The organism is Psychrobacter sp. KFRI-CH2-11, assembly GCF_038239325.1.
Lineage (GTDB): Bacteria > Pseudomonadota > Gammaproteobacteria > Pseudomonadales > Moraxellaceae > Psychrobacter > Psychrobacter celer.
Genome location: NZ_CP151283.1, coordinates 1903153 through 1960823, shown reverse-complemented (window position 1 = coordinate 1960823; position 57671 = coordinate 1903153). Strand labels below are relative to the sequence as shown.

General features: G+C 46.4%; 39 protein-coding genes, 3 tRNA genes and 1 CRISPR repeat array (1 of these 43 running past the window's edge). Of the genes, 26 read left to right on the top strand and 16 right to left on the bottom strand.

Annotated elements, in window-relative coordinates:
• On the top strand, nucleotides 1-746 hold the end of the coding sequence (locus AADH33_RS08060; RefSeq protein ID WP_348548549.1) for an SAVED domain-containing protein. It extends 877 nt beyond the left edge of the window; 746 of the gene's 1623 nt are visible here — the last part of the coding sequence; its start codon lies off the left edge, out of view; its stop codon occupies nucleotides 744-746.
• A gap of 92 nt (nucleotides 747-838) precedes the next feature.
• Here the strand turns inward: AADH33_RS08060 and AADH33_RS08055 are convergent, their stop codons facing one another.
• A complete protein-coding gene (locus tag AADH33_RS08055) occupies nucleotides 839-3106 on the bottom strand; it encodes a hypothetical protein (RefSeq protein ID WP_348548548.1) in 2268 nt (755 codons plus the stop codon).
• Between the two features lie 550 nt (nucleotides 3107-3656).
• Here AADH33_RS08055 and AADH33_RS08050 point away from each other — a divergent pair.
• Complete coding sequence (locus tag AADH33_RS08050; RefSeq protein WP_348548547.1) at nucleotides 3657-6053, top strand: AAA family ATPase; 2397 nt, start codon at nucleotides 3657-3659, stop codon at nucleotides 6051-6053.
• The gene (locus AADH33_RS08045; RefSeq protein WP_348548546.1) at nucleotides 6050-7321 is read left to right on the top strand and encodes an McrC family protein; all 1272 of its coding nucleotides are present in this window, start codon (nucleotides 6050-6052) and stop codon (nucleotides 7319-7321) included. Before AADH33_RS08050 ends, AADH33_RS08045 begins: the two co-directional genes overlap by 4 nt.
• Before the next feature lie 338 nt (nucleotides 7322-7659).
• Here AADH33_RS08045 and AADH33_RS08040 read toward each other — a convergent pair.
• The 5 genes from AADH33_RS08040 to AADH33_RS08020 form a co-directional block, all read right to left on the bottom strand.
• Nucleotides 7660-7736: transfer RNA gene (locus AADH33_RS08040), tRNA-Asn, on the bottom strand.
• A 137-nt stretch (nucleotides 7737-7873) separates the two neighbouring features.
• Nucleotides 7874-8191, bottom strand: a complete 318-nt coding sequence (locus AADH33_RS08035; protein WP_348548545.1) for a hypothetical protein — start codon at nucleotides 8189-8191, stop codon at nucleotides 7874-7876.
• A 10-nt stretch (nucleotides 8192-8201) separates the two neighbouring features.
• Nucleotides 8202-8492 carry a hypothetical protein gene (locus AADH33_RS08030; protein ID WP_348548544.1) on the bottom strand — a complete coding sequence of 97 codons (291 nt, stop codon included), beginning with the start codon at nucleotides 8490-8492 and terminating at the stop codon, nucleotides 8202-8204.
• The gene (locus tag AADH33_RS08025; RefSeq protein ID WP_348548543.1) at nucleotides 8489-9733 is read right to left on the bottom strand and encodes a site-specific integrase; all 1245 of its coding nucleotides are present in this window, start codon (nucleotides 9731-9733) and stop codon (nucleotides 8489-8491) included. Before AADH33_RS08025 ends, AADH33_RS08030 begins: the two co-directional genes overlap by 4 nt.
• A 26-nt stretch (nucleotides 9734-9759) precedes the next feature.
• Nucleotides 9760-9975 carry a hypothetical protein gene (locus AADH33_RS08020; protein ID WP_021815097.1) on the bottom strand — a complete coding sequence of 72 codons (216 nt, stop codon included), beginning with the start codon at nucleotides 9973-9975 and terminating at the stop codon, nucleotides 9760-9762.
• A 122-nt stretch (nucleotides 9976-10097) separates the two neighbouring features.
• Here AADH33_RS08020 and AADH33_RS08015 point away from each other — a divergent pair, with 122 nt between their 5' ends.
• Nucleotides 10098-10316 (top strand): helix-turn-helix domain-containing protein, encoded by a 219-nt coding sequence (locus AADH33_RS08015; protein WP_201585648.1) that lies wholly within the window; start codon nucleotides 10098-10100, stop codon nucleotides 10314-10316.
• Nucleotides 10317-10609: 293 nt separating this feature from the next.
• Here the strand turns inward: AADH33_RS08015 and AADH33_RS08010 are convergent.
• A tRNA-Gly gene (locus tag AADH33_RS08010) sits at nucleotides 10610-10684 on the bottom strand.
• A gap of 286 nt (nucleotides 10685-10970) precedes the next feature.
• On the opposite strand from AADH33_RS08010, the gene AADH33_RS08005 reads away from it, so the two are divergent.
• Together AADH33_RS08005 and AADH33_RS08000 are read left to right on the top strand one after the other, a co-directional pair.
• Nucleotides 10971-12641, top strand: a complete 1671-nt coding sequence (locus AADH33_RS08005) for an alpha-keto acid decarboxylase family protein (RefSeq protein ID WP_348548542.1) — start codon at nucleotides 10971-10973, stop codon at nucleotides 12639-12641.
• 444 nt (nucleotides 12642-13085) lie between these two features.
• A complete protein-coding gene (locus tag AADH33_RS08000; protein ID WP_348548541.1) occupies nucleotides 13086-14876 on the top strand; it encodes a potassium/proton antiporter in 1791 nt (596 codons plus the stop codon).
• Here AADH33_RS08000 and AADH33_RS07995 read toward each other — a convergent pair.
• Nucleotides 14873-15790, bottom strand: coding sequence for a LysR family transcriptional regulator (locus tag AADH33_RS07995; protein WP_348549973.1), 918 nt, complete (start codon nucleotides 15788-15790; stop codon nucleotides 14873-14875). The genes AADH33_RS08000 and AADH33_RS07995 overlap by 4 nt on opposite strands.
• A gap of 185 nt (nucleotides 15791-15975) precedes the next feature.
• Between AADH33_RS07995 and speB the strand changes: the two genes are divergently transcribed.
• The 5 genes from speB (at nucleotide 15976) to AADH33_RS07970 (ending at nucleotide 21866) form a co-directional block, all read left to right on the top strand.
• On the top strand, nucleotides 15976-16944 hold the full coding sequence (speB, locus tag AADH33_RS07990; protein WP_075101197.1) for an agmatinase: 969 nt from the start codon (nucleotides 15976-15978) through the stop codon (nucleotides 16942-16944).
• An 85-nt stretch (nucleotides 16945-17029) separates the two neighbouring features.
• Entirely contained in the window at nucleotides 17030-18733 is a 1704-nt protein-coding gene (locus tag AADH33_RS07985; protein ID WP_348548540.1) for a 5-guanidino-2-oxopentanoate decarboxylase, read from the top strand.
• 136 nt (nucleotides 18734-18869) lie between these two features.
• Nucleotides 18870-19793 carry a YjiH family protein gene (locus tag AADH33_RS07980; protein WP_348548539.1) on the top strand — a complete coding sequence of 308 codons (924 nt, stop codon included), beginning with the start codon at nucleotides 18870-18872 and terminating at the stop codon, nucleotides 19791-19793.
• Between the two features lie 36 nt (nucleotides 19794-19829).
• Nucleotides 19830-20276: a hypothetical protein gene (locus AADH33_RS07975; RefSeq protein WP_348548538.1), complete on the top strand. Its 447-nt coding sequence runs from the start codon at nucleotides 19830-19832 to the stop codon at nucleotides 20274-20276.
• A 90-nt stretch (nucleotides 20277-20366) separates the two neighbouring features.
• Nucleotides 20367-21866 (top strand): aldehyde dehydrogenase family protein, encoded by a 1500-nt coding sequence (locus tag AADH33_RS07970; RefSeq protein WP_348548537.1) that lies wholly within the window; start codon nucleotides 20367-20369, stop codon nucleotides 21864-21866.
• A gap of 123 nt (nucleotides 21867-21989) precedes the next feature.
• On the opposite strand, the gene AADH33_RS07965 is transcribed toward AADH33_RS07970, so the two are convergent.
• The gene (locus AADH33_RS07965) at nucleotides 21990-22523 is read right to left on the bottom strand and encodes a DUF2058 domain-containing protein (RefSeq protein ID WP_348548536.1); all 534 of its coding nucleotides are present in this window, start codon (nucleotides 22521-22523) and stop codon (nucleotides 21990-21992) included.
• 241 nt (nucleotides 22524-22764) lie between these two features.
• Between AADH33_RS07965 and AADH33_RS07960 the strand changes: the two genes are divergently transcribed.
• Together AADH33_RS07960 and AADH33_RS07955 are read left to right on the top strand one after the other, a co-directional pair.
• On the top strand, nucleotides 22765-23628 hold the full coding sequence (locus AADH33_RS07960) for a universal stress protein (protein WP_348548535.1): 864 nt from the start codon (nucleotides 22765-22767) through the stop codon (nucleotides 23626-23628).
• 45 nt (nucleotides 23629-23673) lie between these two features.
• Nucleotides 23674-24348 (top strand): cupin domain-containing protein, encoded by a 675-nt coding sequence (locus AADH33_RS07955; RefSeq protein WP_348548534.1) that lies wholly within the window; start codon nucleotides 23674-23676, stop codon nucleotides 24346-24348.
• 105 nt (nucleotides 24349-24453) lie between these two features.
• Here the strand turns inward: AADH33_RS07955 and AADH33_RS07950 are convergent, their stop codons facing one another.
• Nucleotides 24454-24906: a PACE efflux transporter gene (locus AADH33_RS07950; protein ID WP_075101209.1), complete on the bottom strand. Its 453-nt coding sequence runs from the start codon at nucleotides 24904-24906 to the stop codon at nucleotides 24454-24456.
• Nucleotides 24907-24995: 89 nt separating this feature from the next.
• Between AADH33_RS07950 and AADH33_RS07945 the strand changes: the two genes are divergently transcribed.
• Nucleotides 24996-25880 (top strand): LysR family transcriptional regulator, encoded by an 885-nt coding sequence (locus AADH33_RS07945; protein ID WP_348548533.1) that lies wholly within the window; start codon nucleotides 24996-24998, stop codon nucleotides 25878-25880.
• A 43-nt stretch (nucleotides 25881-25923) separates the two neighbouring features.
• On the opposite strand, the gene AADH33_RS07940 is transcribed toward AADH33_RS07945, so the two are convergent.
• The gene (locus AADH33_RS07940; protein ID WP_348548532.1) at nucleotides 25924-26385 is read right to left on the bottom strand and encodes a hemerythrin domain-containing protein; all 462 of its coding nucleotides are present in this window, start codon (nucleotides 26383-26385) and stop codon (nucleotides 25924-25926) included.
• 313 nt (nucleotides 26386-26698) lie between these two features.
• On the opposite strand from AADH33_RS07940, the gene AADH33_RS07935 reads away from it, so the two are divergent.
• The 12 genes from AADH33_RS07935 to cas2e all read left to right on the top strand — a co-directional run bounded on the left by AADH33_RS07935 (nucleotide 26699) and on the right by cas2e (nucleotide 41667).
• Complete coding sequence (locus tag AADH33_RS07935) at nucleotides 26699-27625, top strand: bestrophin family protein (protein WP_075101212.1); 927 nt, start codon at nucleotides 26699-26701, stop codon at nucleotides 27623-27625.
• A 253-nt stretch (nucleotides 27626-27878) separates the two neighbouring features.
• Nucleotides 27879-28643 (top strand): ABC transporter ATP-binding protein, encoded by a 765-nt coding sequence (locus tag AADH33_RS07930; RefSeq protein ID WP_100749289.1) that lies wholly within the window; start codon nucleotides 27879-27881, stop codon nucleotides 28641-28643.
• Nucleotides 28644-28905: 262 nt separating this feature from the next.
• Complete coding sequence (locus AADH33_RS07925; RefSeq protein WP_348548531.1) at nucleotides 28906-29802, top strand: ABC transporter substrate-binding protein; 897 nt, start codon at nucleotides 28906-28908, stop codon at nucleotides 29800-29802.
• Complete coding sequence (fhuB, locus tag AADH33_RS07920) at nucleotides 29799-31880, top strand: Fe(3+)-hydroxamate ABC transporter permease FhuB (RefSeq protein WP_348548530.1); 2082 nt, start codon at nucleotides 29799-29801, stop codon at nucleotides 31878-31880. Before AADH33_RS07925 ends, fhuB begins: the two co-directional genes overlap by 4 nt.
• A 204-nt stretch (nucleotides 31881-32084) precedes the next feature.
• Nucleotides 32085-34907, top strand: a complete 2823-nt coding sequence (gene cas3 / locus AADH33_RS07915; protein WP_348548529.1) for a CRISPR-associated helicase Cas3' — start codon at nucleotides 32085-32087, stop codon at nucleotides 34905-34907.
• 147 nt (nucleotides 34908-35054) lie between these two features.
• Entirely contained in the window at nucleotides 35055-36662 is a 1608-nt protein-coding gene (casA, locus tag AADH33_RS07910) for a type I-E CRISPR-associated protein Cse1/CasA (RefSeq protein WP_348548528.1), read from the top strand.
• Nucleotides 36662-37405, top strand: a complete 744-nt coding sequence (gene casB, locus AADH33_RS07905) for a type I-E CRISPR-associated protein Cse2/CasB (RefSeq protein WP_348548527.1) — start codon at nucleotides 36662-36664, stop codon at nucleotides 37403-37405. The genes casA and casB overlap by 1 nt, the downstream gene beginning before the upstream one ends.
• A gap of 72 nt (nucleotides 37406-37477) precedes the next feature.
• Entirely contained in the window at nucleotides 37478-38542 is a 1065-nt protein-coding gene (gene cas7e, locus AADH33_RS07900; protein ID WP_348548526.1) for a type I-E CRISPR-associated protein Cas7/Cse4/CasC, read from the top strand.
• Between the two features lie 81 nt (nucleotides 38543-38623).
• Nucleotides 38624-39574 carry a type I-E CRISPR-associated protein Cas5/CasD gene (gene cas5e / locus AADH33_RS07895; RefSeq protein ID WP_348548525.1) on the top strand — a complete coding sequence of 317 codons (951 nt, stop codon included), beginning with the start codon at nucleotides 38624-38626 and terminating at the stop codon, nucleotides 39572-39574.
• Nucleotides 39571-40374 carry a type I-E CRISPR-associated protein Cas6/Cse3/CasE gene (gene cas6e, locus AADH33_RS07890; RefSeq protein ID WP_348548524.1) on the top strand — a complete coding sequence of 268 codons (804 nt, stop codon included), beginning with the start codon at nucleotides 39571-39573 and terminating at the stop codon, nucleotides 40372-40374. The genes cas5e and cas6e overlap by 4 nt, the downstream gene beginning before the upstream one ends.
• 56 nt (nucleotides 40375-40430) lie before the next feature.
• Nucleotides 40431-41348 carry a type I-E CRISPR-associated endonuclease Cas1e gene (gene cas1e / locus AADH33_RS07885; protein ID WP_075101220.1) on the top strand — a complete coding sequence of 306 codons (918 nt, stop codon included), beginning with the start codon at nucleotides 40431-40433 and terminating at the stop codon, nucleotides 41346-41348.
• A gap of 19 nt (nucleotides 41349-41367) precedes the next feature.
• The gene (cas2e, locus tag AADH33_RS07880) at nucleotides 41368-41667 is read left to right on the top strand and encodes a type I-E CRISPR-associated endoribonuclease Cas2e (RefSeq protein ID WP_075101221.1); all 300 of its coding nucleotides are present in this window, start codon (nucleotides 41368-41370) and stop codon (nucleotides 41665-41667) included.
• 124 nt (nucleotides 41668-41791) lie between these two features.
• Nucleotides 41792-50735: a CRISPR direct-repeat array (repeat unit 29 nt; unit sequence CTGTTCCCCGTAAGCACGGGGATTAACCG).
• A gap of 118 nt (nucleotides 50736-50853) precedes the next feature.
• Here the strand turns inward: cas2e and AADH33_RS07875 are convergent.
• The 5 genes from AADH33_RS07875 to AADH33_RS07855 all read right to left on the bottom strand — a co-directional run bounded on the left by AADH33_RS07875 (nucleotide 50854) and on the right by AADH33_RS07855 (nucleotide 57501).
• Nucleotides 50854-50930, bottom strand: a tRNA-Ile gene (locus tag AADH33_RS07875).
• Between the two features lie 96 nt (nucleotides 50931-51026).
• Complete coding sequence (locus AADH33_RS07870; protein WP_348548523.1) at nucleotides 51027-51839, bottom strand: pteridine reductase; 813 nt, start codon at nucleotides 51837-51839, stop codon at nucleotides 51027-51029.
• Between the two features lie 93 nt (nucleotides 51840-51932).
• Nucleotides 51933-53120, bottom strand: a complete 1188-nt coding sequence (locus AADH33_RS07865; RefSeq protein WP_348548522.1) for a tRNA nucleotidyltransferase — start codon at nucleotides 53118-53120, stop codon at nucleotides 51933-51935.
• 212 nt (nucleotides 53121-53332) lie between these two features.
• Complete coding sequence (locus AADH33_RS07860) at nucleotides 53333-55654, bottom strand: NADP-dependent malic enzyme (RefSeq protein WP_348548521.1); 2322 nt, start codon at nucleotides 55652-55654, stop codon at nucleotides 53333-53335.
• Between the two features lie 380 nt (nucleotides 55655-56034).
• A complete protein-coding gene (locus AADH33_RS07855; RefSeq protein ID WP_348548520.1) occupies nucleotides 56035-57501 on the bottom strand; it encodes a protein adenylyltransferase SelO in 1467 nt (488 codons plus the stop codon).
• Between the last annotated feature and the right edge of the window lie 170 nt (nucleotides 57502-57671).

The window sequence follows — 57671 nt, the reverse complement described above, 5'->3', positions numbered from 1 at the left end:
TTTCGAAATCATTGAGCGTAGTTAAGTGTAGGCCAAAAAATGACTTAACTCCTATAGACTTTGGTGTTCCTGATTCAAGACACAGCATCCAAGAGTTCCATAGAAGATGTTCAGAGCATATAGGAAACTCTGTTAGCCAAATAAAGTCATGGGCTAATGGTAGTAGCGCAGCTGTATTTGCTTTGGGACCAACTTTTGCTTTAATAGGTTTTGGCGCAAAATTTGGCAATAAGTCTAAATTAATGCCAATGCTGCGTTACAGAGATGCTAGTAGTTGGATGTGGCCTGGGGTGCAGCCTAGAGAAGATGCCTTTATCATTGACGAGCCAGAGATTGACTCAGGGCAATCTGAGGTTATTGTTAGCGTCAAACTAACTGCTCCCGCAGCGATGATTGATTCAACAATCGACCATCTTAATCAACAAGTCCAAGACAAGCTTCCAGTAATAAATATATATCCTCCTAAAACTTATGGATACGGTAATGGCGCAATAGCACATCCACTTGAAGGTGAAAAACTAGCTAATAGGCTTAAGGAAATTTTCACTAACTTAAATCAGAAGCATGGTATTAAAAAAATACATCTATTGGTTTGTGCCTCAAATGCGGCCTGTGTATATATTGGCCAAGCTGTAGATAGATTTCAGCCTGAATTTATAGTCTATGACTATGGAACCGAGATGATGGAGCCCAAACTTAGAATATACAATGATGGGAAGACTACGGTCATTGAAAGTATGCCATAGATTGCTATGCGTATATTTGATCTAATATAACCTGAAAGCAATAATACTTTCTTATGGCTATCAGGTTGTATTAAAAGATTACGCTAATGAAGTTAATTCACTTCATCACTACTAGCTAAAGTTAAATGCCTATCTATGACTTCCAGCACATCGTCTGATTTAAAATACTTACAAACTCTCTCATAGCCAATAGCTTGACCATCTCTACGATCTCTATATACCGTATTGATCATGCCATCTTTTGAGTACTCATTAGCGTTATCCAACATATAAGAGACCAGTTCAGCTTCATTAATCTCACAAGCTAATAAAAATGGAGTGTACCCATCGATGCCATGCCAGTCATATCTAGCGCTAGGATTTGCACCTCGATCAATTAGTAGCTTTGCTATTTTTCGCATTTCGCTCAAATCGAATAACTCGTAGTTTGCCTGAATTTTCTCTTGGAAAAAGTTAGATACATCTTTAAGAATAGCCGTTGCATCCGAACTTTCCCTACTTTGGGCAAGATAGCGTTTCACCTGCTGTCTATTAACACCAAAACTACCTTGTGTATCTCTGATGAAGGTCGAAAACTCAAAGTCGCTCATTTTTTCTATTACGACTTTTGGGTCTTTAGCCATCATATTAAACTGGTTAAGTAGCAGTTTTGAGTTCTTAATTGTTCCGATTAGAGATATACACATGGTTAGGGCGTCTAGATGGCTGCCACCACCTTTTTGATTGACATCTGCCCCTAAGTTTACAATGTGTTCGACGACATCAGGTCGTCCCGTCTGCACGGCACTTAATAATGGGAAAAGATGCTTTTTAGCGGTTAACGCGTTGATTGTCTTTGGCGTATACTCCAAACCTTTAAGTGCTTGATAAAAGCTATCGTCTGGTTCATGAGGCTCAGTTAAATTCATATACTGCAAAGCAATTAATAAAGCTGATTCATTGTTATCAGAGAGGATATTGATGTCAGCACCAGCTTGCAAGAGTTTATTAACAGCATTTAGGTCTTCAAGCAACGTATTCCAGATGAGCTGTGTCGTTACTTGTTTCTTCTTATTCTTATCTCTATGGAGCTTGCTATTGTCATTTAGCTTTACTTTCTTATTGGGCTTTTTGAGGTCAAGCGCTAGCTCTTTTGCATTTAAATATACAGGCAGAACAGCCGAGCTCACTTTATATTTTTCTGGTAGTTCAATCTTAAAGTTATTGAACACTCTTTGCGCATTGCTTCGCCACATATTGACTTCCCAGTCTTCAACTAGGTTTTCTTTCTTGCGTTTGATATCCTCAGTCACTATCGTAGGTAGAGTATAGCCATATAGATTTTGAACGCTTTTTAGCTTTGATATTAGAGTCATATCAGGTGTTTCTTGCCAGCTGGCGATAACAAAACCCACTTCAATAACCTGCTCGCATAAATTTCCTGACCGGTAGAGGCTAAGTTCAAATGCGTTAACGAAATACTCTTTGGCCTGCTTTATTTCATCCTTTGCAAAACTGCTTAAACTATGAGTCAGAAGTTCAACAACAATAGTAGAAGGTCGATGGAAAAATTGCTCATCTTTATTCTGATATAGAGTGGCTACATATTGCATATCTTTCTTGTGTAGTGCTGATAGTAAGTCTTCAAATTGACCCATTAGATCGTCAAGAGAACTAGGTGATTTGAAGTATTGGGCCAATAATTCAAAATCATTATGTTTTTTAAAGTACCCAATAGCACGAGCTGTTATTAAGAAGACCAGAGTATTCTTTGTCATGTCATCATGTTTAGAATTGAAAATTGCCAGCAAACTGCCATAACTGGGCAGATCATCGCCACGACGCCATGCGGTAATCTTATCTTTATCACCCTTAGGTAGACCTGCATAAAAAGCATTCCAATCTTTAACCCGTTTTTCAACTATTTTAAAAGCAAGCTCCAAGCTTGTAGAGGTATCAGTCATTAGCTTAATATAGTCAGATTTTTGAAAGGGTTTTGTTCTTATTCCTAAAAAGGAAACAATATTAATTAAGTGAGGGCAAAAAAAGGCTTCTATTATCCATGTTCCAATATCATCTCTATGCTGCTCTGATAGATTATAGGTTGCTACTATCTTTAGATAGTCATCAAACATCTGAGCAATTAAAGCTCTAAGTTCGTTCTCAACTGATTTTTTGAGCCCAACTCGTTCGATAACTTTATGTATATGTATATTGATAAGCTGGTCAAGCTCATTTTTATTTAAATATAAATCCTGGCACTTACTGTCTAATAAGTCATTATTAGCCTTGTCAGTCTTACCATTAAGTGCTCTAGCAATAGCTCTTACTACTTCAGCAGGGAAAAAATAAGGGCTCTTCTTAATGCTTGTAGTTCTCATTATGCATATCCTTCTTTTACATGTCTAATATCGTTGATAAAATTCTTAAGTGCTCTATGATCGCTCGGCGTTTTAGAAAAAGTAACAGACTGTCCGCTTGGCGCAACGATCTGATTGTGTTTTCGTCTTTTTTTAAATAACCAGCCTTGCTTTACAAGGCGCTTTATATGATGATTAAAATCTTTATCGCTTGAATATCTCATATTTTTGAAAGCAGATGTGGCTTGCTACCGCATCTGCCTCTCCAAATTGATTATATTTGAATTTATTTAGGCTTTGCATTTCCGCGATTTGATCCTGAGGGATTACGTGTACCGTTCTTCGTTGGCCAGTTTCCACCGTTGCCTTGGTTCGAAGTTGGCTTTGCTTGTGTAGACTTACTCATGGTGTCGCTCCTATTTTGTGTATGCCATTAGCGGCATGAGTATAGTCTCAAATACTTGGGCAATCTCCCACTGGGTTAATGCCGTAAAAATTTTTATTTTTGATTAAATGCTTTGTAAGCTGGTTTTTAGTTATATTTTTTGAGTTTTTTAGAGGAATTAGCAGTATGGATACAACAAAAATAGATAGTCATTTAGTATCGAAGATTATTGAGTTAAGCCAAGACGATGCGATTACAAGTAGACCTGAAGGCGTTGAAGAGCTTTATGAAGAGTTTTTAAGTAAGTTTCCAAAAAGTAAAATAACGGAATTAACTCAGGAGCAATACTGTTTAGGTCAAGGATCTATCACAGATAATTATTGTCGATGGATAGAACGTGAGCTAGAGCCTATATTTGGTCGTTATATGCCGGGCACGGCGAGAGGTCATCTACTTTACCTACAAAAAGATGGAACACTATATAAACATCAAAGCTTAAGCGACCTAAGTGACGATGATGCATTAAGTTATGTTCTTAAGATACATCAAGTGATAATCGATGCTGACGTTAACGCTGATATCACTTGGATTGACCAAGATAATGAGGTATATGATCGCGCAGGTGTAGAGCCTAGATGTGTTATGGGAGCAGGACGTCGTGCGCGTTTAGTATCTATATACAATCCAGACATTATCCTACCTATTTCCTCTACCGTTCATATCAAGCATTTTCTGAAGGCGTTAGGTCTTCCTGAATCAAAAATACCTCCTTATAAAAATGTGATCCAACGCTTATTAATGCTTACTGATGTATACCAAACTATTAAAAAAGAACATAATTTAGATCTCACTCCGCATCAGTTTATGTCAGTTCTTTATAGTAATAAGTTGGGCATTAAACCAAAGAAAATGACAGTTGATGCTGGTTCCAATGATGAATTAAATGAGCCATTAATTGCGAATATTTCTAATTATAGTTCCCCTAATCAGATTCTCTATGGACCCCCAGGTACAGGTAAAACCTACTCAACCACATGGCGGGCTGTTAGCTTAGCAGATCCCGAATGGTATTTTGATCTGGAAGAACAAGATTTAGATCCTGATGATCAGAGGAATGTTGTTAAAGAAAGGTACGATGAGCTCGTATCAGAACAGCGTATAGCTTTTACAACCTTTCATCAAAGCTTTGCTTATGAAGACTTCGTTGAAGGTATTAGACCTATAGTTGTAGAAGGAGTCGATGGAAGTTCAAATATTAGCTACGAAGTGGTTGATGGTATTTTCAAGCAATTATGTACTAATGCTAGAACAACAGAGCAGACAGGCTCTACGCAAACAGTCAATATTGAGGGTAAAAGCATATGGAAGCTCTCTTTAGGAAATACTAATATCTCCGATGAAAATGAGATATTTAATGAATGTATTGATAACAACTATGTCCTTCTGGGCTGGGGTGATGACATCGACTTTTCGAACTGCAATAATCGTAGAGAAGTAGTTCTAAAGATAGAGCAGTCACATAATATTTCTTTAGCTGATGATCCTAATAATTATAAAGCTACAGCTGTTAATACTTTCAAAAATGTAGTTAGTATTGGCGATCTAGTAATCATATCTGATGGCAACCATAAGTTCCGTGCTATTGCCGAAATTACAGGCGACTATGAATTTTTAGATACAAAAGAACGTTATGGATTTCAGCAATTAAGAAAAGTTAAATGGCTGCGTATCTATAGCCCGAGTCTACCAAAAGAACGTTTATTTGATAAATCATTGTCTCAAATGACTATTTACCAGTTACGTAATACAACCATTAATCGAGAAAAATTAAAGCAATTGCTTACTCCAGAGCCTACTACTAACTCTAGAGAGTTACCACATTTGATTATCATTGATGAGATCAACCGTGGCAATATCTCTCGTATCTTCGGTGAGCTTATTACGTTACTTGAGCCTGATAAGCGTAAAGGCGGTACAGATGCGCGAGAAGTGATACTGCCTTATTCAAAATTACCGTTCTCAGTGCCCTCAAATCTTTACGTACTAGGAACTATGAATACTGCTGATAAGTCTCTTGCACAGCTGGATTTAGCATTACGCCGACGATTTGATTTTATTGAGCTATTACCTAAGCCTGAACTTTTAGATAGCATAACAGTTCATGGCATTGCTGTATCTGAAATATTAACAGTAATAAATCAGCGTATTGAAGTGCTGTTAGATCGTGAACACGTCATAGGGCACTCGTATTTTTGGTCCTTGAAAGACTTGGATTCAGATGAGGAAAGAGAAATTGAATTAGGTAACATTTTCAAGAGACGGATTATCCCGTTACTGCAAGAATACTTCTTTTCAGACTGGGAGCGCATTGGTTGGGTGTTGAACGATCCTAGTAAACATAATTCAGAACGATTTATTCAAACTGGAAATATATCTCCAGTAATTAGTGAATTATTTGATAGTAGCATCAAGGGTTTAAATGATCGTCGTTACCATATCAATGAGACTGCTTTTAACAATCCCGAATCCTATAAGAAAATACTAATCCAGACTGAGTATAAATCTTCGGATAGCGAAGCATGATTCAAGTCAGAGAATATGCTCAGCTGACTACCGATCAGACAGTATCATCTAGCTTAGACTTGGCTATCATTGAGCAAGAAACTTTTGATTGGTTAGTGCAATTAAGCGAAAAAGAGAGCTATGGACGGTTTATTACTTATAAGCGTCCACAATACTTACAGCTGCACTCTTATGTGGGCTATTTAGAAAGTCCTTGCGGCGAAGGTATTGAGGTACTACCAAAGACAGGGTTAGGTTTACAGGAACCAGAGAATAGCAGAGCCGTCTTATGCAAAATGTTGAGCTCCGTTTTGCACTTGTCCTATAAAGAGGCTCAATCTGCCAATCTCAATCGAATGAACCTACCTATTCACGAATGGATATACTACCAGTTTTTATATTTGCTAAAGGAGCTGGTAGCGTCTGGGCTCAGATTTGACTATCAGCGAGTCGAAGAAGAAAGTAGATTTATTCGCGGTCAGCTTGATATTACAGTTCAACAAAGGCGAACGGTTGGTAGAGCTCATCTTTTTCATATTCGTCATGATGTCTATCATCCCAATCGACTTGAGAACCAGTTAATTAAAACGGCATTGGATTACGTACAGCAGCACTGTAGAAGTTCTGAGAACTGGCGACTGGCTAATGAGTTCTCACACATCTTAGACCCTATAGCGAGTCTTAGAGAGCCTCTAAACTCAATACATAAGTGGTCAGACATCAAAATATTGCAATCCTACCGAGCGATAAAGCCATGGTGCCAACTAATACTTGAAAAGCTCAATCCAAACTTTCAAAAGGGAGAGCATCGGGGTATTGCATTGTTATTCCCAATGGAAATTTTGTTCGAGAAGTATGTGGCAAGATGCTTACGACGAGATATCAAGTCGCCCTGGCAACTAACAACACAGGCTTCTAATAAGCACATGGTGAATGACCAAGAAGGGTTAAAATCGCGCTTTCAATTAAAGCCTGATTTATTAATCAGTAAAGAAAGAAAAAATTACCATGTACTTGATACCAAATGGAAGTTAATAAACTTAAATAAAAAGAATTTTGATATAGAACAGGATGATATTTATCAGCTATTTGCTTATGGTCACAAATATTTGAATGGGTGTGGAGACATGATGCTTATTTATCCTAAACACCATCAGTTCGAAACACCTTTGGAATGTTTTCATTTAGGAGAAAAATTGAGGTTGTGGGCAATACCATTTTGTATTGAAACTAACAAAGTGGTTATCGGTGAATGGGTAGATAGGTTTCCGTCTTTATCTCAAACTTAGTTTGAGGCTAATCCTTTAAGCTTCTAAATTTATCGATAAGCATAAAATTTGGGGGTCAGTTGCCACATCCAAATTTTAATAACCTTGGTCACTACATGGTCACCGTTTGGTGACCGAGCACTTGGTCACCGATTTCCAAAAGATAGAGCTCATGCGAAAAAACTTATCATTTACGCATTATTAAAGAGCAGACCTTTTCTTAATGGTCGATAGAGGCAAACAACCAGAGCTTATAAATAAAGGTCTTAAGAGGAAAGCTAGACACAAAAAAACCTCAAACAATCTAATGTTTGAGGCGAAACTTGCTTAAACTATAAAGTCTAAATTCGTTTTAAATATGGCGCAGCGGACGGGACTCGAGCCCGTGACCCCCAGCGTAACAGGCCGATATTCTAATCAACTGAACTACCGCTGCTTAGGTCGTTTAGCTTTTTTACCACAAGCTAGTAAGTGGTGGGTGATGACGGATTCGAACCGTCGGCATTTTGCGTGTAAGGCAGACGCTTAAGAAGCCAGACAACCTCAGTCGTCTGGTTTAATATTTTGAACAATTTATTTATGATTATGCTCTTGCCAAGTGGCATGCTCACATACCTCACAGCACCAACTGTCTTTTGCACGCATATAGGGAATATCTGCTGGCACTTCTAAAGGACAAACATAGCCACAATAAACGCACTGTACATCATCTAGATAGGCAAAACACTGAGCAACTGTATCAAACAGAATATGAGAACTGATGTCATACTTTCGACAAACTCCTTCCACATGCCCGATAAAATTACTTCTATGATCATACGCCCAGTAATCACTACAGATTTTGAGGTCCCGTGCGTTCTGCGTCATACTTGGCTGAAGCTTTACACTCATAGCATTTTCCTTAAAAGTCACAGGCCAGTTGCGGTAGAAGCCTATAAAGCTCGCTCTGCAGCTGCTGATACATTTCATCAACAAGATAATCAGGATTGTCATCCAAGCGCTGCTGTACCCATACGCGCATCGCCATATGATTATCAAAACAAGACTTCACGCCTAAGAAGCGCGCTAAACCCGTACCCGCTTGAATACAAAGCTCACGAATGAGCGTATTAGCAATCTGATTGGCATCCTTACTGATCGCACCATCTGGCTTAAACTCACCAAATAGCTCTTCGTAATTGATGATTTTCATTGCGACGTCTCCTTGTCCGTTTGAGCATTTGTGGTTAAGCCTTTAGTCTCAGAGCCATTCGATGCGTCTATGAGCTTCTCCTTACTTGCTAGCAGTAAGTTATCTATCGCTGAGCCGTCTTGGCGAGTCACGTCAGGCACATAGCGGCTATACACCCGAAACAGCATCTCCGTACTGCTGTGACCCATTTGCCGAGCTATCCATTCAGGGTTTTCACCAGCAGCGAGCCATAGCGTTGCTGCCGTATGCCGAGTCTGATATGCGCGCCGATGTTTGAGACCGAGTAGGGCAAGCGTGGGTTTCCATATTCGCCGGTTCACATTGCGATACTCCAAAGGATTACCTTGTGAGTTGCAAAATACAAACTCTGACTTACCATAGGTGACAGACTTTTGATCTTGCAATGCGTTATATACTAACTGCGACATCGCAATCTCACGCTGTGAGCCAAGCGTCTTTGTCGGACCCATCTCACCATTGACTAATGCACCGCGAATACGAATCTCACGCCGATCAAAATCAACGCAGTCCCATTTCAGTCCATCAATCTCACTGGTACGCATCCCTGTGAAGAACCGAGTCGTATAATAGGCCTTATAGTCAGCGCGAACATGCTTTAAGAATAGCCATAACTCAGTAAGTGTAAAGGGATTGACATCAGGACGAGATTGCTTGAGCGTCTTGATGTTCTTATAAGGCATCTGAAACTCATAGCGATCGGCGGCTTCTTGTAGTATCATACGTAGTGGTACCATGATCTCGTTGATCCGTGCTACAGACAGACTTGACTGGGCATCTTTACCGTAGCGAACTTTGGCGAGGGCGCTACGAAAAGCCAGCAAGTCTGTTTTCTTTATGGCATGTACTGCCTTATTACCAAATTCAGGCAACAGATACTTATCAAGGATAGTCTGAACCTTATCTTGATAACTCGGTCGCCACTCAATCTTCTTCTCCTCATACCAAATTTCCGAAAACTGCTTAAAGGTTGGATTGCGACTGATACAAGCCTCTGCTCTATCAGCCAGTGCTGTCAACTCCTGTGCGCGCTCACTCTTTGGGAAATAGGCCGCATAATCAAAAATACCTAGGGTGATTTCAGCTTCCATTTTTTCGATGATTTTAGCCAGTTTCTTTCGATTAGCTGGAGTGTCTGTGAGATTAGTTGTCTCACGGCAACGCATATTCATATATCGAAAATCTACGAATAGCTTGCCACGCCTTGCTCTTATTGAAGCCATGATTTGATTCCTTATTTAAGCTACGTTTATTGTAAAGCCATACCATTGATAGCACTCATAACTGGCTTGCACATATCCTCTTCGATACGCTCCCATACATAGAGGATCTTACGACCGCCAAAAGGCCGTATATAATGAATATTCTCAATCAAAACCGTGTCTTTGAGTTGATTGCGGATAGTGCGCGCATCGTATTTGATACGATCTGCTAGTTCTTGAGTAGTAAGGTAAGTCTGTGACATAATAGTTCTCCTTGTGAAATAAATTTACTATTAGTGCGTTATTAGTTATCACTAATGAGTACATATTATCTATAATTATTATCACTTGCAAGCACTTTTTTATCACTTTAAGGATTTTATGTATGATTAAACTCAATTTGCCTGTTTTATTTGCGGAAAGAGGGATTCGTGTAGCAGATGCTGACAGGATGTCTAAACTAGGAAGATCTACTTTATATCGGATGTATAATAATGAAGTAACTAGAATAGATTTCGATTCACTAAATGAGCTTTGTAAGCTTTTAGATTGCACACCTGGAGATATCATCCTCTATGAAGAAGATGAGATTGATGAGAAGTGATTTTTAGAGGAAGTTTAAAATAATTGATAGCAGAGTGTTGAAAAGCCGTTAAGCTTGTTTCTTTTAGGAGGTTTTGCTCTATTTAAATATTTTTAGGTTGGGGTCAATTCAGTATTCGCAGTTTTAGGGCAGGGCACGGTTTGGGCACCAAATGGGCACCGCACCGAAAATGAGCTTTTTAATTGAATAGATAAACTTAACTATAAGAAAATAAATATTCGAAAAAATATTCTACAACCCCCGAATAATGGACAAAAAAAAGCCTCACTATTAAGTGAGGCTTTTTAAATATTTGGAGCGGGATAAGAGATTCGAACTCTCGACCCCAACCTTGGCAAGGTTGTGCTCTACCACTGAGCTAATCCCGCTAATTCATCATTTGATTAACTATCATCAGATGATGAAGGCGTATTATACGCATTTTTTTTGAGGTGTCAACACCCATCACGAAAAAAAGTAAAAGTTAGCAAGACAGGTATGTCATCTGCTCATAAATGTATGTTATAACGGTTTCTTATAATATGCATTCCAAAAGCTTTGCATTGAAACATACGCTGGGATGCATTTTATAGTTTGTTTTTATGATGTTTTTCATCATAGATACCTACCAATCATACATACTTATAACTAATGACAACTGATAAGGATAAGGAAATGAGTCAACAATACACCATCGCTGACTATTTGTTTGATCGCATCGCAGAAGCGGGCGCAAGTGACATATTCGGTGTGCCGGGGGACTTTAACTTAACATTTTTAGATAATGTTATTGCCTCTGATAAATTACGCTGGGTGGGTAATACCAATGAGCTCAATGCAGGTTATGCCGCTGATGGCTACGCACGTGAGCGTGGTTTTGCGGCCATGGTGACGACCTTTGGGGTGGGTGAGTTATCAGCGATAAATGCCACGGCAGGCTCTTTTGCCGAGTATGCGCCAGTGCTGCACGTCGTCGGTGCGCCGAGCACAGCGCTGCAAGATGCCAAACGCCGTATTCACCATACGCTTGGAGACGGGGTATTCAATCACTTTATCAAGATGGTAGAGCCTGTGACAGTCGCACGGGCACAGATTACGCCAGAAAACGCCGCCTCAGAGATCGACCGTGTGATCCGCGTGATCCTCAAAAAACACCGCCCAGGCTATCTTCTGTTGTCGCCAGACGTGGCAAAAATGCCGATTTATCCGCCGACGACCAAGCTCGATGACAGTCAAGAAGACATCACCAGTCAATCGGCGCTGGCAGACTTCAAGCAAGCGCTGGTAGAGTTTTTGCCCAACAAGACCACCACGCTGATGGCCGATTTGATGGTGCATCGTTTGGGGTTACAAAACCAGCTAAAAGCGTTAATCGCTGATACCGAGATTCCTTATACTACGCTGTCATGGGGTAAAACACTGCTTGATGAAAACAGCGAGCGCTGGGCGGGTACTTATGCGGGTGTAGCATCGCGCCCTGTGGTAAAGGACGCCGTAGAAAACTGCGAGTGTTTGATTAAAATTGGCGTGCAATATACCGATACGACGACAGCGGGCTTTAGCCAAAATATCGATCAAAAAACAGTGGTCGACTTGCACTATGAGCGGGCGTCTATCAGTGGTCGCAACTTTGCTCCGATTTCGCTAAAGGACTCGTTGCAAGTGCTGCATGAAGTGATGACTTCTGGTATCGAAGTTGTACCCAAGCCATTTTGTAAAGAGATGACACCGCATGAGCAAAACGGCAAAGACGATGAGGCTATTCGTCAAGACGATCTGTGGCATATCATCGCTGATCATTTAGATCATAATAATCTGGTATTTTCGGATCAAGGCACCTCGTATTTTGGCATCAGTGATGTGCGCTTGCCAGAAGGGGTGACTTCTTATGGCCAGCCGATGTGGGGATCCATTGGTTATACGCTGCCGGCCAGCCTAGGCGCTGCCATTGCTTCACCAAATAAGCGTAGCGTGCTGCTCATCGGTGATGGTTCGGCCTTACTGACGGTACAAGAAATCGCTGTGATGATTCAAGAGCGTATCAATCCGGTGATTGTGCTGATCAATAATGATGGCTATACCGTTGAACGTGCGATTCATGGCGAAAACCAGCGCTACAATGATATCCCTCGTTGTGACTGGCAGATGATGCCAAAAGCCTTTGGTGCTACCGAAGACAACAGCTTACTGCTCAAAGTCACCACGGCAGGTGAGCTAAAAGCCGCGCTCAAGCAAGCGGCTGCTACCACTGATAAGTTGGTGATGCTAGAGGTGATGGCTGATAAGCATGATATTCCGCCGCTGTTGGCCGATATCAGTGCGGCGCTAAAACCAAAAAATGACTGATGGCATGGTGATGCTATACGATAGCTAAACCAGTCATCTGCTCGCTTGTATTTACTCGTTACCTGACCTCACTTGGCATCTGTGCTGAGTGGGGTTTTTTGTGCGCTTATCGATACGTGCCGGTAGTCATGATTTATTATCAGGTATGGTGAGCTAGGCGGGTATTATCATGATAAATTAGACGGTTAACAGATGATAGGAGAGGCCATATCATGATTTGGCTAAAAATGCTTATGGATGAATTGAAGGTGTGGCTGACTAAAATAAATAGATATGAAAAGTATTTTTTTAAATAGGATTTTTGCTCTCGCTCGTAGATGTTATTCTTAGAGGCGCTTTGAGCATTTGATTTGCAGTATCATCGATCGCGTCACCATATCGTCAGGTCAGTGCTATCGCACGCGCAACATTTGTCATCACCGATAACCATAGGGCTTAAAATAGATGGATACCTTAAATATCCTGTATCTCGTAGGAGCATTGTTGATTTTTGCCAGTATCATGGCAAGTACGTTATCCGCGCGTTTGGGTGTGCCATTATTATTGTTGTTTTTGATAGTTGGCATGCTGGCAGGCGAGCAAGGTATCTTAGGTATTGAGTTTTCTCAGTATGGTATTGCCAATTTTGTCGGGCAGGCGGCACTCGCTTGTATCTTGCTCGATGGCGGTCTGCGTACCTCTTTTAAATCATTTCGCGTCGGACTCAAGCCGGCGGTGACGTTGGCCACATGGGGCGTGCTGGCGACGGTGATGGTGCTTGGGGTCTTTGTCACTTGGCTGCTTAATGTCGATTGGCGTTTTGGGCTGTTGATGGCCGCTATCGTTGGCTCAACCGATGCCGCCGCAGTATTTTCGCTACTACGTAATGGCGGGGTCAAGCTAAACGACCGCGTGCAAGCCACGCTAGAGTTGGAGTCGGGTGCCAACGATCCGCTGGCCATTTTATTGGTGACAGGACTGATTGCTTTAAATGTCGATCCGGCAGGTCAGACCGTGCTTGGTTTCTTGGGTTTGCTGTTGCAGCAGCTGGGCGTGGGTCTGGGCATGGGACTGTTATTTGGCTACCTGCTAGCGCGTCTGTTGCCAAAAGTGCATCTGGCCGAGGGTATGTATGCCATTTTGATACTGTCCGCGGGCCTTTCTGTCTTTGCTGCGACCAATCTGCTTGGCGGTAGTGGCTTTTTGGCGGTCTATCTGACGGGCGTACTGATCGGCAACCATAAGGTGCGCTCGACTGAGCACGTCATGCGCGTGATGGATAGCTTTGCTTGGTTGTCGCAAGCGGTTTTGTTTGTGGTACTGGGGCTGTTGGTGACGCCATCAAACGTCATCAATGTCTGGCATTATTCGGTGGCGATTGCAGCCTTTATGATACTGGTGGCACGTCCGATTGCGGTCTATACCAGCGTCAAACCTTTTAAGTTTAAAGACAGAGAGATTGGTTTTATCTCTTGGGTAGGCCTGCGCGGGGCAGTTCCGATTACCCTTGCTATTTTGCCTGTGATGGCTGGCATAGAGGATGCCTTTATGTTGTTTGATATTGCCTTTGGGGTAGTGGTGCTGTCATTGATCCTGCAAGGGACGACGATTCCTTTTATGGCCAATGTGTTTCGGGTGCGTATTCCGACCAATAAAGACCCAAAAGAAGAGCATGAGGTTTGGGTGTCAGACAAGGCCAGTATTACCCTGTATGAATTTGAGGTACAAGCAGGGGCGTTTGCGATAGGTCGCCATCCGCTCGGTATCTCCAACCGTATCAGCCCAGATGAGATCAGTGTGTTTGCCTTGGTGCGCGGTCAGCAAATCGTCGTGGTCGAGGAGGACACCAAACTCAGATATGGCGATAGCGTCTGGTATGCCATGCGCGGCAACCATGCCAGCAAGATCGCCAAGATTTTCAATGACACGACTTTAGACCGCAAAGCCATCGATGACTTTTATGGTGACTGGCTGCTATCACCCAGTGTTAAGCTTGGTGATTTGCCCTTTTTCACCGACATGGTGACCTCAGAGTCGCTGGCAGACACTCTCGAGTATAAAAAGCCAAAAAATACTGAGAGCATGTGGGAGCAGACCGTCGCTGAGTATGTCGCACAAAGCTTAGAGACCGCGCCTGTGTCGGGGGATACGGTAGAGATCGATGATGTATGGTCATTGGTGATCAAGGAGGTCGATGACAAAGGCAAGCTCAGAACGATCGGCCTAAAACATGACGAGCCAGCAAAAGCGCTTTAGTCGTTTGCCGGCTGTGATAGCAGACTCATCATATGCTGCAAAAAATCCGCGACATGCTTATGCAGGTTTTGCCGATATGCCCAGTGATGCTTGACCTCGTAGCTTGCCTCTTCGGGCAATAGTATCTTCATCATGCCCATCTCCTCATAGCGCTTGGCCAAATCATTGGGCAGATAGCCGACGTGATGACCTGCTAAGATAAGCTGCGCGGTCGCCTCCATATGATAAGTGGTGGCGCTTAAGGTTTTTGGCCGGACATGATTGATGCTCAAGTCGGTAATATAACCGCGTTTTATCCAAGGATGGTTTTGTTCCAACGCCTCAAAACTCAGGCCTTCTGACTCATAAAACAGCTGATGCTCACGCCCGCAGCAGACCACTTGTTTCTCAATAAAGGCCGGCTGAAAGGTCAGTAGCGGCGGAAAACTGCCAAAATACCCCACGCCCAGATCACTCTCATTACTCAGCAGTTTATCTATCATACTCTCAGGGCTTTGCACATCGATAGAAAAGTGTATCAATGGATTATGACGATAGCTGGCCGCCAAACATTGACGTAACGCTTCATAAAAAAACGTTGGCATCTGATCGATAAGGCACAGGCGAATATGGCCGCCGCGGACGGAGTCTAGTTGGCGAATATAATGCAGCTGATGCTGAAAGCTGGCCACCGCCTCGGTGAAGCTCAAACACGCCTCATAGACTGCCGCACCATCCTCAGTCAATTTAAACCCTGCGCGCCCGCGATGACAAAGCGTCATCCCCAAACGATCCTCTAAGTGCGTTAAGTGACCACTAATGACAGAAGGCGTCACATTTAAGCGCGACTGCGCTGCGGTTACCCCTTGGCACTCTACAATAGCCATAAAGCTGCGCAAGGTTTTGATGTCTATTTTTATCAGCTCATCTAGCATATACACATCTCTCCCATATCAAGTCCTTGTGATAAAGCTTCTAATAATAACGAATAAATCGAAGTTACTACGAAAAACCAGAAGTTTACTTCTGAATTTTACCATGGTCTGTGTTCGGATATTTCGGTATTGTCAAAGCATCTGACAAACTGTCTATGACACCAATCAAAACAAGGATGTGAGTGATGAAATTTAATCAACCATTAAGCGGCAACGATATGCCAAGATTTGGCGGTTTTGCCTCTATGATGCGCCTGCCGACGCAAGCAGACGCCAAAGGCTTGGACGCAGCCTTTGTAGGCGTGCCTTTAGACATCGGCGCATCAAACCGTAGCGGTGCCAGACTGGGTCCAAGACAGATTCGTGATGAGTCGCGTATGATTCGCCCTTATAACGTCGCCACGCGCGCCGCGCCTTTTGAGTCTTTGCAGGTCGCTGACATTGGCGACGTACCTATCAATACCTTTAACCTGCAAAAAAGCGTCGACATCATCGAAAAATTCTACACTGATAATATCGTCAGTCATGGTGCGATACCACTAACACTGGGCGGCGATCATACCATTGCTCTGCCTATCTTACGTGCGCTTGCCAAAAAACACGGCCCTGTCGGGATGGTACATATCGATGCCCATGCTGATATCAATGACGAGATGTTTGGCGAAAAAATCGCCCATGGCACGCCGTTTCGCCGTGCTGTCGAAGAAAATCTAATCGATGGCAACCGCGTGGTGCAGATTGGCCTGCGCGGCACCGGCTATAGTGCTGAAGAGTTTGATTGGTCAACTCAGCAAGGCTTTCGCGTGGTGCCAGCCGAGGAGTGCTGGTACAAGTCGCTGACACCGCTCATGGCAGAAGTGCGTGAAAAGCTCGGCGATGGCCCTGTCTACTTGAGTTTCGATATCGATGGCATTGATCCTGCGTTTGCACCGGGTACGGGCACGGCTGAAATTGGCGGCTTAACCTCCACCCAAGGCATCGAGATTATTCGCGGTATGCGCGGCCTTGACGTAGTCGGTGGCGATTTGGTCGAAGTGTCACCGCCCTACGATCCGTTTGGTAACACCTCGGTACTCGCAGCAAACTTGCTGTTTGAGATGCTTTGTATCTTGCCAGGTGTGCGCTATGACGATAAGGTCAAAGCGTTATATTAATTGGCCTGTGTTGGGCAGGGTGCTACTGCAGGCCGATTAATATTTAGGCCGTAAATACTATTGAAATTTTTAGGATGATCGACTCATGACCCAAGTAATGCAAACGCCTTCTTTATCGCCAGACACCTCGTCTCTGACCTGTGGTGAGCTACTCGTGCAGTGGCTGGAGTATTATGGAGTGGAGACCGTGTTTGGTATCCCTGGCGTGCACACGGTCGAGCTATACCGTGGTCTGCCAAGCACCAATATCCGCCATGTGACGCCGCGTCACGAGCAAGGCGCAGGCTTTATGGCCGACGGCTATTACCGCGCGTCTGGCAAAGTCGGAGTGTGCTTTATCATCACCGGCCCTGGCATGACCAACATCATGACAGCAATGGCGCAAGCCTTAGCCGACTCGATCCCGATGCTAGTGATTTCTAGTGTCAATAAGGTCAAGGATACGGGTAGCGGTGAAGGGCACTTGCATGAGCTGCACGATCAGCAGGGCATGGTCAGCAAGGTTGCGCTTGCAAGCAAAACCATCTGGCAACCTGAATCCTTGCCTAAGGTCATCGCCGAAGCCTTTGCCATGTTTGATGGCGAGCGTCCGGGACCGGTGCATATTCAGCTACCTATCGATGTGATTACCGCTGATGCCAGTCATGTCGCCAAGCCGCCTAAAAATGATAAGAGTGTAGCAAGTTTGGCGCGACCGCAGATCACAAGACCGCTGCCTAATCCTGCGCAGCTTGATTTGATCATTGAGCAGCTAAAGAGCGCAAAAAATCCAGTGTTGCTTTACGGTGGCGGCTGCGTTGATGTCGATCACGATGCACAAAGGCTGGCAGAGCTTATCGATGCGCCGACGTTTTTGACCATCAATGCCAAAGGCTTGTTGCCACCTAGTCATCCGCTGAGCTTGGGGAGCAATCAGTCGTTAGAGGCGGGGCGCGCCGTCATTAGCGAGGCCGATGTGGTATTGGCGATCGGTACCGAGCTTGGTGAGACTGATTATGATGTGTTCTTTAATGGCGAGTTCCAAATCAATGGCACACTCATTCGTATTGACTGCGACGCTCAGCAATTGCAGCGGCCATTTCGTGCAGATATCGCGGTGTTGTCCGATGCACAAATGGCCATTAGCGGCCTATGCACACGTTTAGAGGGGCATCAGCTAAATCATCAAGCCGCCGCACGCGTAACCGAAGCAAAGCAGGCGTTGATCAAAGCGATGACACCTGACTTTGCCGGTCAAAACGCCCTGCTTCAGCTGATTCGAGATGAGGTGGAGGATGTCATCTTCGTTGGCGATTCGACGCAGCCTGTCTATAGCGGCAACCTTGGCTTTGAGGCATTGGCGACCCGTAAGTGGTTTAACTCGTCGACGGGGTTTGGCACCTTGGGTTATGGCTTGCCTGCCGCCATTGGCGCCATGATTGGCTCAAGTGCGCCCGTTATTAGCCTTATCGGCGATGGCGGCATTCAGTTTACCATTGCCGAGCTTATCTGCGCCGCCGAGCTTGAACTGCCATTGATCGTCCTACTTTGGAACAATCAAGGATATGGTGAGATTCGCCGCTATATGGAGGAGGGCGGGCTGCCACTGATTGGGGTCAATATCAAAACACCAAAGTTTGAGCCATTGGCCGCAGGGTTTGGCGCAGGCTATCGCCGAATTACCGATAAGCAGCAGTTATTAGAGGCTTTGCAAACAGACATAAGTGGCAAGCAGCCAATGGTTTATGAGGTGGATGAAAGCGATGCGTTTTTGTCAAAAATGAGTCAAGACTTTACCTATTTTGGCTAATCATCTTTTGGCTAGTCATTTGCATGAATGAAAAATAACCAACAAAACCGTATCACGCTGTTTTTTCGCTGAAATGAGGGATCGGGCAGGCAGCAGAAAGGAAAGCTGGCGTCGTCGCCTATCAAGGAGGAATTAAATGACGAACTATATCGATAAGTCGCAGCAGCCGCTATTGGGTAATGATGCTGTCGAACCTACCACTCCACAAGGTGAGCGGTGGCGCGCCTCAATGTGGAAGTTTTTACTATTTTCTGCGCTGGGTTTGGCGCTGTTTATCATCCCGTTTAAATGGGAGGGTAAGGTCACCATTTTATTGGGCGTGCTGACAGATACTCTGCAGGCCTCACTTGGGGACTACGTGGTGTATGGTGCACTGGCCATTGTGACTTTGTCTTTGGTTGGGGCGCTGGCAGTCAAGCTCGTTAGACCAGAGATTCATGCAGACTCCATGACGGCAAAGCTTTTTGATGTCGATTGGTTTTGGCTTGCCGCGCGGTTTTTTGGGGCGCTGTTTGCCTGGATGATTTATTTACAAGTCGGTCCTGAGTTTATTATCAATCGCAATACCGGCGGGGTGATTTTCGAAGACTTGATTCCCATTTTGATTCCTTTATTCTTCTTTGCCATATTATCTCTACCCTTTCTCACCGACTTTGGTCTGATGGAGTTTTTGGGTACCTTGGCCAGCAAGGTGTTTGTGAAGTTGTTTAGATTGCCTGGGCGCTCTGCAGTCGATGCCATGTCTTCTTGGTTTGGTGCGGCCTCTATTGGCTTGCTGGTGACTATGCAAGAGTACAATAAAAGCTACTATAGCCAACGTGAAGCGGCGATTATCGCCACCACTTTTTCGGTGACATCCATTGCCTTTACCTACGTCGTTGCCAAAACCATTGGCGTCGATAATAACTTTATCTTCTTTTATCTGACCGTCGCCTTGACAGGGTTTATCGCCGCTATCATTATGCCGCGCATACCGCCATTATCGCTAAAACCAGATACTTATCATTCTGGCAAAAGCATGCTGGATGAAGGCATTCCTGCGCAGTATTCCACTTACTAATGGGCGGTCAATCGTGCCGTCACGCGCGCGCACTCTATGCCAAGTTTGGGTAGCGTGTTTAAGCATAGCCTAAAGAATTTGTTTGATATCTATTTTGGTTTGATTCCGGTGATTTTCGCTATCGGTACCATTGGGCTTGGTTTAGCAGAGTACACCCCTGTGTTTGATTGGCTGTCTGCACCGCTTGTGCCATTGCTTGAGTTATTGCAAATTCCAGAGGCGACTAAAGCTGCGCCAGCGATGATTATGGGCTTTGCTGATATGTACTTGCCTGCCTTGGTCGGCAAAAGCATCGAGAGTGAGATGACACGCTTCATCGTCGGGGCGGCTTCTATTACCCAGATTGTTTATATGTCTGAGGTGGGCGCGCTGATATTGAAATCAAACATTAAGCTGAACGTCTTAGAGCTGTTTATGATTTTTATCTTACGTACGCTGATCAGCTTGGTGGTTATCACCTCAGTGGCGCATCTATTGTATTAATCGTGATGGCAACCATCATTTGGCATTAAAAAACCAGCGAACATTTAGCGTAAATATAGATTTATCAATAATATAAGGCAACTGAGTATCATGGAAATGACCAATTCTTTATCTTTAACAAGAGCCGCCGCTCAGCAAAGCATAACAAATGATGTAAGGTTAAACGCGGCCTATATCGATGGTGATTGGGTCACGATTGAAGCCTCTGAGTCAGTAAGTGACCATGCTTTATATGACCCAAGTGCCGGCGAGGTCATCGCAACGACTCGTTTGTGTCATAGCGCACAAGTAGAGATGGCTGTCACGGCCGCCGCTCGCGCTTATTCGTCTTGGTCACAAACCAGCGTGGGTACACGGGCGCGCTATTTACAGGCGATTGCCGATACGATGGAGCAGCAGTTTGATAAGCTGGTGGGACTGTCGGTATTGAATAACGGCAAGCCGATTGCGGAGGCGACGATAGATGTCGGAGATGCCATCGCCTGTTATCGCTATTATGCCAACCTTATCATCGAGCAGGAAACATGGTCTAAGGTCGGCACCAATGAGACGGGCATACGCTTATTGAAAACTTACGAGCCTGTTGGTATCTGCGCCCTTATTGTACCTTGGAATTTTCCGATGGTGACTACCGCCTGGAAGCTGGCGCCCGCGCTGGCAGCAGGATGTACCGTTATTCTCAAACCGTCGGAGGTGACACTATTGCCAGAGCTGATGCTGGGCAATATATTGTCCGCTATACAGCTGCCAAAAGGCGTGGTCAATATCCTCCCTGGCGCGGCAGAGGTGGGCGCTGCGATGACAAGTCATCCGCTGATTGATAAAGTCTCCTTTACCGGTAGTAATAGCGTCGGCGAAAAAGTGATGCGCCAAGCTGCCGCGGGTATCAAAGACATCAGCCTAGAGCTGGGCGGTAAGTCCGCTATCGTGGTATGTGCAGATGCTGATATCGACTATGCCTGCGACTTGATCATAGGCGGTATCTTTACCAATGCTGGGCAGATTTGTTCAGCAACCTCAAGGCTGCTCGTCCACCAAGACATTGCCGAGTCATTATTTGCAGTATTAAAAACAAAAACAGAAACTCTGAAAATAGGCGATGGTTTTGCGGCGGACACACAAATGGGACCATTGGTCAGTGCTCAGCAGCTGGCGCAGGTCAAAAAATATATCAATATTGCAACTGCAGAAAATCTGCATTGCCTAACGGGTGGCACCCTCTTAGCGCGTCAAGGCTATTTTGCTGCGCCGACGATTTATACCGAGGTACCAGCGACCAGTCGCTTGTGGGCAGAGGAGGTGTTTGGGCCTGTGTTGGTGAGTGCGACCTTTGCAGATAACGCGCAGGCGATTGCGCTTGCCAATGACAGTAAGTATGCCTTGGCTGCAAGTATTGTCAGCGCTGATGAGAATGCAGCGTTAGAGATGGCACGGCACATTCGAGCCGGTCATATTTGGGTCAATGAGCAGCAAATCGTTGTGCCCGAAGCGGGCTGGGGCGGGTTTAAGCAAAGTGGTATCGGCCGAGAGTTAGGGACTGATGGCTTATCTGCTTATCAAAAGAGTAAGCATGTTTTGCTACCGTCTTAATGGCCGTTTTTATGAGTGTTTTTATGAGTACTCTTATGTTTCTGTCAAAAAACCCCCTGTATAGAACGCCTATATAGGGGGGTTTGGTTAATGCTTAGTCAGTAGCAATTGAATAACTGCGACCTACCACATCAAGTCATCTGGAATCACGTAAGCGGCATAAGGATCGTCTTCTGCCAACGCGTCTTCGGCAGTATCGTTTGACACCACCATAAAGCCTGTCATCTTAGCATCTATACGGTCTGCTAGTGGGCGTGGTAGCAGGGCATAGCTGTCCTCTAGGCGTGCTATGACCACATGGCCTGCGACGATTTGATCATACAGCTTTTGGGTGATATAAATCTTTTTGATTTTCGTATCATCCACAAACTGATAAGTAATCTCACCTTGTGTATCAGTGATTTGATGCTGCTTAATCATCTGAATGATATTGGCTTTTCGTGTTTTTTCTTCTAATGCTCGTTGTTTTTCTTGATTGAGCTTTTGGTCTTTTTCCAGCTTTTTTGCTTGAGCTTCTGCCAGCGCCTTTTTGGCTGCTGCGCTGTCTGAGTCGCCAGTACGTTTGGCATGCTCTGCTTGTTTGCTGATTTTTTTGGCCTTTTTGCTATCGACCAAACCAGCTTTTAATAATTGAGCCTGAAGGGCGTTTTTTGCCATAATCACTCACCTAAATCCACTCATTGAAACTGCGATATGTCACTTACAACATCCAAGCCCTGTATTGTAGCAAAATTTGCTAAGAGATGGGGTGTGAGTCTGCCAGACATCGCTGGATGATATAGGCCAAATTGGGTATCATCAAGGCAGTGGCTGAGGTTTTAGCGTTTGGCCATATTAAACGAGCTATATAGCTATAAATAGCGGTATCGGGGTAAATAACGATGATTAAGGACAGATTATGACAACATCGCAGCACATTTTGGCTTGTATCGATGGCTCGGCCGTGACCGCATCCGTCTGTGATTATGCCGCATGGTACGCCAATCGAGTAAACTTACCCGTTGGTCTGCTGCATGTCAGCGATGTGCCAGCGTCGTTTAGACGTGATCTGTCAGGGGCGATAGGGATTAATAGCCGTGAGTTTTTGTTAGAGGAGCTGGCGCAGTTAGACGAGCAAAGGGCCAAGGTAGTCAATAGCTATAGCAATGCGCTGGTGCAGGATGCCAAAAGCCATATTCGTAATAAGTTTGGTGATCTTGAAGTGCTCATTTATCAAAGACGAGGCAAGTTACTGCCAGCCATTGAGCATTTTGCGACCGCAAACCGCGCCATCGTGATGGGTCGCCGCGGAGAAGATCACAAATATAGCCGTATTAATATTGGTAGTCAGATAGAGACGGTCGCCCGTGCCTCTGATATTCCTGTGGTGATTTGCTCAGAGACGTTTAAAGAGCCGCGCTCGTATATGATTGCGTTTGATGGTAGCAAAACTGCCATAAAGGCGGTACAAATGGTGGCTAAAAGCCCTATGTTAAAAGGTCTCGATAGCCATATCGTGATGATTGGCAATCATAATGATGCCGCCAAACAAAGCCTAAGCGCGGCCGCGGCCCAATTACAAGAGGCGGGTTTTGTCGTAAAGGCGCATCATTTATCGGCCTCCGATGCAGTCGATGGTCTATTAAAGTTTCAATTAGACAATGACATCGATATTATGGTGGTGGGCGCATACGGGCATTCAAAACTACAGCAGTTGTTTTTGGGCAGCACCACCACAGAGATCATCGCCAGTACGTTGTCGCCTGTGGTTTTGCTACGTTAGCCGTTTACTTTTTTGGGATAATACGCAGTTTTTGGACAGTATGCTATGTTGATTAATGCAGATTTTACTCGCGTCGCCACCTCACTACCCAAGCAGCAGCAATGGGTAAAATCACCGCAAAAGGGGGTAGAGCGCATCATGCTCGATCGTGTGGGTGCGGAAAAAGCCCGTGCCACCAGCTTTGTGCGTTATGCCCCTCAGTCTGACTTTCCGCATCACTGCCATCCGGGCGGTGAGGAGATATTTGTGCTGGCAGGGACGTTTTCTGCCGATGACAAACATTATCCAGCAGGCTGGTATTTACGGAATCCGCCAGCCTCAGGTCATAGGCCTTATAGTGATGAGGGAGCGATGATCTTTGTAAAGCTATGGCAGATGCCAGCAGATGAGACACGCTATGTGGCGATCGATACCAATAAAGCAAGCAATTGGCAGCGTCAAGGCTCGCGCAGTGTCTGCCAGCTGTTTGCTAGTGACTATGAGCACGTCAGCTTGCAGCGCTTGGACGCAGGTGAGCTGCTATTTACTGAGGCCATCAGCGGCGGTGCCGAAATCATGGTGCTGGCAGGCGAGTTGTACGCTGACGGTGAGACTTTTTCGCGCTATAGCTGGATACGCCTGCCGACCGAAACGCCATTAGAGATGGTATCTGGCCCTAGCGGCGCGACCGTCTATATCAAGACGGGGCATCTGGCGCAGGTCATTGGTTTAGTTAGCTAAGTACTGCTCATTAAATGCTGCCCATTAAACGCCAATCATTTACAGCTTCTTATTGCCTGCTGCTAAGCGTCTGTCTCAAGCCTTGAAGGTTCTAGTAAACAGCGCTTACGTCTGCGCAGGCACCGTGTTATCTGTTGTATGGCCGAAATGGGTGATCGGAAAGAGCTTGTCATAAGCCCAATTATAAGAAAACGTATAAAACAAATAAAAGCCCACCAACGACGCATCCATGACAAAAGCATGCCATAAGCTGATATTTAGATACCATGCCACCATGGGCAGATACAGTACCAGTAATCCACCTTCAAACAACACAACATGCAGCACTCGTATCCATGGTGTCTTAAAGGTACTGCGCGTAAATTTGAGCATCCCTTTATCAAAGACAATATTAAAGCCATAGTTCCAAAGCGTGGCGATGATAGAGCCTGCAATGGCAATAACACTGATGTCCTTAAGCTCAAACCCAAAGAAAAAGCTCATGATTGGAATCGAGAGAATCAAGGCGATAACCTCAAAACCCACGGCGTGACGAATACGATCTCGATGAGTTCGCATGATACATCCTTTATAAAATAATTTAGTTGCCTATATTGTATCTGCTAAACTAATACATCAAAGTTATGACATATAGGAAAAACCGATAGATGAATTTTTCTTTAGAGCAATTACAAGCCTTTGTGGCGACCGTAGAGACGGGGTCGTTTTCGGCAGCAGGGCGCAGGCTGGGGAAAGCGCAATCATCGGTAAGTGCGGCGGTGGCCAATTTAGAAATCGATTTAGGTAATGTGCTGTTTAGCCGAAACAGTCGCTATCCTGAGCTGACCGAAGCGGGCGCGCGGCTGTTGGCGGAAGCGTATGTGATACTAGAGCGCTGTGAGCATTTTTTTGGGGTGGCCAAAAGTCTGAGCGAAGGGGTGGAGAGTAGACTGGTGCTGGCGGTTGATGATTTATATCCCACAGAATGGCTGGCCGGCTTACTTGAAACGTTTGATAGCCTGTTTCCTAGCGTAGAGTTAGAGCTGCTGCTGCCCATTATGGAGGATGTCAGTCGTTTGGTTATGGACAAACGGGCGGATTTGGGTATCATGTGGAGCCAAGAAGATTTGCCCTCAGCCATTCGCTTTCATACCTTGGGCTGGATTCCCCTAAAAATGGTTTGTGCGCCTGAGCATATGCTTGCAAGCAAAGTCGTCAGCTGGCAGGATTTAAAAAGACACCGGCAATTAATCGTCGCCACACGTAATGACAGTAAAGAAAAATCACGTTTACGTGTCGCCGCCGATGTGTGGTGGGTTGAGAGCCAGTGGATCATCATTGAGCTGGTCCAGCGCAATCTAGGGTGGGCACTGGTGCCTGAACATATCGTGGTCGATGCTCTAAAAGAGGGCTCACTGGTATCGCCAACACTGGATTTTGATAAGCACAGTTGGCCTGTGGCTGTTGAGCTGGTTTGGCATAAAGAAAAGCCTTTGGGTAAGGCGGGGACTTGGTTACAGCAGGCCATCATCGCCTTAGATCGACAAATCTAATCTGTACTGCTAATCAATAGCATACGCTCAAACAGTCTGTCGCCTAGCGCGCCTCATCGATACGTTTGACATTATCCGCGCAGGCTTGGTAAATCGCATCTAGCGTCTCTGTGGTCAGATAAGTCTCAGCAAGCGGAAATAATACGCGCTCCTCAAAACGAATGTGATCATACAGTAGGGTACCGAGTGCTTTGACGTGCGCTGCTGTGATGGTCTGATTTTGAGAGGTGCAGATTAGCTTATGTAACAACAGATGCTGTTTGTTAAGTGTCTCTAATGCGGTGGCAACATCAGGGTTGGTATTTTGATAAGGTTTTAGCGCAGTGGCGATTAGATGGTCTTCGATCTGAAAATGGGTGCGCATGTCTTGGATATATGCAGTCAAGTTTTGCCAGTGTTTATCGATGTGATGGCGCTCACCGCTACAGTGTTTGGCATGATGAGACAGATTTAATCCAAGATGATGTTGACGTGATAGGGGCTGCAATTGGTGGGCGCGTTTCATGACCGAGTACCTCCATGAGTGAATAAAGTGACAGCGCATACAAGACAATGACGCACTGGGCATAAATATGATGCGTTTTATCAGCGGATCTTTAAATATTCTGTTTTTTAATAACCGTATTCTACTTATGACACAATGAGGCGGCAAAACGCAAAGGGTTTGATGCTAAAATCGCCAGTCAGTCATTACGCAGTAAGCAGCAATGCCTTAATAGACACTCAGTAGTAGGCACTTAGTACGTGACCCTGTCTATCATCGCACAACTCTGTGTTTGATGCCGCGTACACTACTTTTAACACCATAGGACACTGTCATGATCGTTTGGCAAAAACCGAATGCATTTAGAATACTTTTTACTTTGCGCGGCTCCGTTATTCCTCATATCTTTCCTCAGGTATTATTGATTAGCTTACTGAGTGCCATCATCTCGGCCATCCAGCACTGGGTTCCCAGCTCCTTTTCTTCTTATGGCGCTGCGCCTTTTACTTTACTTGGCATCGCTCTGTCTTTGTTTTTGGGTTTTCGTAACAATGCCAGTTATCAGCGTTGGTGGGAGGGTCGGCATTTATGGGGGCAGTTGGTATATGATGCGCGCAGTTTTACCCGTCAGGTGCTCTCATTTATCGAGGACGATAGCGAAGCGGGACGACACATGCAGCAGGAGCTGGTGCGTCTGACTATCGCGTTTACTCATGCGCTCAGGCATCGGCTGCGAAGTACCGCGCCATGGGAGGATGTTGAGCGTTTTGTGGCGCCTGAGTATCACGCAAGCATGCGCCAAGCGGGCAATTTGCCTGAGTATCTATTGCGCCTGCTAGGCAAAAAGTTGGGGCAGGTTCGACGCCAGCAGCTCTCCTCTGATCTGATGATACAAAACATGGACGAGCGCGTCACCTCGATGACGATTGTGTTGGCGGCTTGCGAGCGGATTCATAATACGCCACTACCCTTTGCCTATACGCTATTGGTGCATCGTACCACTTATCTGTACTGCTTTATGCTGCCATTTGGTTTGGCGACGTCCTTGGGCTGGGTGACACCGTTGGTGTGCGGCGTCATTGCTTATACGTTTTTTGGATTGGATGCGCTCAACGAAGAAATCACCGATCCGTTCGGCGTCGCGGCCAATCATTTGCCACTGAGCGCCATCTCACGCACCATCGAGATAAACCTGCTAGAAGCCTTGGGAGAGACGGATTTGCCGCCTGAATTGATGTCTCAAGGTGGTTATTTGCAATAATAACACTTGTACGGTTGGGGTCATCAAGAGCTGAGCGCTGTATGCATAGCGCTCAGTTTTTTGTTTTTTGGTGACAGAGATTTTTATATCGAATTAACGATAACATGCAGATTTTTAGTTAATGATAATTGTTTTCGTTATCATTCGCGTGTAAAATCGGCCACAGTGAGCGCGCAAGTGATGCGATAAATATGAGCGTCTATCGCAAAATGACAGGTAGCGCTGAGACATTGATAAGTAAAGAAGAGCCGTTATGTTACGTGTAGAGCAGATGACCATTCGCCGACAAGACAATACTTTGTTAAATGACGTCAGCTTTGAGGTAGGGGCGCGGCAACTGATTGCCTTGATTGGGCACAATGGCTCAGGAAAGTCGACCTTGATTAAAGCCTTGGCAGGCGAGATGGATTGTACGCAAGGCGGTGCGACTTTGGATGAGCGAAGCATTCATGAGTACGGGGATAAAGCACTGGCGCGTAAGATGGCCTATTTGCCCCAGCAGCTCCCAGAAGCGGCAGGCTTTAGCGTGCGAGAGCTGGTGATGCTCGGCCGTTACCCTCATCAAAAATGGCTACAAAAACCCAGTCAAGCGGACCATGACAAGGTAAGTGAGGCCATGCGAGTGACACAGGTTGAGCAATTCGCTGATCGCCTTACCAACACATTGTCAGGGGGTGAGCGTGCGCGGGTATGGCTGGCAATGTGTCTGGCGCAAGACACTGATTATCTGCTGTTAGACGAGCCGCTGGCTGCGCTTGATATGCACTATCAGATTGAGGTGATTGAGCTGATACGCCGTTTGGTCGATGAGCGGGGGTTGAGTGTGGTTATTATCATTCACGACATCAATCTGGCCGCGCAGTATGCCGATCGTATCATCGCCCTAAAAGGCGGACGCATCTGTCACAACGGCGATGTGCTCAGCACCATGCAGCCCAGCGTTTTACACGATATTTTCAATGTCACCATGCAGCTGATGACGCATCCTGTGACAGGGCGACCGGTGGCTGTCGCTTAAGCTGTGTTTTCTCTTGTCGCTGCGATTTGCGCGGCGCTTCTGTCGGCGGTATGACGATTGTTTTAATACTCTGCTACTACCGTATCTTTTTTTCTAAAGACAATCTGCTATGTTTGCTCATTTTATATTTGCCCTTTTACGTGCTGCGCCATCATTACAAGTTAAGCGTGCTTTTTTATCAGCTTTATCAATCGTCTCGTTTGACTCTCAGTCACGCTCAAAGACAGTAATATCACTGACACTAATAACGTTGGTCATGATCATGAGCGGTTGTGATGACGCGCAACCTGTATCCAAGCCGTCATCTGCCGAGTCCAAACCATCTGCTAATAGCCTTAAAGCTGATGCCTCACAGCGGGTAGTCAGTCCGGATTGGGGCAATGCTGCAACCCTGACGGCAATGGGCTATCCTCCTGTAGCGACGGGCGATGTACGTCTATGGGACAGATGGGTCGACACGCCTAGTCTGCCACCAGATATTGTCGATTTAGGTGGCCGCTATCAGCCGAATGCTGAGCTGGTCGCACAGTTGCCAATAGATATGGTGATTGATAATCCATTTTATGTGCATGCGCGCCGTTTGTATGGCGATGTACCTACCGAGTCGGTGATGTTTTCGGCCAGTGGCAAGGTGGCGACGTGGGCGGATTATACTGAGCCGACGCGTACATTGGGCAGATTGATTGGGCAGCCTGCCGCCGCTGAGGCTTATATCAAACAAAGTAAGCAAGACATGGAGCAGGCTGGCGCTCAGCTGCAAGCCCGCTATCCTCACGTAAATAAGTTTGCCGTTGTACAGTTTTCTGATGCCAATAACATGCGCATGTATGTCAATAACAGTCTGTTTAAGCCTGCATTTGCCGCAATGGGCAAAGAGCTTGTGGTGTTAGGTGAGGGCAATAATTACGGTTTTGTATCTAAGCGGGTCGGTGATTTGGCGGCGCTCGATGATGATGTGTGTTTGCTGACTGTGGATCCATTAAGCCCCATTACCCGCGCTGAGATGAAGGACAGTCTGATTTGGCAGCGCTTGGGCTATGGTCAGACGCGCTGTATAGGAGAGCTGACGCCTATTTGGATCTATGGCGGGATGTCATCGTTGGTCAGTTTGGCCAATCAAATATCAACCGTACAATTACAAGGCGGGGCAGCATCATGAATACGAGCAGCAAGCGCGCCAGCAGCACTTACACAGAGGTAAGTGACACAACACCTAGCAAACCGCAGCAGATACCGCCCAACCCCGTTAGCACTCATGCGCACTTTGGGCGATTATGGGTGCTGTTTGCAGTTCTATGTGCTTTGGTCATGGCTAGCAGTTGGGCGCTGATTGCGCGTGATTGGCACAGGCCATTGATGGACTTGTTTTTGCCCAGTATGCAGCTGGACATGGGCAGCATGGTGGTACAGTTGACTTTGTTGGCCAGCTCATTGGTCGCGTTATTGGCTGGCGGGCTGTTGGGGGCAGTCAGTATCTTATTACAGCAATTGGTCAAAAACCCGCTGGCGTCAGATACCACCCTCGGCGTCGGTGCCGGTGCGCAGCTGGCGATATTGCTGGTGAGTCTGTTTATACCGAGCCTGGCAATCTACGGCGGCATGTATGTGGCGTTTGTAGGGGCGCTGATTAGCATGGGTTTGGTGTTTGCGCTGGCGGCCGCCAGTCGTTTTAATGCGCTGATTTTGGTATTGGCAGGTTTGGTGGTCAATATCTTGTTGGCCGCATTTGCCAATGTCTTATTGTTGTTTTTTGCTGAGCGTAGTAATGGCACATTGTCATGGGCAGCAGGATTTTTGACGCAAAACAGCTGGCATACTACAACGCTATTGTCCTGGGCGGCAGTGGGGTTTGTGATGGCTTGCTTACCTCTGCTAAAACCGCTTGGCATGATGAGCTTGGATGACTGGCAAGCCAAGCGCTTGGGCGTGCCTGTACAAGGTATTCGCGCGCTGGTGGTGCTACTGGTGGCGCTGGTCACAGCGCTGGTGGTCAGCGAAGTGGGTCTGGTGGGTTTTGTAGGCTTGGGCGCAGCAAGCATCGTCAACGCTTTAGGTCTTACCGCTATTGGTAAACGATTGCTCGCAGCTTTTGGCTTTGGGGCACTGTTGTTATTACTGACCAATCATGCCGCGCTCCTGCTTGAACCTATCATAGCGATGCCGATTCCTGCAGGGGCGATGACGGGCGTGCTGGGTGCACCATTGATTATTTGGCTCATTTTGCGCCAGCGTCATGATCGGCTCGAGACGGTGTCTGCGCCCATGGTCAATCGCACACAAACCCCTGTGCATCTATGGCGCTGGGTGCTTGGCGTGGTAGGTTTGCTGCTCATCACCTCGCTGGTGGTACAAGATATCAAGGGCTGGACGCTGCTCAGTACGGATTGGGCCATCACTCAGCAATACCGTCTGCCACGCAGTCTCAGTGCGGCTGCGACCGGACTGATGCTGGCGGTGGCGGGGGTGTTGCTGCAAACACTCACGCGTAATCCGATGGCCAGCCCTGAGGTACTCGGTGTCAGCTCAGGCGCCGCACTTGGCGTCATTGGTGGGTTTTTTTGCTTACCGCTGCTGGGGTTGTCAGCAGGTGCAGGTACTCTGCTAGCGGCTGGCCTGATGGGTGCTCTTATAGTACTGCTGCTGGTGATTTGGCTAGCGCGGAAAGTCAGCTCAGGTTATCTGCTCTTGGTGGGGGTCGGTATCGCCGCGATGATGGATGGGGTCATGCACATGGTCAAGCTCTCAGGCGACCCGCGGCTTGAGGCGATGCTCAGCTGGCTGTCAGGGACGACCTATAGTGCCCAGCCCAATACCGTTTGGTATCTGATGGGGATAGCGCTGGTTTTGTTTGTGCTGAGTTTATTGATTATCAAACCGCTTAGAGTCTTGGGGTTGGGGGCTAGCATGGCACGCAATCTAGGTGTGGCAGTCAATCCTGTGACGCTCGCGCTTTTGATATTGGTGGCGGCGTTTAGTACGGCAAGTACGCTTGCAGTTGGGCCACTTAGTTTTGTGGGGCTGATGGTGCCCCATGTCGCGACTTCTCTAGGGGCGGTAAAACTGGAGCATCAATTGCCCTTAGCCGCCATTTTGGGCGCTGGTGTGATGGTGCTAGCTGATTGGTTTGGGCGTTATGTGATATTTCCTTATGAGCTGCCAGCAGGTACGATCGCTGCGCTGATTGGCGGGACGTATTTCTTGTGGCTGATTGGCAAAGTGCCGATGACTGCGCGTTAAGAATACAATTAACCTATTTCAAAATAGGTACAGCTCTACTGGCATTCATGAATTTCTGAGGAAAATTGAATTGAAGACACGCCCTAACACTTTTAAATGTCTTTACTGAGCATTTGTTCCATACGTATACTGAGTTATATTTGCCAAAAACTTTACTAAAGTTGTCCAAATTAACTTAAACCTATATAAAGTATGGAAGCAACCATGACGCCTGATTATTATCACTACTGGGGTAAGGCCCAGCCTAATGAGTACCTTTCAGATTCTCCCTACCATTTATTGGTTTATCACAGTCTAGATGTAGCGGCAGTGGCGCATTATCTACTCCATGATGATGCACCTATCATGAACGATTTATCCGGTTATTTAGAGATTCCTAAGCCTGAATTAAGACAGCTACTATGCTTTTTAATTGGTTTGCATGACTTGGGTAAGTTTGCCTCATCATTTCAGGGTTTATACCAGCCTGACGATGATACTTTTTTGACCAAAGTGGATCGCAGTATTTATGCCTATGACAAAAGACATGACGCGCTAGGCTGGTGTTTTTATCAAAACGCTTTTCTTAATGGGTATCTATGCGATATCGACATGGACACAAGGACAAAACGGCAGGTAAAGACAGGGCTGTCTATTTTAATTAACTGTGTACTTGGTCATCATGGTAAACCGATACAGCTAGAAGACAAACCTGTCGATGCAAAAGATCCTTTAGCCGTTGGAGTGAAATACCAACACGAGATTGATCCCAAAGATTTACAAGTGGCCAATCAGTGGATTAACGATCTTAAATCATTGTTTGCGATAGAACTACCTGTTGAGCTGCTTGCTGGTAAAGACTGGCATACTCGCGTAAAGCATGTCAGCTGGCAGCTATCAGGCGTAACCATGCTGGCTGATTGGTTAGGCTCAGATACCGCTTATTTTAGCTATCAACATCAAGTCATGCCCTTAGCAGACTACTGGCAGATGACACTGGATATTGCCAAGCGCTGCGTCGATGACAAAGGGCTAGCGACTACGCTCTCTCCCATACCTTTTAGTAGCGTACAAAACAGTTTTGGTTTTAGTCCGTCCCCTCTGCAAGCGTGGGCGGAGTCGGTGACTATTCATAACTATCCGCAGTTGTTTGTACTAGAAGATGTGACAGGGTCAGGCAAAACGGAAGCGGCTTTGACGCTAGCGCATCGGTTGATGGGCATGGGCGAGGTGGATGGTTTTTACTTTGGTCTGCCGACTACTGCGACCTCTAACGCCATGTTTGAACGTATCGAAAAGTTTATGCCAACGTTATACGGCAAGTCTGACAAACAGCCTTCACTGGTACTGGCGCATGGTAGCAAAAACATGAATGCAACGTTTCGAGAGCTTATTAATAATGCTAATAGCAACTACTCTTCAATAGGTCATTCTAAAGATACAAGCCGCGAGGCAGCAGGAGATGAGATAAGCAGTCAATGTCATGCTTGGTTTGCTAGTAGTAATAAGCGGGCGTTATTAGCCAATATCGGTGTCGGTACGATTGACCAAGCATTGCTGGCTGCCCTGCCTAAAAAGCATCAACCACTGCGCTTACTTGGCTTGCATCACAAGGTGCTGATATTTGATGAGGTACATAGCGCTGATAGTTATATGTTTGAGCTACTCAAATCCTTGTTACAAGTCCATCTGCACCAAGGGGGTCACGCTATCTTATTAACCGCTACCTTAAGCTTAGATAAGCGAGAAGCGCTCGCTAAGTTATGGCTGGGTCAAGAAGCGCCCAGCTACGTCAAAACAGTCGCTGCAAATGTGACTCAGTCCACGCATTTTCCTTTAGCGACGCATGTCACCATGACCCCAGATACCGACATAGATACGCTGGTTGAGACGTCAATAACCAGTCCTGAGCGAGTCTCGCGCAAGCTGAAAGTTGATTTTTTACATCAGACATCGGATGTTATTGATTATCTGGTAAAGGCTTCACAAAACCATCAATGCGCGGTATGGGTAAGAAATACGGTGACCGATGCTATTGATGCCTATGATGAGTTATTGAATGCAGGTGTAGCGGCAGAAAACTTACTCTTATTTCATAGCCGGTTTGCGCTGGCTGACCGCAGTCGTATTGAATCGACAGTGCTGGATTGGTTCGGTAAAGACAGCACACCTGCTAAGCGGGCGGGCAAGATTTTAATAGCAACGCAGGTGTTTCAAGAGTCGCTGGACGCAGATGCTGACATTATGGTCAGTGATTTGTGTCCTATTGATTATCTTATCCAGCGGGCAGGGAGGTTACATCGTCATAAGCGCAATATAGCAGGGCAAAGAATAACAGACAGTCATACCACAGTAGAATCAAGACCGTCGCCTGTATTGACGATATTGGCACCAAAGTTCAGCGCAGAGCCCAGAGCGAACTGGTATAGCGAGCTGTTTCCCAAAAGCCAATATGTCTATCGTCATCTAGGTCAGCTGTGGCTGACAATGCGTATATTGCAGCAGCAAGGTTATCTAGATTTGCCTAAAGATGCGCGTCTATTGATCGAATCGGTATATGCTGCTGAGGCGCAGCTACAAATACCCGATGCGCTACTGGCCGATAGCAAAGCCGATATGAGTCAGCAAAAGCGTAAACAACATAGTGCAAAAGACGCTTTGATTGATTGGGAAAAAGGCTATTGCGAAAAGAGTCAAGCCAGATGGTTTGGCAGTGAGTCCGCTGTCAACAGTGAAGCCAATACGCGCTTTCAAGAAATGCCAACTTGCGAAGTAGTGATACTGCGAACCGAACAAAGTGGCGATATCCATCAGATAGGCTTTTATGCAGATGCCTCAGAATTTCAATTAGAGCTGAGCACAGTTAAGATTGGTGAGAGTATGGCTGATAAGCTGACAGAAGTGCCCAGCCAATTTGCAGAACAAATCATGATGTTAAAAGAGCGCTATCGAGGTCTTGAATACAAAAGGTTATGGCTCGCTGATGCTGATGATAAGTTTACTTATGATAAGGAAAAGGGGTTGGTTGAGATAAATTCTATGATATAAGCTCAAACGACACTAGATGTCGCAATATAGCCAAATTTTGTTGACTAGAGCAAACTTAGACTTTATGCTACTTATTAGTAGCGTAAAGCCATAAGTACAGTGACAATAGTGACCATGATGACAATAACACGGTAAAAAAGGGATGATATGAATCTGATTACTGATAGCTGGATACCTGTTTTAAATCAAGATGGGAGCAGGGCGACGATTAAACCTGCCCAGCTGGCTGACCCCAATGTTATGGAGTTGGATTTACCGCGTTTAGACTTTCAGGGTGCCGCTTATCAGCTACTCATAGGATTATTGCAAACCACCTTTGCACCAGCAGATGTAGATGAATGGATGGACTACTATGACAACCCGCCGAGCGAATCTGATTTGCAACTTGCCTTTGATGACGTCATTCATGCCTTTCATGTAGATGGTGATGACGCACGTTTTATGCAGGATTTGGATACGTTAGAATCAATCGAATCTGTTAGATTAGTCGATAACTTATTCATTAATGCACCCGGACAGAATGCTTTAGATCAAAATAAGGATTTTTTCATAAAAAGAGATACTATCAATAAGCTATCTCTATCAATGGCATCACTTGCTTTATTTACTTTTCAAATTAATGCAACACAAGGGGGGCCTGGGTTTAGAGTTAGTTTACGCGGTAGTGGGCCCATGACTACATTAATACGCCCCGATGATACCGATAGCACGCTATGGAATAAGCTATGGTGGAATGTCATTAATAGAGAAGAATGGAGTTACCCTGATCCGGATTTTAGTGATGGCAGCGTGTTTCCTTGGCTGGCTGAGACTAGAGTCAGTGACAAGACTGGCGAGCCAATATATAGGGACGAGGTGCATCCGCTACATATCTATTGGGCAATGCCAAGGCGTATTCGACTGATTATAGACACGCCAAGTGATGAGCAATCAGCTAGCGCTCTAATCGATGATGTGACTGGTAAACATTGTCAGAAAGTTGTTCGTCAATTTAAAACTAAAAACTATGGAAATAATTATGAAGGAGATTGGTCACCACATCCTTTTACACCATATATAGTAGATTCAAAGAAAGCAGATGGTGTTCCTATTTCTATTAAAGGACAAACCTCTGGTATTACCTATATGCTTTGGCACTTACTTACCTTTACAGCTAAACAGGAAAAAACTGGTTTTATTCGAGCAATGGTAATAGACCATACCAACAGAATACATGAAGAAAGCTCTGGAAGACTATCAGCTAATAGATTATGGGCATTTTCATATACTATCATTAACAAGAATAAAGCCAATGGGTTTTATAGCAAAGAGCTGCCTATTTATCACATACCATCCAACCAGCAAACACAGCTTTTAGAGACAGTGCTTGAGCTACATGAGTTGAGTGACAGTATTATCAAGCAGCTGCGCAATAGTATCAAATACAGCTGGATGAGTGAGCGCCAAGCCAAAGACAGCAAAGGCGATATGAGCATGATTGATACTATGTTTTGGCAGCGTAGTGAGCCGCTGTTTTTTAGAGCGGTAGAGGATGCTGTAAATAATGGCGGCAGGCTTACGCCAACGGCAGCGCGCGAGTGGCTGAGTAAAATAAGTAAGCTGACAGAAAAGCTTTATGAAGAGCAAGTACTATCGAGTGCGGTTATTAAGCAAAGGCATATGGAGCAGCTTAACAATCTGCGCGCATTCTTATACGGTAATAAGCCGCTAGCAGCGTTTAGAAATCGCTATAAGTCAACTAAGGAAAATAGCTAATGACTGACACTATAGAAAAAGTAGCCTCTACCAATCCGCCTACAAAGCAGGCCACTCGATATTTGGGTAACTGTACTCCCATTGTGATGGCTTGGCATCAACGCTTGTTAGAAATTAAAAATAAAGCGCAGCAGCTTCAAGGGGAAGACGGTGAGGAGAATAGCGCCTATCTGCAATTTTTTCGTACGACTATCTCTGCGTCCGATGCCGCCAAACTCAAACGTTGTCAGCATATGGATGATGTCGCGATGCAGCCGGCTTTTATTGCGCTATGGCAGCAAGTAGAGCCTACACTGATAAAAAGCATTGCCAACCACAGGGCCTATAATCATCAAATTTCTGATAACACTTTTGCAGCGTGGTTGGCGGTGGCTTGGGTGCTGTCTCAGGTGCGAACGGTAGACGATCGCTACCTAGTCGCTAGCTCAGGTAAAAGTAAACGGCAATTGAATAATACGTTGGCATGCGTAGCAGGTCAGCGCCAAGACGATGGTGATAGACCGCTTATCACACCGCTGCGTTTTGAAAAGCTTATCTCTGCCCGTGATCCTGATAATTTTGTCAGTTTGCTGGCGCGTATGGTCGCCCAGCTTCAGCAGCAAGGACAGGCTATCAACGTGGTTTGGCTCGCCAATGACATATTGCACTGGTTTGCTGATTATCAGGGCAGCAATTACCGCACGCCCAAAGATAAGCTTACTGTGCAGTGGTCGCTGACTTATTATCAGATGTATAGCGACTAGATCAAACACTAAACTTATATAAAAACTTAATATTCACTACCTGTTATTACCCTTAATTATGAGGATTATCCCATGACCCAATTTATTCAATTACACGTACTGACCAGCTATCCGCCATCAAATCTCAATCGCGATGATATGGGACGCCCAAAGACGGCTCGTATGGGTAATGCCGAGCGCCTACGTATCAGCTCGCAAAGCTTAAAGCGTCATTGGCGCGTGTCCGACGTGTTTGAAGAAGCGCTGGCAGGTCATATTGGCACGCGCACCAAACGAATTGGTACGCAAGTTAAAGAAAAGCTGCTAGAGGGCGGAGTAAAAGAGAAGACGGTAGAGAACGCGGCTAAAGCGATTGCTGAACAATTTGGTAAAGTCAGTAGCAAACGTCCGCCTGAGATTGAGCAGTTGGTACATATCAGCCCAGCAGAGCAGCAAGCGGTCGATGATTTGGTTAAGCGAATTATCGAGACAGGGAATGAACCTACTGAAGAAGAGCTATCACTATTAAAGCATGACAATATGGCAGCAGACATTGCCTTGTTTGGGCGTATGCTTGCCAAAAAGCCTGCTTTTAATGTTGAAGCCGCGTGTCAAGTGGCGCACGCGATTAGTGTACAGCAAGTGGCGGTAGAGGACGATTATTTTACTGCTGTTGATGATTTAAATGACCATAGTGAAGATGCAGGAGCTGCTCATATTGGTGAGACTAATTTTGCAGCGGCGGTTTTTTATCAGTACGTTTGTATCAATAAAGACCTACTGCTAGATAATCTCAATGGCGATACTGAGCTTACCCAAAAAGCGCTATCCGCTCTTGTAGAGTCTATGACTACTGTTGCCCCATCTGGAAAACAAAACAGCTTTGGCTCGCGCGCTTTTGCTAGCTATGTTATGGCAGAAAAAGGCAGCATGCAGCCGCGCTCACTATCGGTGTCTTATCTTCGTCCTATCAATACGGACAATGTATTAAGCGATGCTATCGACAGTTTACAAAATCATCAGCAAAAGTTCGATAGTGTCTATGGTGATTGCGCCGATAGCCGTTATGTCATGGATGTAGAAAACGGCTTGGGTAGCTTGTCTGAATTAAAGCAGTTTGTAAGTGATGATGGCAAAGCCAATTACCCGCAATCATGATTGTTTGCTAATAAGTATACAAAAAATAGAAGCGGGAATTCTTAAAATCATCAATGCAATAATAGGTAATGGAAAGATACTATGGATTATTTAGTCATGCGCTTATATGCACCGATATCTTCGTGGGGGACACTGGCAGTAGGGGAGGATAGGCCTACAGTTAATTATCCGACTCGTAGTGCGGTGCTCGGTTTACTTGGTGCTGCTTTGGGTATCAAGCGTAGCGAGGCGCAAAAGCTAAGAGACTTGGCAAGTAGCATCGGCATTGCGTCTAAAACTTATAGCGAGGGCACCATACTGCGTGACTATCATACGATCCAAACGCCTACCACTGCTAAGGGCGTCAATTTCTTTACGCGCAAGCAAGAGCTACAAAGCGCTCAGGTTGAGACTATCTTATCTTCACGAGACTACCGCGAAGACGGATTATGGGTCGTGGCTATTTGGTTAAAGCCAGATGCGCAGGGTAGTAAGGTTGAGCACAACGTTGATTTGCAGCAGCTACAATATGCCTTAAAACATCCAAAATTCACGCTTTATCTTGGGCGTAAGTCTTGCCCTTTATCGCTGCCATTATCGCCGCAGATTATTACTGCCAATCATTTAAAAGCGGCATTAGATGTGAGTATCGACGAGCTTTTAGCAGAGCCATCACAAAATGAGTCTGTAAGAGAAGATAATAAGTTAAACGATAAGTCTAATAGGGTGGCTCACTGGCAAATCAATGAGCTGATAGATACGATGGTTAGTGACAGGTATTTACCGACTATCATAGATTATAAGGCTATAAATAAGCAAAATACTCGTCTGCGCCAAGTGACTTATCACTGGGAGGGCGAGATTGAGTCAATGTTTGCAGGTGCGTCGCCGGTTAATATATTTACCCATAACCATTGGGATGATCCCACAGATCGAAAGCAGTGGCAATTTACGCAGCGTATCGGGCATCAGTGGACAGCCTATGAACCTATCGATAATAAAGAGGCAAAAGAGATCATTTTAAATACGCCAGATAAGGAAGCGGTGCTATGAATTATCTGAGCAAAGTGACGCTTAAGCCAAGTCTAAATGCCAAGCATCTATTCGTAAAGGAGCAAATAAACCCTGAGCCGCGCTCATTAGCAAGCAACGATGCGCCCAAAGTCGACAATCCTTATCGAGTGCACCAAGCGCTATGGCAATTGTTCGATCTACCAGCAGGGAGTGATAGACCTTTTTTATATAGAGAATATGAGCAGGGTGGTCAGACTTTCTATTATGTACTCTCCACGCTCAAACCTAAGTTAGATCATCCTTTTTTTACTGTGCAAGCCAAAGCTTTTAACCCCAGTTTTTTTGTTGGTCAACGTTTGACATTTGAGCTACGAGCTAACCCTGTAAGTAGTCTAAAGAATGCCCAAGGCAAATCATCTCGGCATGATGTGTTAATGCTTGCCAAAAAATCGATGATGTCTCAAGGTTTTGATGATGCTTATAGTATTGATCAAGCGATGTTCGATGCTGGCGTAGATTGGATTACCAGTCCGGAGCGTCTGCAAGCGTGGGGCGTGATCATTCACCCAAATCTTGAGTTATCTGCTTATACGCAACACCGACTGCGCCGTAGCAAACAAGACTTAGAGCAGCAAGAGCAAGCTAAAGACAGTATGAATAATAAGCCAATTAAAGCCAAAAACAAGTTAATTCAGTTCTCAAGTCTCGACTACGCAGGCGCGCTTGAGATTCAAGATGTGGACTTATTTTATAATCAAATGATAAAAGGCTTTGGAAAGCAAAAGGCTTTTGGTTGTGGTCTTATGCTTGTACGTCCGCTACGACAAAACAACAGCTAACGGCTATTTATCTTATAAATTATCATCAATACTACCCTTATCAGTTGAGCTGACTTATGGCATTTATTCCCCTAAAGCCTATTCCCATTAAAGAGCGTAACTCTATGGTGTTTGTAGAGCGCGGTCAAATAGATGTCAAAGATGGCGCATTCGTGGTTATCGATAAAAACGGCATTCGCATGCATATTCCAGTTGGCTCCATCACTTGCCTGATGCTTGAGCCAGGGACACGAGTCAGTCACGCGGCTATTGCACTAGCCGCTAAGACAGGTACACTGCTTATTTGGGTAGGTGAAGCAGGGGTTCGTCTCTACTCAGTAGGTCAACCGGGCGGAGCGCGATCTGATAAGCTGCTTTATCAAGCTAAGCTGGCGTTAGATGAACAGCTCAGATTAAAAGTCGTCAAAAAAATGTTTGAGATCCGTTTTAATGAAACAGCACCCAGTCGGCGCAGTGTCAATCAGCTACGCGGCATCGAAGGCGGGCGTGTCAAAAAAATCTATCAGCGTCTGGCATCAGAGCACGGCATGATATGGAAAGGCCGCTCTTATGATCCTAGCGATTGGGATGTATCAGATGATCTCAATCGCTGTATTAGCGCCGCAACAGCTTGTCTTTATGGTGTTACCGAAGCAGCAATTTTAGCAGCTGGCTATGCGCCAGCTATCGGTTTTTTGCATACAGGGAAACCAAAAAGTTTCGTCTATGATATCGCAGATTTAGTAAAGTTCGAGACCGTAGTTCCTGTCGCTTTTGAGATTGCTAAGAAAGCACCGCCCAATCCGGATAAGGAAGTTAGAATCGCTTGTCGTGAGATATTTAGACAAAGCAGATTGTTAAAGAACCTTATTCCTATGATTGAAGAGGTATTATCCGCAGGAGAGATTGAACCACCAAAACCTTATGCAGATGCTCAGCCGCCCGCCATTCCAGAGCCTGATTCTATCGGTAACGAAGGTCATCGTAGTCAATAGCTTGATAAGGAGATAGGTTATGAGTATGCTGGTTGTGGTGACTGAAACGATACCTCCAAGACTAAGAGGGCGCTTGGCAGTTTGGCTATTAGAAATAAGAGCAGGGGTGTACGTCGGTGATGTCTCACGTAGAGTTCGAGAGATGATATGGGAGCAAGTTTTAGCATTGGCTGAAGAGGGCAATGTAGTGATGTCATGGGCAACCAATACAGAATCGGGTTTTGATTTTGTCACTTATGGTAAAAATAGGCGAATACCAATAGACCATGAAGGCATGCGTTTGGTACAATTTTATCCTTTGGAGACTGATGAAAATTAATGCTTTAAATTTCAATAACTTAACCATCCAGAAGATGGACGGGGTATGCTATTTAACAACTAAAAAACTTGGTAGAATAACAACAATAGAAAAATAATAATAATTTCATAGACTTACAACAAGTCTGTTCCCCGTAAGCACGGGGATTAACCGGTAAAAAAATTATTAGTACAAAACAAGGTGAACTGTTCCCCGTAAGCACGGGGATTAACCGCTGCTACTCACCAAAAACACCTTCCAACGACCCTGTTCCCCGTAAGCACGGGGATTAACCCATCTTGACAAAAGACATCTGCAACAAAATGTCCTGTTCCCCGTAAGCACGGGGATTAACCGCCAAAACCCCTTAAATGGGCATGCCCATATCGCTGTTCCCCGTAAGCACGGGGATTAACCGTTGGCCATATCATCGCTAGTGAGGTTACAAGCCTGTTCCCCGTAAGCACGGGGATTAACCGTGAAAAGCGTGGTGGCGCATTGGTGTCTGTTCCTGTTCCCCGTAAGCACGGGGATTAACCGCATTAATGCAAAATATGATAATCTCGATTTATCTGTTCCCCGTAAGCACGGGGATTAACCGAATGGATTTACTTTTTTAACACTATCGGCGGTCTGTTCCCCGTAAGCACGGGGATTAACCGGCGGCAGTATCTCGTATAACTGCCTAGTAAGACTGTTCCCCGTAAGCACGGGGATTAACCGTTTACTTGAGTCTGCCGTTGACCGTATTGAGACTGTTCCCCGTAAGCACGGGGATTAACCGGCGAGCGCGGCGAGATATGGGGCGGTCACGTACTGTTCCCCGTAAGCACGGGGATTAACCGACTTGCGTCATGTATGTTTGTTGTGCCTTTGACTGTTCCCCGTAAGCACGGGGATTAACCGGTGACGGATTGTCAATCATGGTATCAGGTGCACTGTTCCCCGTAAGCACGGGGATTAACCGGTGGTAGTAATGGCTAAATCCAATCTAGTAGTCTGTTCCCCGTAAGCACGGGGATTAACCGTCTAGCACTACCCAAACAAGAGAAATACCAAGCTGTTCCCCGTAAGCACGGGGATTAACCGTAGCATTACAGCGACCACAGCACAGATAGCAGCTGTTCCCCGTAAGCACGGGGATTAACCGGCGTCAATACTTGAGGTTGTAGGGCTGATTAGCTGTTCCCCGTAAGCACGGGGATTAACCGGGTCTTCGTAGTCTCTACTTTGGCCTATATGACTGTTCCCCGTAAGCACGGGGATTAACCGACCACAGGGTCAATGCTCGCTTTAATGACGATCTGTTCCCCGTAAGCACGGGGATTAACCGCCAAGGCATCTGGTCTTGTCGTGTTTGCTCAACTGTTCCCCGTAAGCACGGGGATTAACCGTCATAACGGTGAGTATGTTTTTACCAGTCCTGCTGTTCCCCGTAAGCACGGGGATTAACCGATGACCACCACCAGCGATAAAAATGGCGATCCCTGTTCCCCGTAAGCACGGGGATTAACCAGTATTAATAATTTTTGGTTTTGCTTGAGCATTGCTGTTCCCCGTAAGCACGGGGATTAACCGGCGCGTTGACGTTCTGGGCGTTTTGCGCGTCGCTGTTCCCCGTAAGCACGGGGATTAACCGGTATCGGGTAATGGTCTCGGGTATCGTGTGTGCTGTTCCCCGTAAGCACGGGGATTAACCGCGCAAAAACAAAGATGGCACGGTCAGATTTCGCTGTTCCCCGTAAGCACGGGGATTAACCGCCGCTATTTTGGGATTGGTCGTATGGTGACGGCTGTTCCCCGTAAGCACGGGGATTAACCGAATTATCTTGCGATTGTCTTACCAAAAAAGAGCCTGTTCCCCGTAAGCACGGGGATTAACCGCCATTTTCTTACTCTCCATTTACGCATGTTGTCTGTTCCCCGTAAGCACGGGGATTAACCGCGGTCAGGGCAGTGGTTGTGTCCTACCCATTGCTGTTCCCCGTAAGCACGGGGATTAACCGGTACGACAAACATACATGATGCAAGCCTAGGCCTGTTCCCCGTAAGCACGGGGATTAACCGAATGGCGGTGATTTTTTAACCGATGTTTACTACTGTTCCCCGTAAGCACGGGGATTAACCGAGCTGCCGTTTCCCGTGGTTATCAGCAAAGACCTGTTCCCCGTAAGCACGGGGATTAACCGCCCCATCTAAATTAATAGATAGGGCTTGCAGACTGTTCCCCGTAAGCACGGGGATTAACCGCACCCACATCACCATGCCTGAAAGGTATTCGACCTGTTCCCCGTAAGCACGGGGATTAACCGCTCTGCCTCATACGCTTTCTTCTCAGCGACTACTGTTCCCCGTAAGCACGGGGATTAACCGTAGATACGCCGCCGATATAGCGCAAAAACAGTCTGTTCCCCGTAAGCACGGGGATTAACCACACGGGCATGGACGACCAAGTAGAGTATGCGCCTGTTCCCCGTAAGCACGGGGATTAACCGTTCTGAAAGTTTAACCACTCGCTGCAAACAGTCTGTTCCCCGTAAGCACGGGGATTAACCGGTATCTCGATGAAATGGGCGACCAATTCGGACCTGTTCCCCGTAAGCACGGGGATTAACCGCGGCAGACCTATCAGGCATCGTGCAGCAGATACTGTTCCCCGTAAGCACGGGGATTAACCGCCAATTTATAGCAAACCTGATTTGGTATTAAGCTGTTCCCCGTAAGCACGGGGATTAACCGTTCCGTGACGTACCAGAGGCGTTAACGCAAGGCTGTTCCCCGTAAGCACGGGGATTAACCGTATGCTGGTGCGCTCGTTCCCCTCCTGCAAAACTGTTCCCCGTAAGCACGGGGATTAACCGGTGCGTCTATCATCGGTGGCATCTTAGGGGGTCTGTTCCCCGTAAGCACGGGGATTAACCGTTTGATTAACACCATTTTTCGCAATGGATTGCCTGTTCCCCGTAAGCACGGGGATTAACCGCGCCTGAGCCATTACAAACGAGTGATATAGCCCTGTTCCCCGTAAGCACGGGGATTAACCGGTGTATATAAATAGCGTCATTGGGTTCATGGTCTGTTCCCCGTAAGCACGGGGATTAACCGTCAGTTGATGACGGCGTAAAGCATGACCAAAACTGTTCCCCGTAAGCACGGGGATTAACCGTACATGAACGTCTAAATATTCACCTTTTAGATCTGTTCCCCGTAAGCACGGGGATTAACCGGTAATGCCAGCCGTTTTTTGGATAATCTCAAGTCTGTTCCCCGTAAGCACGGGGATTAACCGTAGCCATATCAAGGCTGAATTCAGCAGCATTGCTGTTCCCCGTAAGCACGGGGATTAACCGGCAATATGCTAATTTTAGGCGTGTGACTGTCTCCTGTTCCCCGTAAGCACGGGGATTAACCGACTTAACAATATCATCAGTCAATCGCATATTACTGTTCCCCGTAAGCACGGGGATTAACCGGCTTAGCGCCTACGATTTGCAATGTCATATTGCTGTTCCCCGTAAGCACGGGGATTAACCGCAATCACGACTTACACGACTTTATCGTGTTGCCTGTTCCCCGTAAGCACGGGGATTAACCGACCTCACCATATTTATTATATGCTACACAATCCTGTTCCCCGTAAGCACGGGGATTAACCGGCTCAAAACCACAGCTAAGAGCCTAATTATAGCTGTTCCCCGTAAGCACGGGGATTAACCGTATAACGAAAAGCGAGAACAAGCCCATTACAGCTGTTCCCCGTAAGCACGGGGATTAACCGGCATTGAGGTTAAGTATAACGAAAAGCGAGAACTGTTCCCCGTAAGCACGGGGATTAACCGAATAGCTAGATAGTGACTGGATCATAGTTTAACTGTTCCCCGTAAGCACGGGGATTAACCGCATATTTGATGAATTGGCGATAACTCCCGCACCTGTTCCCCGTAAGCACGGGGATTAACCGCATTATTTTATATCGGTGTCGGTATCGGCTCTCTGTTCCCCGTAAGCACGGGGATTAACCGGTTTATGTTTTTACTAATCCACAGACAGCAGACTGTTCCCCGTAAGCACGGGGATTAACCGACTTTGAACGAGCTATTTCGATTAACTCAAATCTGTTCCCCGTAAGCACGGGGATTAACCGGCTATATATATTTTGTCCGTCATATTTTCGACCTGTTCCCCGTAAGCACGGGGATTAACCGCACGACTGATAAAATCACCTATAAACATTTCACTGTTCCCCGTAAGCACGGGGATTAACCGAGAAATCCTACATCATGATGCCTCGATATGGACTGTTCCCCGTAAGCACGGGGATTAACCGCGGTTCTCGGTGCGTTATATTGGGTTTTAAGCCTGTTCCCCGTAAGCACGGGGATTAACCGCTCTTAGGGTGAGTATTGCCCATAGCTCCTCACTGTTCCCCGTAAGCACGGGGATTAACCGCTCTTAGGGTGAGTATTGCCCATAGCTCCTCACTGTTCCCCGTAAGCACGGGGATTAACCGGCGCATGGGCTTAATTGCTGGTCAAATAACGCACTGTTCCCCGTAAGCACGGGGATTAACCGATTTGGATTTTCCTATCAAGGCAAAGGTTGATCTGTTCCCCGTAAGCACGGGGATTAACCGTCTGGCTGAGCATGTGAATCTGACATCCGTAACTGTTCCCCGTAAGCACGGGGATTAACCGCAGGAAATGACCATACTGTCTGATGATTACTTTCTGTTCCCCGTAAGCACGGGGATTAACCGTTATACTTTTAAACCCATCGTTATTTTCAACTCTGTTCCCCGTAAGCACGGGGATTAACCGCCACTGATGTGAGGTCTGGCTCATGTTAGATACTGTTCCCCGTAAGCACGGGGATTAACCGTAACAATGAAATAAATTTACCACATGTAATCACTGTTCCCCGTAAGCACGGGGATTAACCGCTACTAGACGTAGCTTTTTGCGTTTAACTGATCTGTTCCCCGTAAGCACGGGGATTAACCGATATTGGAATAATTTTGCTAATGCTCCAAACACTGTTCCCCGTAAGCACGGGGATTAACCGTGGACACTGTAGGACGTGGTAAAGATGCTGAACTGTTCCCCGTAAGCACGGGGATTAACCGCATCTTTTCGCTTAAAACGAGAAATAGCCGTGCTGTTCCCCGTAAGCACGGGGATTAACCGATTGACCGCAGAGGCGCACCGCCCCAACTAGCCTGTTCCCCGTAAGCACGGGGATTAACCGCCCCTAGTGACCGTCATTTCTCGTTTCAATCGCTGTTCCCCGTAAGCACGGGGATTAACCGGCTTTCCATAACAAGTAGATAACCGCAATGATCTGTTCCCCGTAAGCACGGGGATTAACCGCAGTGGCATAAATCCCGTTTTGGACGGCTTGTCTGTTCCCCGTAAGCACGGGGATTAACCGTTATCGAGTATTACCAAGACTATCATCTGACACTGTTCCCCGTAAGCACGGGGATTAACCGAGCCTAACTATAGGCAATAAAAAACCCCTGATCTGTTCCCCGTAAGCACGGGGATTAACCGCAGGGTATGGCGCACTGGCAGCGCATGGGGCACTGTTCCCCGTAAGCACGGGGATTAACCGACAATGGCAGCTTGTTGGAACTGTTTTTCAGTCTGTTCCCCGTAAGCACGGGGATTAACCGTTTGTAGAAGATGATTACATAGCTAATTACTTCTGTTCCCCGTAAGCACGGGGATTAACCGTGAAACTGTATCGGGTGGTTTATCTGTTACTGCTGTTCCCCGTAAGCACGGGGATTAACCGCATCTGATGCTGCTTTAATTAGCGCTGACGATCTGTTCCCCGTAAGCACGGGGATTAACCGCGTTAAGGCATTACGTAAATCATTAACTGTCACTGTTCCCCGTAAGCACGGGGATTAACCGTTTTAAAAATGAGGGTGGGGTAACTACCTGCTCTGTTCCCCGTAAGCACGGGGATTAACCGCTATCAGGGCTTAAAACTTGCAAAAAGCATATCTGTTCCCCGTAAGCACGGGGATTAACCGGCTCAATAGGGCTTTTCAGAGGTGTTGAAGTACTGTTCCCCGTAAGCACGGGGATTAACCGTCCTAATTCGCTATTAGCACAATCCCCTTCGCCTGTTCCCCGTAAGCACGGGGATTAACCGTCCTAATTCGCTATTAGCACAATCCCCTTCGCCTGTTCCCCGTAAGCACGGGGATTAACCGGTGCAATTGCTCGGAGAATTTGATTTACCTAACTGTTCCCCGTAAGCACGGGGATTAACCGCCGCGTTTTTGTGCGCCGTGTGACGCCCTTTACTGTTCCCCGTAAGCACGGGGATTAACCGTTCATTTAAAAACTCTTTTAGTCCAGCAATGTCTGTTCCCCGTAAGCACGGGGATTAACCGGCTCTGTAGCTCCACCTATGATGATGCAAAGCCTGTTCCCCGTAAGCACGGGGATTAACCGGTATGGCTATGATAGCAAAGCGAATGAGTAGTCTGTTCCCCGTAAGCACGGGGATTAACCGTAGATGATGGTAGGTTTTCATAAACAGGCGTACCTGTTCCCCGTAAGCACGGGGATTAACCGCTGGCGAATTAGATAACGATTTGGAAGCTGGTCTGTTCCCCGTAAGCACGGGGATTAACCGCAATTTGTGATATTGATCACGCGATAGATAATCTGTTCCCCGTAAGCACGGGGATTAACCGTTACTTCTGTAGCAGTAATACGTCCAACACAGCTGTTCCCCGTAAGCACGGGGATTAACCGGCTCTGTTGATGTCACCCTGAGCTTGGTTAATCTGTTCCCCGTAAGCACGGGGATTAACCGCCTCAATTAGATTTATCTATTGATTTGATTAACTGTTCCCCGTAAGCACGGGGATTAACCGACATTTTTGGTTTTGGAATTGACGTTGAAAACCTGTTCCCCGTAAGCACGGGGATTAACCGACGTGGGCATTCCGTTCTTTAGCGTTGCAAATCTGTTCCCCGTAAGCACGGGGATTAACCGCCCCACTTTATAACACCATGAACGTGTACCGCCTGTTCCCCGTAAGCACGGGGATTAACCGCATCCCATCTAAGAAATCAAGATTTTTAATGACTGTTCCCCGTAAGCACGGGGATTAACCGAATAATATCATCGTAGCCTTGATCCGCTAAATCTGTTCCCCGTAAGCACGGGGATTAACCGCGGTTGCTAATCAACAAAATGTAAACACTAATCTGTTCCCCGTAAGCACGGGGATTAACCGCAGTATTGTTCAAATACTTATACATGGTGCGCCTGTTCCCCGTAAGCACGGGGATTAACCGTGCCAACAATCTATTAGCACAAGTCCTTTTGTCTGTTCCCCGTAAGCACGGGGATTAACCGGCACGCTTAGTAGTTTCTCCCTTTGGGTAGAACTGTTCCCCGTAAGCACGGGGATTAACCGGCGTAGGCAAGCACCTAAGCATTATATTCTATCTGTTCCCCGTAAGCACGGGGATTAACCGGACAGCGTAGAGGTCGATATACTGGCTATGGACTGTTCCCCGTAAGCACGGGGATTAACCGAGTTTGCACCTAGCAGCCGATAGCCTATCAACCTGTTCCCCGTAAGCACGGGGATTAACCGGTTGATGAAGTCACAGATGATGAATTAGCAACCTGTTCCCCGTAAGCACGGGGATTAACCGCCTTGTTTTAGTGTGTACAACCGCCTAAAATACTGTTCCCCGTAAGCACGGGGATTAACCAGTGAACGTGCTGTCATTATTTTTGCTTGTTTTTCTGTTCCCCGTAAGCACGGGGATTAACCGATTGATGCCCGAATTGACCACAGAAGCCATAACTGTTCCCCGTAAGCACGGGGATTAACCATATTTCACGCTCTATGCGCTCTTTAATCAATCCTGTTCCCCGTAAGCACGGGGATTAACCGCAGAATAATTAATGGGCGACTTGGTGCAAGCCCTGTTCCCCGTAAGCACGGGGATTAACCGTTAAGAATGATAACGACGCTAAAGAGCTTATGCTGTTCCCCGTAAGCACGGGGATTAACCGGAATTAAATATGAAAACTTTAATCGGATATGACTGTTCCCCGTAAGCACGGGGATTAACCGCTCATATCATAAATTGGTTGATTGTGTGGACGCTGTTCCCCGTAAGCACGGGGATTAACCGAACAATTACGCCATAAGTATTTGCCAAAGCACCTGTTCCCCGTAAGCACGGGGATTAACCGGTGAAGAAATCTCTATAGACGTTGGAGCGTTCCTGTTCCCCGTAAGCACGGGGATTAACCGTGATTAATGTATTTACTCAAGATGGTGGCAAACTGTTCCCCGTAAGCACGGGGATTAACCGCCAGTTATATTCTCAGTTTCGACAATACGATTCTGTTCCCCGTAAGCACGGGGATTAACCGGCGCGTCAGAATGAGCGGCAACGTGATAACTACTGTTCCCCGTAAGCACGGGGATTAACCGCCACCTGATTACATGGCGTGTTTTGCGTGTAGCTGTTCCCCGTAAGCACGGGGATTAACCGACCTGACCGCGATAGCTATCACCGATGGGCACCTGTTCCCCGTAAGCACGGGGATTAACCGATTCTTAGCCTTCTTCTTATCTTTCGTGATTGCTGTTCCCCGTAAGCACGGGGATTAACCGCGCCCAATGTTGCAGCGGTAACGATTGCGCCCCTGTTCCCCGTAAGCACGGGGATTAACCGCGAGGTAATTATGACACATATAACGATAGACACTGTTCCCCGTAAGCACGGGGATTAACCGGAATTGTCGATCATCGCTGCTAGTGTTGGTCGCTGTTCCCCGTAAGCACGGGGATTAACCGCCCACTAATCAAAGTGAGCTTGTTTGTTTATTCTGTTCCCCGTAAGCACGGGGATTAACCGCCCAGAGCTGACCGATTATTACAATGTAACGCCTGTTCCCCGTAAGCACGGGGATTAACCGTTATTCAACATGCTGACGAGGGTCAAGCTCCACTGTTCCCCGTAAGCACGGGGATTAACCGCAGCAGCTAAGTACGGCACAGGACAGCAGCCACTGTTCCCCGTAAGCACGGGGATTAACCGTACGCTTAGTAGGGTCTTTAGGATATTACTAGTAGGCATCTGATAATCAGAACTGTCTTTAGACAATAAAAAACCCTTACAAGTCAATGACTGTAAGGGTTTCTTGTTTTTCAATATATGGTGGGCCCAGTAGGACTTGAACCTACGACCAAAGGATTATGAGTCCTCTGCTCTAACCAACTGAGCTATGGGCCCTAACGTTAGACGCATAATGATACCTGATTTTTTTTAATTTTCAAGTAAAAGATAGCCTGTCAGACAGATATTATTCAAAATCAGCTGTTTTTTTGATCAAACACTACCACCTGCCAAAGTCAAGTGGCGTCCACCATCGATGGTGATAATCTCGCCTGTGACATAGCTGGCCTGTGCTAGATACAGCACGCTATGGGCAATCTCATCAGGGCGACCAATACGCTGCATCGGTATAGAGCTGAGGATGTTTTTTTGTTCATCACCATTGAGGGCCTGATCACTATCAGCGTCGGGCAATATATTGACGCCTGGCGCGACGCCATTGACTCGTACACTAGGTGCCATCTCAAGCGCCAAGGACTGCACCATCATACGATGCGCAGCCTTCGCCATATTATAAGCGCTATAGCCTTTAAATGGCTTATCATGAGCATGGATATCTAGCAAACTAACGATGCAGCCGTGCTGCGTTTGTAGATGAGGCAAGAATGCTTGACTGAGTAATAATGGCGCTTTGGCATTGGTCAAAAACAGCTCGTCCCACTGCTGAGTATTAATGCTACCAAGGGGGCTAGGATAAAAACGCGAGGCGTTATGCACCAATACATCCAACTGACCAAAACAGGATATGATGTTCGCTACAAAGTCGTTTAGACGCTTAGGCTCATTGACCAGCTTTAAGTCAGCGACGATCATCGCCGCGCTATCAGGACGGCGGCGATTGAGATCGGCAGTGAGCGCCTTTGCTTGCTGCTCACTGTGACGACAGTGGATAATGACTCGGTAGCCTTGAGTATGCGCCGCTTTGATAATAGCAGCTCCGATACGTTTGGCGCTGCCAGTAACGAGCATGACAGGCGCGCCTGCGCTGGCAGTTGCCGACTGAGTAGGGATAACGGCGTGATTCATAGTCTATCTGTATTTTTGGTATAAAGGAGTAAAGTCGTATCAGCACTATATCTTAAGAGTTATATCAGGACGCACTTTGACGGTTATCCTCATCTAAGAGAGGTGCTGAGTGTCCAGATGATCTATGCGCGCTTGCCGTAATGCTGCACCAATTTCTGGCCCTCGAAGCCCGGCTTCGATGTCTTCCATACCAATCGCGTGAAAACTATTGAGAGCCAGCATCATTTGCCGATGCTGCTTTGCCAACTGAAAAGTATGACTACATACCAACAGCTGTGAGAGTTTTTCAGGTGCTTTATGAGCGCCGCAGGCTTGTATGAGGTCAATTCTTTCAGCGGTATCCAGCTCATTGACAGCGGCTAGAGTAGGGAGCTGCTGGACAAACAAATTGGCAAACTGAGTATGTACTTTGGGCACCTTGACCATGTTGCCAATTTGGTTGATGTTTTTTGTCGTAGAGACTGTCTCAACGTTAGAGTCTGTGTGAGCGTTTGTAAACACATCAGCGCTCAGGCTTGTCATCAGTAGCGCCCAGCGCTGTGATAAATTCAGCTGCATTTGACCGGCAAAATATAGTGCCGTCTGCACCGTCTCTCTTATATGCGTATTATTCCAAGCCCCATGTAATGGCGTAAAATACTCGGTAAGTGCACCGATATCAAACAACTGCTGCCAGTACACATGCGGGGAGAGCTGCATCATCGCGCGGCTCGATTCTTGCCAAATACGCTCACTACTGAGATGAGCAAGCTCTCCTGAGTGGACCAGTTGGCGCATCAATGCCAGTGTCTCCTCAGCGATGGTAAAGCCCAAATCATAATAGCGCCCATAAAATCGTGCGGTGCGCAGTACCCGTAAAGGGTCTTCACTAAACGCAGGTGAGACATGACGCAAGGTCTTATTCGCAAGATCATCCAATCCGCCGTAGTAGTCGAGAACCTTGCCTGTCAGCGGCGTGTCATCGGTTAGGCTAGTGACTTCTATCGCCATTGCATTGATGGTGAGATCACGGCGCTGCAAGTCTTCTTGCAAAGTAACATCGATGCTGGCATGGATGCTAAAGCCTTGATAGCCGACGCCTTGTTTGCGCTCAGTACGCGCTAGCGCATACTCTTCATGCGTTTTCGGATGCAAAAACACCGGAAAGTCTGCGCCTACTTGTACAAACCCAGCACTGAGCATCTGTGCCACTGTCGCGGCCACGACGACGTAGTCTTTGTCCTTGATAGGTCGTCCTAGTAGCTGGTCGCGGACGGCTCCGCCAACAAGATAAATCTGCATGATAGCCTCGTATTATCGCGCGAGTTAGGACTGATATGTGCCATCAGTCAATGACAATAAAAAACCAGCCATCGCACTGAAATGGCGATGGCTGGTTTTAGTATAACAGAGGAGCGCTATCCATAGAGGTTAGCGTCCTTTACGTTGGTACAATATTTGAAATTTGAAGTAACGAGCGAAGGGATGTCGATGCGACAAACATCATCAGCCCGTTATTGGTTTTCGTTTTCCAAATCCTGAGCTTCCGTCACGGCAAGTGCTGTCATGTTGACCACACGGCGCGCGGTTGCTGATGGTGTTAGGATATGGATAGGCTTACTGGTACCCAACAAGATAGGGCCGATAGAAGCGCTATTTGTCGCGGTTTTTAGTAAGTTAAAGGCGATGTTTGCTGCATCTAGCGTTGGCAAGATCAGCAGGTTCGCCGAGCCTTTTAGTGGGCTTGATGGCATGTCTTCTAGGCGAATGTTTTCGTTCAACGCCGCATCACCTTGCATCTCACCTTCAAATTCAAAATCGACGTTCATGTCGGTTAAGATTTGATAGACTTTGCGCATCTTCACCGCGCTGTCACGGTTTGAGGTACCGAAGTTTGAGTGTGATACGAGAGCGACACGAGGCGTAATACCAAAGCGACGTAGCTGCTCAACGGCCAAGATAGTCATCTCAGCCAATTGTTCTGCTGTTGGGTCTTCGTGGATATAAGTATCCGCGATAAAGATGTTGCGATCTTGCATCAGTACCGCATTCATCGCATAAAAATCGCTAACGCCTTCTTTTTTGTCAATGACACTTTGGACATAGTCTAAGTGCAATTGATAATGACTAAACGTACCACAAATCATGCCATCTGCATCGCCATTGTCTACCAATAGTGAGCCAATTAGCGTGGTCTTGCGACGTACATCACGGCGGGCAAGCTCGATACTGACGCCGCGGCGTTTATTTTTCTCGTAGTATCCCTGCCAGTAGTCTTTGTAGCGTGGATCGTCGTCTTGGTTGACGATAGTGATGTTTTCACCATCTTTTAGGCGCAGACCGAGTCTTTTGATATGATCTTCGATGACAGCTGGGCGACCGACCAAGATAGGGTGGGCAAGCGCTTCATCGACCACAACTTGCACTGCCAGTAGGACGTTGTTGTCTTCACCTTCACAGTAGACGATACGCTTTGGTGCCGCTTTGGCACGTGCAAAGACAGGCTTCATCACAAACGCTGAGTTATAGACAAACTCAGATAGGCTCTGACGATAGGCGTTCATGTCAGCGATAGGCAAGGTGGCAACGCCTGAGTCCATGGCGGCTTTGGCAACGGCAGAGGCAATCTCGATGATGAGGTTTGGCTCTAGTGGGCCTGGGATTAAGTAATCACGGCCAAAGCTCTTCATCTGCTCGATGTTCTTGACGTTGCTAGTCGGGGTGGCCTCTACATGTGCCATAGCAGCGATTGCTTTTACACAAGCAATTTTCATCTCTTCGTTGACTGCGGTTGCGCCCACATCTAGAGCGCCGCGGAAGATGTATGGGAAGCAAAGGGCGTTGTTTACTTGGTTTGGATAGTCTGAGCGACCAGTCGCCATGATGACGTCAGGACGGACAGCATGCGCAAGCTCAGGCATGATTTCAGGGGTTGGGTTGGCAAGGGCAAAGACAATTGGGTCTTTTGCCATACGGCGAACCATATCTTCGGTCAAGGTACCGGGCATTGATAAGCCCAAGAACATATCGACATCGTCCATGACTTCTTCGATAGACGTCGCGGTGATGTCACGAGCATAGCGCTGTTTGGTTTCGTCTAGATTTTCACGGCTGGTGCTGATGATACCGCGAGAGTCTGATACGATGATATTGTTTTTATCGACACCAAGCGCGCAGATGATATCTAGACAAGAGATGGCAGCGGCACCTGCGCCTGAGCACACCACTTTGATTTCTTCGATTTTTTTGCCAGTGATTAATAAGGCATTGAGCATGGCGGCCGCAACGATGATAGACGTGCCGTGCTGATCGTCATGGAACACCGGAATGTTCATACGCTCGCGCAATTCGCGCTCGATTTTGAAGCATTCTGGGGCTTTGATGTCTTCTAGGTTGATACCACCAAAGGTTGGCTCAAGAGAGGCAACCGCTTCGATAAACTTGTCTGGATCATTTTGGGCAATTTCGATATCAAAAACATCAATGCCAGCAAACTTTTTGAATAGTACCCCTTTACCTTCCATCACAGGCTTAGACGCCAAAGGCCCGATGTTACCCAGACCTAGGACGGCAGTACCATTGGTGATGACGCCGACCAAGTTATTGCGAGCTGTATATTTGGCAGCAAGCTTTGGATCTTTTTCGATTTCAAGACAAGGTACTGCTACCCCTGGCGAATAAGCCAAGGCCAAGTCACGCTGGTTTGCCAGCTGTTTGATAGGGGTGACTGAGATTTTACCTGGGCGCGGAAACTCATGATAGTGCAAGGCAGCTTGTTCAAACTGCTCTTTTTCTGAACTGTGGGTATCCGTATTCAAAGTGGTATCGTCATTCATAATAATTGCCATGGTTGGAATAAATTGGAATAAAGTAAATGGAGATAAAAAAATAACGCCGCCGTCTCAACGCTTATTGAATGATAATAATCAAAGAGAACATCGGCATTAAAAGGGTTATGATCGGCAGTTTAATATCAGGCCAAAAAAGCAATCCAGTGAAAACCGTTATTCTAGCACTATTGGCAATTCACTGCCTAGTCAACTCGGCCCAAATGTGCGAATAATATAATAAAATGATATTCGTTATTTCGCTGGTTGATAATGCCAAAAAACCCCATGGCATATCAACCTTAATTTCATAATGTTTCAAAATATTACAGTCTATAAAGGCCAAGGACACTGTTTTGTACGACCTGACGCGTTAAATGGTTAAGCTATTATGAAGAGCAGCTAATCGGCATTTGCGGCGCATGAGGGTCAGGTGGCAGGGTGTCAAGCTCTGTTGCGATGTCCTGTACCTGATAAGGATGCGCAAGCAAGGTAAAGATGCGATCCACTTCCTCAAACTGATCTTGTTCTGCAGCCGTAATGGCTCTTTGTGCCATGCTATTACGCAGTATATAAACAGGGTTGTGCGCCTGCATGGTAGCCTGTGCCTCTACGAGTTTTGAAGACTCGATGAGGCTAATATAACGCGCTGACCAATCTTGCCACACTTGCTGCGCCTCAGGGCTTAACTCAGCAGTCATGGTGGTCAATAATTGATGCTCATATGGATAATCCTCTGGCGCCAGCAGGCCAAGTAGCGCCCGAAAGCTGTTGGTATAGTCGAGTAAGTTGTCTTCTAATAGAGTCAACCACTCAAAAGCCACACTGAGGCTCTCGCTTCGATGCGGCAGTCCAAGCTTTTGACACAGTCCTTGCTGATAGTGCTGCATAAACGTCGCTTCATAAGGTGCAAGACAGTCGGCTAATGCGTCACGTGTGACGCCGTCTAAACGCATAAAATGCGGCAACCAAACGTTTAGGTTCCAATGACCAATCGCTGGTTGGTTTTGATAGGCGTAGCGTCCCGTATGATCAGAGTGATTATTGATCCAAGCAGGATTAAAGCGCTCCATAAAACCAAACGGACCGAAATCCAAGGTGCTGCCGGTGATGGATAAGTTATCGGTATTCATCACTCCGTGGGCAAAGCCGATCAATTGCCAATCGGCAATCATTCGTGCCGTCCGCGCAACGACGGCTTGCAAAAATGCGAGCACAGGTATCTCGCTCTCGCGGCACTCTGGATAATAAGTATCAATCATATAGTCGGTAAATTCACCGAGCAGATCAGGGGCAAAGCTTGCGATCCACTCGACATGACCGAGGCGAATATGGCTGTCTGCCACCCGCATCAGTGCAGCGCCAGCCTCGATACGCTCGCGGCGCACACGCGTATCAGAAACGACAAAACCCAAGGCGTTTGAAGAAGGGATACCAAGCTGGGTGAGTGCGTGACCGCATAAATACTCACGAATGGTGCTACGAAGGACCGCGCGGCCATCTCCCATACGCGAGTAGGGCGTCAGACCGATGCCTTTGAGATGTAAGTCTTGTCGCTGCTCATTATTATCAATGACTTGCGCCATAAGCAGCCCGCGACCATCGCCCAATTGCCCCGCCCACTGACCAAACTGATGACCAGCATAAGCCATGGCCAAGGGTCTAAATTCGGCAGGCACATATTGTCCGCCTAGGATCTCGACCCAGCGAGCCATGAGCGTATCATCCTCTGCCCAGCCTAACTGCTGCGCGACTTGAGTATTAAAGTGGCCGGCACGCGGACGCTCTAAAGGCGTCGGCGGCTGTTCGTGATACAAGCGCGTGTCGAGCGTGACATAGGTGTTTTGATAGCGCATACAAGCCCTTCCTACTTTTAGAGTATTGGTTTTTTGGTACTATTTTGGTATTAAGTGATGAGTATGAATTGTCTGGTTAAGCGTTCGATTGATAGGCCGCTACGCGCACTATAGCACAGCACGGATAGCGCCGCGTTTCACTGTGTCCATCTCTTGTAATTAATCATGTT

Excerpts from the sequence above, each read along its gene's own strand:
- casA (WP_348548528.1), top strand. The coding sequence starts at position 35,055 with ATGAATCTGATTACTGATAGCTGGATACCTGTTTTAAATCAAGATGGG.
- cas6e (WP_348548524.1), top strand. The coding sequence starts at position 39,571 with ATGAATTATCTGAGCAAAGTGACGCTTAAGCCAAGTCTAAATGCCAAG.
- AADH33_RS07935 (WP_075101212.1), top strand. The coding sequence starts at position 26,699 with ATGATCGTTTGGCAAAAACCGAATGCATTTAGAATACTTTTTACTTTG.
- AADH33_RS07930 (WP_100749289.1), top strand. The coding sequence starts at position 27,879 with ATGTTACGTGTAGAGCAGATGACCATTCGCCGACAAGACAATACTTTG.
- AADH33_RS07950 (WP_075101209.1), bottom strand. The coding sequence starts at position 24,906 with ATGCGAACTCATCGAGATCGTATTCGTCACGCCGTGGGTTTTGAGGTT.
- AADH33_RS08055 (WP_348548548.1), bottom strand. The coding sequence starts at position 3,106 with ATGAGAACTACAAGCATTAAGAAGAGCCCTTATTTTTTCCCTGCTGAA.
- AADH33_RS07995 (WP_348549973.1), bottom strand. The coding sequence starts at position 15,790 with ATGCTAGATGAGCTGATAAAAATAGACATCAAAACCTTGCGCAGCTTT.
- AADH33_RS07955 (WP_348548534.1), top strand. The coding sequence starts at position 23,674 with ATGTTGATTAATGCAGATTTTACTCGCGTCGCCACCTCACTACCCAAG.
- AADH33_RS08025 (WP_348548543.1), bottom strand. The coding sequence starts at position 9,733 with ATGGCTTCAATAAGAGCAAGGCGTGGCAAGCTATTCGTAGATTTTCGA.
- AADH33_RS08020 (WP_021815097.1), bottom strand. The coding sequence starts at position 9,975 with ATGTCACAGACTTACCTTACTACTCAAGAACTAGCAGATCGTATCAAA.
- cas2e (WP_075101221.1), top strand. The coding sequence starts at position 41,368 with ATGAGTATGCTGGTTGTGGTGACTGAAACGATACCTCCAAGACTAAGA.
- AADH33_RS07970 (WP_348548537.1), top strand. The coding sequence starts at position 20,367 with ATGGAAATGACCAATTCTTTATCTTTAACAAGAGCCGCCGCTCAGCAA.
- AADH33_RS07870 (WP_348548523.1), bottom strand. The coding sequence starts at position 51,839 with ATGAATCACGCCGTTATCCCTACTCAGTCGGCAACTGCCAGCGCAGGC.
- cas3 (WP_348548529.1), top strand. The coding sequence starts at position 32,085 with ATGACGCCTGATTATTATCACTACTGGGGTAAGGCCCAGCCTAATGAG.
- AADH33_RS07925 (WP_348548531.1), top strand. The coding sequence starts at position 28,906 with ATGAGCGGTTGTGATGACGCGCAACCTGTATCCAAGCCGTCATCTGCC.
- AADH33_RS08000 (WP_348548541.1), top strand. The coding sequence starts at position 13,086 with ATGGATACCTTAAATATCCTGTATCTCGTAGGAGCATTGTTGATTTTT.
- AADH33_RS07965 (WP_348548536.1), bottom strand. The coding sequence starts at position 22,523 with ATGGCAAAAAACGCCCTTCAGGCTCAATTATTAAAAGCTGGTTTGGTC.
- cas7e (WP_348548526.1), top strand. The coding sequence starts at position 37,478 with ATGACCCAATTTATTCAATTACACGTACTGACCAGCTATCCGCCATCA.
- cas1e (WP_075101220.1), top strand. The coding sequence starts at position 40,431 with ATGGCATTTATTCCCCTAAAGCCTATTCCCATTAAAGAGCGTAACTCT.
- speB (WP_075101197.1), top strand. The coding sequence starts at position 15,976 with ATGAAATTTAATCAACCATTAAGCGGCAACGATATGCCAAGATTTGGC.
- casB (WP_348548527.1), top strand. The coding sequence starts at position 36,662 with ATGACTGACACTATAGAAAAAGTAGCCTCTACCAATCCGCCTACAAAG.
- AADH33_RS07975 (WP_348548538.1), top strand. The coding sequence starts at position 19,830 with ATGCCAAGTTTGGGTAGCGTGTTTAAGCATAGCCTAAAGAATTTGTTT.
- AADH33_RS08045 (WP_348548546.1), top strand. The coding sequence starts at position 6,050 with ATGATTCAAGTCAGAGAATATGCTCAGCTGACTACCGATCAGACAGTA.
- AADH33_RS07940 (WP_348548532.1), bottom strand. The coding sequence starts at position 26,385 with ATGAAACGCGCCCACCAATTGCAGCCCCTATCACGTCAACATCATCTT.
- AADH33_RS07985 (WP_348548540.1), top strand. The coding sequence starts at position 17,030 with ATGACCCAAGTAATGCAAACGCCTTCTTTATCGCCAGACACCTCGTCT.
- AADH33_RS07865 (WP_348548522.1), bottom strand. The coding sequence starts at position 53,120 with ATGCAGATTTATCTTGTTGGCGGAGCCGTCCGCGACCAGCTACTAGGA.
- AADH33_RS07980 (WP_348548539.1), top strand. The coding sequence starts at position 18,870 with ATGACGAACTATATCGATAAGTCGCAGCAGCCGCTATTGGGTAATGAT.
- AADH33_RS08015 (WP_201585648.1), top strand. The coding sequence starts at position 10,098 with ATGATTAAACTCAATTTGCCTGTTTTATTTGCGGAAAGAGGGATTCGT.
- AADH33_RS07945 (WP_348548533.1), top strand. The coding sequence starts at position 24,996 with ATGAATTTTTCTTTAGAGCAATTACAAGCCTTTGTGGCGACCGTAGAG.
- fhuB (WP_348548530.1), top strand. The coding sequence starts at position 29,799 with ATGAATACGAGCAGCAAGCGCGCCAGCAGCACTTACACAGAGGTAAGT.
- cas5e (WP_348548525.1), top strand. The coding sequence starts at position 38,624 with ATGGATTATTTAGTCATGCGCTTATATGCACCGATATCTTCGTGGGGG.
- AADH33_RS07860 (WP_348548521.1), bottom strand. The coding sequence starts at position 55,654 with ATGAATGACGATACCACTTTGAATACGGATACCCACAGTTCAGAAAAA.
- AADH33_RS08035 (WP_348548545.1), bottom strand. The coding sequence starts at position 8,191 with ATGAGTGTAAAGCTTCAGCCAAGTATGACGCAGAACGCACGGGACCTC.
- AADH33_RS08030 (WP_348548544.1), bottom strand. The coding sequence starts at position 8,492 with ATGAAAATCATCAATTACGAAGAGCTATTTGGTGAGTTTAAGCCAGAT.
- AADH33_RS08005 (WP_348548542.1), top strand. The coding sequence starts at position 10,971 with ATGAGTCAACAATACACCATCGCTGACTATTTGTTTGATCGCATCGCA.
- AADH33_RS07960 (WP_348548535.1), top strand. The coding sequence starts at position 22,765 with ATGACAACATCGCAGCACATTTTGGCTTGTATCGATGGCTCGGCCGTG.
- AADH33_RS08050 (WP_348548547.1), top strand. The coding sequence starts at position 3,657 with ATGGATACAACAAAAATAGATAGTCATTTAGTATCGAAGATTATTGAG.
- AADH33_RS07855 (WP_348548520.1), bottom strand. The coding sequence starts at position 57,501 with ATGCGCTATCAAAACACCTATGTCACGCTCGACACGCGCTTGTATCAC.